The following is a 57,671-nucleotide window of genomic DNA, read 5'->3' on the forward strand; positions in this document are numbered from 1 at the left end:
CGCGGCGCTGTGTATAAGCGACAGCAGGCCCCGCCGCGCGCATTCGCAGGGGCGGGGGGGCGTGACATCGTGGACGTGCGCGTGGGACGGTCTTGGTCTTGCAGATACAAGCATTGTCAGGGCTTGGGAACGTAGTCGTGAGTCAGCCGGCGCAGGTTCCGCCGCCGCTCATTCGCACGGGGGGGGGCGTAATCGCGGGGTCGTGAGCGTGGAATCGTGGTCGTGGGGCATGGCGCTGTGGGGCGCGGTGCAACCGGCCGAATCAGCTGATTACGGTACGGGACGCGGACCATAGTGCCGTGGGCTGTGGCGCACCGTCCCGCCTTGGCAGCATGACCGTATGGCCCGAGCGCCATATCACCGTATACATGCCGCCCTAGCACCGTGGCACCGTATGTACGTGCCGTGTCCCACACGCCACCATATGCCCGTGCTGGACTTTGGCCTACGTGCTGGACTGGATGCTGCGTGCTGGACTTTTGGCTATGTGACGGGAACAACACCGCTGGAATACCAACGTTTGTGTTTTTTGTGTCCCAACACGTAGCGGCAAGTCCAACACGCAAGCCGAAGTCCAGCACGTATCGGGGGCGGGAAACGGCATGGTGCACACGGCACAGGGCAGAGCACGCGGCAACGCCAGCGGGCAACGGCACGTCAACGGGGCAGGGCACGGACCAACATGCAACTCAGGCAGCGATATGGCACGGAGCCAACACGCAACGCGGCACGACGCAACGCAACACGACGCAAGCAGCGCAACGCAGCACGGCACGGCGGGGAATGCGTACGTACGTACACGACTGAGCGACGCAGCCGAAAACGCGACGTGCACGACCGTCGCGGCACTTACCGCAGTCGGCCGCCACGGCACATGCCGCGCCAGTGCGCGTTGTGCCGCTGGAACAGCTCCGTGCCCGGACTACCGCGCCAATGCCTTGCGCAAAAAGTCGCGCTGGAACAGCAGCAGGTTCTCGGCTACGGTCTCGTCGTTGGTCATGTGGGTGATGCCGGTGAGCGGCAGCACGGTGTGTTCACGACCGGCGGCCAGCAACGCGGAACTGAGCCGCAGCGTATTCGCCACGGTCACGTTGTCGTCGGCGAATCCGTGGATGAGCAACAGCGGACGACGCAGGTTCGGCGCGTCCTTGATGAGGCTGTTCTTCTCGTATACGCGCGGATTGAGACCGAGATAGCGTTCAGTGTAATGGGTGTCGTAGAGCGTCCAGTCGGTGGGTGGGGCGCCGGCGCAGGCGGCCGCGAACACGTCGGGGGCGCGCAGCACGGCCAGCGCGGAAAGGAATCCGCCGAACGACCAGCCAATCATGGCCACGCGATCGAGGTCGGGCCGGGGGGCGTCCGCTGCGATCGCCGCCAACGCCTCGGGCAGCGCGCGCACGGCGTCGGTCTGGTCCTCCAATGCGACGTCGGCGAACCGTTCGAACATGGCGTGGTCCCAGGCGAGTCCACGCGCGCCGGTGCCGCGTCCGTCGGCCGCGACGACGATGAAGCCCTGATCGGCCCACCATTGCGCGTCCCAATACATGGACTGCGCGAGCATGACCTCGCGATGCATCGGCCCGCCGTACGGTTTCATCAGCACGGGCAGCGATTCCGCGTGGGCGTATGGGCTACCGGCGGACGGCAGCGTGATCGCCGTCTGGAGACCACGCTTGCCGAGCTGTGTGAACAGGACGTTCGGCGTGAATCCCGGTGTTTCGGCATGGTTCACGATGGTGGCCGATGCGGCATCACCCACCGTATGGATCATGACCGACTTCGCGTCGTGCATCGTACGACCGGACAGCACCACGCCGTCGCCGGCGCGCGACGCAGTCCATACTCCCGGTTCGGGATTCAGCACGACCGGCGTCGCGGATTCGCCGGACGCATCATAGTCGCCGTCGCCATTCGAATCGGCGGCGAACCGGTTGCCGAACCCGTCGGTGTTGGAGGCCTTGGGCGTTTCGATGCCGCGGGAGTCGTCGCGCACCTCCTGCCAATACGAGCCGACGAACTCCTGCCCGGCCGACGGCAACGGGAAGCTCACCACGTCCACGCCACGGGAGTCGCGGGTCGCGCGGGCCAGAACGTCGTGGTCGGTCACATCGAGCACCGACAGCACCTGCCATCCGGCGGGCGTGAACGCATGCCCGTCCACGGCGAGACGCATGGTGTCGGTCTCCTCATCGGGCATGGCGGTGACGAGCCGTCCGTCCGGCGTCCACGACGGGCAGCCGTGGATCAGGTCGAGCCAGTACCTGCTGCCGCTTACGGTCAGCGTGGTCGTAGGCAGCCAGCGGTGGCGTTCCTCCGCGGCGAGCGCGCCGCCGTCCTGTTCGAGCGCGAATCCGTCGAGGATGCCCTGTTGAGAGGCGTATCCGACGCTGGGATTGCTGCCTTCCTTGCCTACCATCAATACCTGGTCGGCGGTCTGCCTGCGGTTCTGTACGAGCAGCAGCGGGTCTCCCCCGCGGCTCCAATGCACATCGGCGAGGTATTCGTATCCGTGACGATCCCACCAGACCTCGGGCAGGTCAACGATGCTGGAATACGCCATGTTGCCGGCACGGTGCTCCGCCGAACCGATGTCGAAGCGGAACAGCCGCACGTCGGCGTTTCTGGTGAGCGCCTGCGGATAGTGGCGCCTCGTGGCGGGCGCGGTCGGGTTCGCCGGGTCGCTGATGTGCCAGACCGGTTCCGGTGATTCGTCCGCGCGTTCGATCAGCAGGCTTTTTGAATCGGGCGACCACCAGAATCCGTCGTATCGGTCCATTTCCTCGCCGGCCGCGAATTCCGCCAGGCCGACGGTCACGTTCGGGTCGTCGTAGACGCCGCAGATGGAGCGTTCGTCGTCCGGGTCACCGTTTTCGCCGATGACGACGAGGTTGATCATACGGCCGGTCGTATAGGCCACCAGTCGTCCGTTCGGAGAGATGCGTGGATTGAGGACCGGTCGGAACAGACGTCCCGGATGGCCGTGCACGGCCATCGCGGAAACGTACCAGGTGTCGCCGAGCTCACGCGTGACGGCGTGGAGTTCGCCGTCGTCGATGGTCACGCGACAGGGGCCCGACGCCGTCGTATCAGCGTCGCCACCGGATTGAATATCGCCGTCGGACTGGATATCACTGATGAATTCTTGGATATCACTGATGAATTCGATGTCTCCGTCGAAGACGATGGTCGTCAGCCATAGACGGCCGCCGACCGTGAACGCCACGCGGTTGCCGGATTCGTTGACGCTGTATGCCACGATGCCATCCGCGGACTCGCGCGCGCGTTCGCGCCGCGCCTTCTCCTCGTCGGGAACGTCGGCGGCGGTCGCGTTCGTCCCGACCGCCGCAAGCAGTTCGCGCGGGTCGGCCAGCAATGTCTCATGATGGGTTCCGGCACCGTCGAACCAGCTCATCCACAGGCATGTGACGTCGTCCTGCGGGCCGCGCGAGCGCAGGAACAGGGCGCGCGCACCGTCGTCGACAACCGTGGCCGTACGTGGGGCGCCAAGCGAGAATCGCAGGGTTCGGGCCTTCGCGCGCGGATATGCGGCGATCGCGGCCGCGATATCGGCAGAGCCTGCCGTTTCGTTGGCGGCATCGGTGGTGATATCGATATTGAACTGATTGGGTTGTGTCATAATCCGTCTGTCCCCGTTCATTACATCTCTCCGGTCGACAAATCCAAATCAACCACAATACCCTAACTTCGGCAACTATGCGATAGTCACCGTCGTTATGGGGAATGACCATTATTGCGTGACCGGGCACACGCATAACGTGACCGGGTACACGTATAACGTGACCGGGCACACCCACACCCAGTCACGCCATCTGAAAAACGTTGAAAAATAAGGGTTTTATCAAGCGCGTGACCGGGTACACCCGCACCCGGTCACACACGCAAGCACCCGGTCACGTGATACGCGCACCTGGTCACGCAACGCATCACGCCCCCTACTCCATATCGAGGGGCTCCTTGCTCGTCGGCGCGGGGAACGCGTCGTCGAGGGCCGCCAGATCGTCGTCGGTCAGCGTGATGTCGCGCGCCGCCCAGTTGGCGAGCACGTGCTCGGCGGTGCCGCTGCGAGGGATGGCGATCATGTCGTCGCGCCGCAGCACGAACGCCAGCAGAATCTGCATGGGCGTGGCCCCGTGCGCGGCCGCCACCTTGCGTACGGCTGCGTTGCCGACCAGACCGCGTCGCAGGCTGCCGGCCTGGGCAAGCGGGCAGTATGCCATCATCGGGACGCCGTGATCATGCATCCAGGGCAGCAGATCGTATTCCACGCCGCGAGACGCCAGATGATACAGGTCCTGGTTCACGGCGCACCGGTCGCCGCCCGGCACGCGGAACAGCTCCTTCATATCGACCGTGTCGAAATTGGAGACGCCCCAGTTGGCGATCAGTCCGTCGGCCTTCGCCGCCTCCATGCAGTCGACGGTCTCGGCGAGCGGAATAGAACCGCGCCAATGCAACAGGTACATGTCGAGATAATCGACGCCAAGACGACGCAGCGACGCCTCAAGACTGCGCCGGAGTTTGCCACGCCCGGCATTATGCGGATACACCTTGGATACGAGGAACAGCCGTTCGCGGTCGTAGCCGTCGATCGCCTCGCCGACCAGCGATTCGGCGCGTCCGTCGCCGTACATCTCGGCGGTGTCGATAAGTCTCACGCCGGCGTCGAGGCCAGCCCTGAGCGCCGCGATCTCCGTGCGCGCGGAACGCCGCCCCTCCCCCAGATACCATGTGCCCATGCCGAGCCGCGGCATCAACGTGCCGTCGTTCAGCCGTACGGTTTCGATGAATGTCATGATTGCCTCCCCTTTTTCGATATTACGGTCTTTCGATACAACTGTCATTCGATATATCCGTCGATATGACGGTCAATGCACCTGCTTGATATGACAAAAGTCGTCAGTCATGAACGCGGACGCTCATGACTGACGACCAGGACGACGGATTCAGGACGATACGGCATGCAACGCCGACGATACGATCAGCCCTGCAGCTTGAAGTTGTTGACCATCTCGTACCATTCGGCGATGCCGCTGTGGTCGTCGGAACCGTGTCCGTTGACTTTGAGCGACTGGAGGATCTCCATGGCGAGCGAGGTGAACGGCGCGGAGACGTTCACACCGTGCGAGGTGTCGAGAGCGTTCTGCAGATCCTTGATGTGCAGGTCGATGCGGAAGCCGGGCGTGAAGTCGCCGTCGAAGATCTTCTGCGACTTCTGGTCCATGACGACGCTGCCGGCCAGGCCGGAGCGGATGGCCTTGTACACGTTCTCCGGGGAGACGCCGGCCTTCTTGGCCAGCGAGTAGGCCTCGGAGACGGCGGCGATGTTCACGGCCACGATCATCTGGTTGGCGAGCTTGGTGATGTTGCCGGCGCCGACGCCGCCGACCAGCGTGACGGTGGAGGCCATGGCGCCGAGCAGCGCCTCGTACTTGTCGAACACGGCCTGCTCGCCGCCGACCATGACGGCGATGGTGCCGTCGATGGCCTTGGGCTCGCCGCCGGAGACCGGTGCGTCGAGGAAGTCCACGCCCTGCTCGGCCAGCTTTTCGGCGAATTCGCGGCTGGCGAGCGGCGCGATGGAACTCATGTCGATGACGGCCTTGCCTTCGGACAGGCCTTCGGCGATGCCGTTCTCGTCGAACAGGGCGCTGCGCACGTGGGGCGAGTTCGGCAGCATGGTGATGACGACGTCGGCCTGTTCGGCGACCTCCTTGCCGCTGGCGGCGGCGACCGCGCCCGCGGCGACGAGCTCGTCGACCGGGGCCTGGTTGCGGTCGTATGCGATGACGGTGTAGCCGGCCTTGAGCACGTTGTGCGCCATCGGCTTACCCATGATGCCGAGTCCTACGAATCCTACCTTCATGATGGTTTCCTTTGCTGATTGGTTTGTGGTTGGGGTGATGGATGTCATCGTCCGAGGAGGAACGCACGGATGGCGGTCTCCCCGGCGATCGGAATGTTGACGTCGGTGCGGGCGAGGCATTCGTCCAGCGAGGCCGGCGCGGGAATGGCGGGGACCACCAAATCGATGCCCATGTCGTAGACCGCGCCGAGATTGTCCGCACGGCCGCCGACGACGGCGACGACCGGCTTGCCGTGCCGTTTGGCGCGTCGCGCCACGCCTACCGGCGCCTTGCCGTTGGCCGACTGCGCGTCCATACGGCCCTCCCCGGTGATGACCACATCGACGGTGTCCATGACGTCTTCCAGCCCGATGAGGTCGAGCACCGTTTCGATGCCGCTGCGGATCTCCGCGTCGCAGAACGCCGCGAGCCCGGCGCCGAGCCCGCCCGCCGCGCCGGCGCCCGGCAGATCGGCCACGTTCACGCCGGTCGTCGTGTTGACGACGTCGGCGTATCGTCGCATCCATCCGTCGAGCTCGGCGAACCTGCCGGAGGGCAGTCCTTTCTGCGGACCGTAGATGCATACGGCCCCGGACGGCCCGACCAACGGATTCGACACGTCGGTCAATGCGACGAACTCCGTTTGCGCGATACGTGGGTCGATGCCGATCATGTCGATCGATGCGATCGACCGCAGTCCCGCCAGTCCGCAAGGCGCGTCGGCGCCGTCGGCATCAAGGAACCGCACGCCGAACGCCTTGGCCATGCCGGTGCCGCCGTCACTGGTCGCGCTGCCGCCGAGTCCTATATATATGCGGCGCGCACCGGCGTCGATGGCATCGAGGATGATCTGGCCGACGCCGTACGTGGAGGCGTCGAGCGCGTTCCTGCACGTCTGCTCGATGAGCGTGATGCCGCTGGCCTGCGCCATTTCGATGATGGCCGATCCGTCGGCCAGCAGCCCGTATTCGGCGGTCACGTCGTCACCGAGCGGACCACGGACGACGACCTTGCGAATCTCGCCGCCGCAGGCATCGATCACGGCGTCGACGGTGCCTTCGCCGCCATCGGCGATGGGGTATTTCACCACCGAGCAGTCGGGGACGACGCGGCGGACGCCTTCTTCGAGAAGGTCCTCGATGCGTCGGCTGGACGCCGATCCTTTGAAGGAGTCGGAGGCGAGCAGCACCGACGGCGTCCGGCCTGGTTGCGAACTCATGGCCGTCCTCCTTTCATATGATAGTGACGATGATATGACGTGGGCCGATATGGTTCAGTCGAGATATCCGGCTTCGCGCATGGCCTGTTTCATGCCGTCGAGCGCCGCACCGGTCGTTGCCTCGGTAGGCAGGACCGACGGACCGACGTCCATGCCCAGCAGATTGGCCATGTCCTTGGTGGCGGCCGGGAAGCTGGCCGCGTCCTGGGAGAGGCGAATCGGATTGAGGACGAACTGGTCCTTGCGGGAGCCTTCCAGATCGCCGGCGACGAATTTATCGTAGATGCCGCAGACGAGTTCCGGATAGATGTTCGCCGTGGAGCATACGGCGCCGTCCGCACCGCAGCAGAATCCGGCGTAGACGATGGTGTCCTTGCCGGCGAACACCTGGAAGTCGATGTCGGCGGTGCGGCGGACGAGCTCCTGCAGGTTGGTGATGTTGCCGGAGGAGTCCTTGATGCCGACGATGTTTTCCACGTCGTGGGCGAGCCTGACGATGACGTCGAGCGAAATCGGATAGCCGGCCAGTCCGGGGTTGTTGTAGATGAGCACGGCCGTGTCGGGGACCGCTTCGGCGATGGCACTGAAGTGGTTGTAGAGGGCCGGCTGCGTGGGCGTGATGAACATCGGCTGGAGCACCGAGATGGCGTCGATGTCGAGTTCTGCGGCGCGGCGGGCCAGTTCCACGCACTGGCTGGTGCGGATGTGACCGACGCCGAACATGACGGGCACGCGACCGGCTGCCTCGTCGATGATGGCCTGGGTGGCTTCGAGCATCTCGTCGTCGGAGAACATGTAGAACTCCGAATTGGAGCCGAAGGCGAGGATGCCGTCCACGCCGTGTTCGATGACGTGGCTCACCTGTTCACGCAGGCGGGGGATGTCGATGGCACCGTCGCGCTCGTTCTCCACGGGCATGAGGATCGGCACGAAGATGCCTTTGAATGCATTGACGTTGATGGGATGCGACATGGGAGGAATTCCTTTTTTGTCTTATCGGACCAGGGCCGGGCGCTTGCCGTCGAACTTCCAGCCGGGGATGAGGTACTGCATGCCGACGGAGTCGTCGCGCGTGCCGCAGTTGTTGTCCACGTACAGCTGATGCGCCTTGAGCACGGCCTCACGGTCCACCTCGACGCCGAGTCCGGGCACGTCGCGAGGCACGGCGATTTCGCCGTTTTCAATCTTCGGCGGGTTCTTGGTGAGGAACTGGCCGTCCTGCCAGATCCAGTGGGTGTCGCAGGCGTTGTAGTTGCCCGGCACCGCGGCGCCGCACTGGGCCACCATGGCCAGCGAGATGTCGAAGTGGTTGTTGGAGTGCACGCCCCAGGTGAGGTCGAAGTCGTGGCACAGCTGGGCCACACGCACGCAGCCCTGCATGGTCCAGAAGTGCGGGTCGGCCAGCGGGATGGTCACGGAATCCAGCCGGATGGCGTTCTTCATCTCGCGCCAGTCGGTGTCGCACATGTTCGTGGCCGTGGCCAGGCCGGTGATACGGTGGAATTCGGCCATCACCTCGCGGGCGGAGAAGCGGCCCTCCGCGCCGCACGGATCCTCGCAGTAGGCGAGGATGCCGGTCATGTCCTTGCAGATGTCCACGGCCTCGTCAAGCGACCAGGCGCCGTTCGGGTCGAGGTCCATGCGGCTGTTCGGGAAACGCTTCTTCAGCGCCTTGATGGCCTCGATCTCCTCGTGGCCGTCGAGCACACCGCCCTTGAGCTTGAAGTCCTTGAAACCGTAGCGCTCGTATGCGGCCTCGGCCTGGGCCACGATGGCCTCCGGGGTCAGCGCCTCCTCACGGCGGATGCGTCCCCATGCATCGGAGTTGTCATCGTCGTGGATGTACGGCAGGTCGGTCTTGTTGCGGTCGCCGATGTAGAACAGGTAGCCGAGGAAGCGCACGCTGTCGCGCACCTGGCCTTCGCCGAGCAGCGCGGCGACCGGCAGGCCGACATGCTTGCCGACGATGTCGAGCAGCGGGGCCTCGACGGCGGTCTGCACGTGCACGGTGGTGCGCAGGTCGAAGGTCTGATTGCCGCGGCCGCCGGCGTCGAGGGCCGCGTACTTGTCGTGAATGGAACGAATGATGTTCTTGTAGTCGAAGATGGACTTGCCGATCACCATCGGCTTGACTTCCTCAAGCACCTCGGTGATCTTCTTCGAGCCGGGGACCTCGCCCACGCCTTCGACGCCTTCGGAATCCGTGAGGATCACGATGTTGCGGGTGAAGAACGGGGCGTGGGCGCCGGACAGGTTGAGCAGCATGCTGTCGTAGCCGGCGACCGGGTAGACTTCCATCTTTTCGATAGTGGGGACCGTCATGGTATTCGCTTTCTTGTCGTTGCGGTTATGTCGTTGTGGTTGTTCTTTGTGATCGCTGATTGTTTGCGGTTCCGGTCAGCGCGCCATCGCGGGACGGTGCGGATCGTACTGCCATCCGGGGATATAGCACTGCATTCCGCGGGCGTCGTCGCGCGTGCCGCAGTTGTTGTCCACGTACAGCCGGTGCGCGGCTTCGAGCTTCGCGCGGTCGATCTCGACGCCGAGTCCGGGGACATCGCGCGGCACGGTCACGCAGCCGTCCTCGAATTCGGGGGCCTTGGTGCCGAGGAACTGGCCGTCCTGCCACATGTAATGCGTGTCGCAGGCGTTGATGCGCCCCGGTGCGGCGGCCGCGGCCTGCGCCACCATGGCCAGAGAGATGTCGAAGTGGTTGTTGGAGTGCACGCCCCACGTCATGTCGAGGTCGTGGCACAGCTGGGCCACACGCACGCAGCCGGTCATCGTCCAGAAATGCGGGTCGGCCAGCGGGATGGTCACGGAATCCAGCCGGATGGCGTTCTTCATCTCGCGCCAGTCGGTGTCGCACATGTTCGTGGCCGTGGCCAGGCCGGTCCGCCGGTGGAACTCCGCCATGGTCTCTCGCGAGGAGAAGCGTCCCTCCGCGCCGCACGGGTCCTCCACGTAGGTGAGTGTGCCTTCGAGCCCGCGGCACAGCTCCACGGCCTCGTCAAGCGACCATGCGGCGTTCGGGTCGATGGTGATACGCGCCTCGGGGAAGCGTTCCTTCAGCGCCTTCACCGCCTCGATCTCCTTGGCCGGCTCGAACACGCCGCCCTTGAGCTTGAAGTCGTGGAATCCGAAACGCTCCTGGGCCGCCTCGGCCTGGCGTACGATAGCGTCGGCGTCGAGCGCCGGTTCGCGGCGGATGCGTCCCCACGCATCGGAATCGTCGTCATCATGCAGGTACGGCATATCGGTTCTGCGGTAGTCGCCCACATAGAACAGGTAGGCGAGGAAGCGCACGCGGTCGCGCACCTGACCGTCGCCGAGCAGTGCGGCCACCGGCACGCCGAGATGCTTGCCCAGCAGGTCGAGCATCGGGGTCTCCACACCGGTCAGCACGTTCGTGACCTTCTTGAAGATCTGCGCGTGGGCGGTCTCGGCACCGGTGCCTCCGGCCGCGCCGGCGACCTGCCGTTCGAGCATGGCGCGACACCGCTGCACCACGTCCTTGTATTCGCTCACCGAACGTCCCTCGACCAGCGGGATGCACGCCTCCAAACGCTTCGTGATCACCTCGCCTCCGGGAACCTCCGCCACGCCGGTCAGACCATCGCTGTCCGTCATAACGACGATGTTACGGGTGAAGAACGGTTCATGCGCACCCGCCAGATTCAACAGCATGCTGTCGTATCCGGCGACCGGAATGACTTCCATAGTCGTGATAGTGGGAAGCATATCCCCTCCAATCCTTGATTTTCCGGACTTCATTGTGTGGTTTAGAAAACGTTGTGTACTTCAATTATGGGAACTCCACGTCGTCTACGCCATATTCCAGATGCTCGAAACCACGGCGGGTTCGCGAACCGAAAATGTTCTCCGTACCATACCCATGGTTTATATTGGTATGCAACGGCCCGGCGACGCGACGATCCGGCGACGCAGTAGCCGGACACATAAGCAACGGCCGGACGCATAAGGAGGGGCAATGGACATCGATCCGCAGATCGCCGAAACCATCGTGTCGAACATCAAAGGCGTGATACGGCACGAGATCAACCTGTTCGATACGAGCGGCACGATCATCGCCAGCACCGACAAATCCCGCGTCGGCACCTCGCACGACGGCGCCCGGCTGGCCGTCGAGACCAAGCAGACCGTGTCCATCGACGACGAGCATCAGTTCGAAGGCGCCCGCAACGGCATCAACGTGCCCGTGCTGTTCAACGGCTCGGTCGTGGCCGTCATCGGCATCACCGGCCGCCGCGAGGAGGTCGAGCCGTTCGGCAACGTCATCAAGAAGATGACCGAGATATTGATCCGCGAGAATCTCGAACAGATCACCCGATTCGACCAACGCATGATGACCGCCAACCTCATCAACATGCTGACGCTGCGGCAATACGACGCCGGATTCGTGAACTATCTGGCCTCGGCGTTGAACATCGACCTCGGCCGCCGACGACTGGCCGCCGTCGGCCGGTTCGTCGGTGCCGGCGCGGCCGTCACAACCGGCGACGGCCTGCACGCCATATTCCAGACGCGATGCGGCGGCCTCGAACACAGCATGTTCTCCGTCACCGCGCGCGAGGCCTGCCTGTTCCTCGACGACGCCGACGTGCCCGACCCCATCGCCTTTCTCGGCGACATCCAAGCGGACGTCTCCAAGACGTTCCACCGGCAGATGAGCTTCGGCGTCGGAAGGCCGACCGACCAGGCGGATTCGTACTGGCGCAGCTACGGCGAGGCGTGCCGCACGGTCGACTGGCTGCTGTTCTCCCATCAGAAAAACGTGAGCAGCTACGACGACCTCGACTACGGCATGTTCATCTCGTCGATTCCCGGCGATGACGCCGAACGATTCGTCGCGCACGTGTTCGAAGGCCTCGACGACCATGAGATCGACGACTTCCATACGACGTTCGACGCATACACGCGGCACAACGGCAGCATCATCCACGCGGCTGAGGACCTGTTCCTGCACAAGAACACGCTGCAGAACCGACTCAACAAGATCGCGCGCAAGACCGGTTACAATCCGCGCGTCCTCAAGGATTATTCGGTGCTCGACGCCGCCTTCACACTACGCGACTACCTCGCCTTCAGGCAGGCATGACGAATGTTGACGAATGTTGACGAATGCCGTGATGCGACGGCTGCGACGGCACACGCGACGCATGCAACGCCTGCGACGCCTGCGACGCCGTAAGCGCCGCGCATCATGGCATTCGTCCCCGCATAAGGAAAACCGCCGGCCGGGTGGCAGTCCCGGTCGGCGGCAGGAAGGGAAATGGTCAGGTAAGTCCTATAGGCGGCACATCACGGGGCACATCACGGTTGCACATACAGCCATGCATCACAGCCCTGCGCATCGCACAGCCATGCATCACACAGCCCTGCGCCACGTTCACGCGCCACGTTCACGCGCCCACATCACGGCAGGAACACGCCGGTCACCACACCGAACGCCACCACCACGACGTTGATCGCCCACAGTTTGAGCCACGAGAACTTGATGTGCTGGTCGATGGTGATGCCCGCCAGATCGGTGGCGATGTACAGCTGCGGCTGCGCGATCACGGAGATCATCGAGCCGAAGTTCATGAACAGCGTGGCGATCACGACCTCGGCCGGCACACCGTACTTCGCGGAGAACGAGATGACGAGCGGCATCAGCGCATAGAACCACGTGTCGTTGGTGAACAGCAGCATAAGCGGCGTGCTGAACAGCGCGATGATGATGTACACGTAGGGTCCGATCTGCGAGGGGACGACCGCCATCATGGCCTGCACCATGGCCTCAAGCATGCCGCTTTCCTGCATCACGCCCACGACCACGCCGGACAGCAGCACGGCCGGAGCCACGGGGAACAGCGATGCGGCGTACTTCTTCAGCAGCTTCGTCTGCTGCCCTAGGTCGCGGAAGTTCAGCGCGAGCGCCGTCACCAGACCGAACGCGAACACGTAGTACTGCGGGATCGTTTGGAACACGATGAGCGTGAAGATGAGGAACGCGGTGAGCAGCAGGTTCACCCAGAACATGTTGTGGCGCGTCAGTTCGGTGTCCTTGAACTGGGCGAGCAGCTCCTCGTTGCTCACCGCCACCTCGCCCTGATGCTTCCTGCGGGCGCGCAGTCCGAAATACACGGCCACGGCGATGAGCACCACGATCATGAACGCCTGGATCGGCACAAGCTTGATGAACAGGTTCGTCGACGCGCCGGGCGTATCGGTCAGGGTGGCGGCACGCAGGATCTTCGGGTTCCACGGCGTGTTGCACATGATGAGGATCGCCACGCTGATGAGGAACGGCAGCACACGACGGTCGATGTCGAACTTCTCGTACAGCGGCAGCATCAACGGCACGGTGATGAGGAACACGGACGTGATGGAGCCGTCGAGTTCGACGATGCACGCCACGATCACGGTCAGTATGCAGATCACCGGCGCCGAGATTTTCACGCGTTTCATGATGGCCTTGACGATGTCGTCGAACAGGCCCGTGTCGGCCATGAGCATGAAGTACGGCAGGGAGAACATCATCATCAGGGTGATGTCCGATGTCTTGCCGATGCCTTTCTCGACCCATTCGCCTATCGTGCCGACGCCGGCCAGCGAACCGGTGTTGATGAACAACGCGATCAGGCCCGCCACCAATGGAATCATGGTGAAGGCGAGCAGGATGCTCATCTTCTTCTTCAGCAACACGACGGTGATGACGATCATCGTCGCAAAGCCGAGTATGGCGAGATAGATGTTCACGTGATACTCCTTCAAGCAGATATCGGTTTGGATCGTGCGGTTCGTCTGCGGCGCCATAGTCGCCGGGACCGGTCGTCCCGTCATCGGGGCACGATCCGTATTCTGGTATGCACACGTTTTCTACTTACAGAATGCTCGTAGGCAAACGTTGGCACAACGGCCCGAAGAACATCGTTGAAGGGTGGAGAATTGGTATATGGCACATAGTCACCGAATTTTGTCGTCATTACGATGGGGAGCACACGGCGATGCCGAACCGTCCCCCAGCCACCTTCATCATCATTGGTGGCATATCGCATCCGATGGCGGAGCGCAAACGGCACAGGGGATGCATCGCGATTCGGAAAGGACGACAAGAATGATCAGACCTGCAACTGCGGCGGATCTCAAGGCCGTATACGAAATCGTCAATGAATCCAGTGACGACGATTTGAACTTCCAGATGTTCGCGCAGACATACGTCAGTCAGTTGGAGACCATCGAACGCAAGCTCGGCGTATGCGAGGAGAACGGCGAGGTCATCGGATTCGTCGGGATTCTATGCACGTGGCAGCTGCATATCGGCGAGCGCGTGGCCGAGACGAAGGAGCTGGTCGTGGCGAAGGCGCATCGCGACCACGACGTGCGCGAACAGTTGCTGACATGGGCCGAGAACGTGGCCCGGGACGCCGGCTGCGGCAAGATCACGATGTGCTCGCGGGTGGCGCACGCCGACAGTCATGTGTTCTATGAGGAGAACGGGTTCGTCAAGACGTACTACCGCTTTGACCGCGATCTGTAGGGGCGGGGAGTTTCGCGCGTGACCGGGCACGCGTATATGTGACTTGGTACACCTGCACCCAGTCACGCCATCTACAAAACGTTGCAAAATAAGGGATTGTGGACGTGCGTGACTCGGCATACCTGCACCCGGTCACGCATGTGATGCACCCGGTCACACACGTAATACCCCCAGTCACACATGTGATGCACCCGGTCGCGGGGGTGATGCACCTGGTCACACATGTGATGCACCCAGTCACGCCCTGATTGCGTTCGCAACACGCCGATGCCAGCACGTACGCGGCATACCATCACGCCCGCAAACGCCTGCAATACCAATGAAATCGTCAATCCCCCATGCCATAACGAACATTGTGGATAACGTTCCTGTCATCCACATTTTTTGCGATTATTCGATTTCGGCACCATAGTCATGCGCAAACCCGTACGCTCATGGCATGAACACCCATCAACCACCGTCCGGCACGACAATCGCCCGCAACTACCTCGCCCGCTCGCTGGTCGAAACGCAGCTACGCACGTTGCAACGCTGTCATGAATACAATGCGCGCGCCATCGCACGCCGGCAGATCGTATACGCCGGCGTCACCGCCCTGAAATTGTGCCGATTGGAGACGCCGTTGACGTCGCGTCTCACCAACAATGAGTTCTGTATCGCGTATATCGGGCGCAACAACCGTTCCCATCGGCAGCGCACCGGTCATCTGCGATGGAATTTTCGCGCGACCTCCGACACAGGCGACGCGAACAAAATCGACAACGCACGGAATACGCCTGGCATGGGTATGATGGCCAACGCGACCAGCACAATAGGCACAATCGGCACAGTCAACGCAACCAACACAATCGCGACGAACTCAACGAATACAACGAATACGACGGGGTCTCCTACGGCCGGACCGTCAACGCAACGGCATGACGGCATCGTCACGACCATCCCCGGCGCGCCGAATATTCGGATTCCATGGAACGGCGACGTCATAGTATGCACGCATCCGTTGACGACGTGGGCGATGATGTCGCCGTATCTCAGCCAAGTGGAGGTCATCGTGCTCGCCGACGCCATGATCCGCGGGACCGCCAGCGACATCCAAGTCACGAAAGACGACATCGTACGGTTTCTTCGGCAAGTGGATTTTCCCGGCAAAACGAAATGTTCCGCGACCTTGCCGTTTCTCGACAACGTCACCGATTCTCCGATGGAAGCGCGAACGGTGTTGGCGCTGTTGGGCGACGGCCTGCCCAGACCGGAGACGCAGTGGACGATGTATCTTCCCGAATTGCGGACGGTCGCAGTGGTCGATATGGCATATCCGGATGCGAGGACAATCATCGAATACGACGGTGACGCGCATCGTGTTGACAAACAACAGTATCGACGAGACGACAGGAAGCGGCAAGCATTCCGCGCGCACGGATATACGGTAATCGTGGTGTTTGCGGATGATGTGGCGACCGCGGCAGGACGACGGTCGTTGACACGGCGGGTGGCGCAGGCGTTGGGTGTGCCAGTCACCGGCCGGCCATTGCCGCAATATGCGGCGTTATCGAATGACAGGCGCTTGGCCGAGCAGCGTGATCGACAGCGACGATGCCGGAATCGACGTCGACGTCGAGGAGGAGCATAGCGACACGTGACCGGGTGCACGACCTACGTGACCGGGTGCACGCATACCGGGTCACGCATCTGCAAAAACCCTTATTTTTCAACGTTTTTCAGATGACGTGACTGGGTGCACGTACACCCAGTCACACAATGACGCGCCCAGTCACACAATGACGCACTCAGTCACACACCCTCACCGCCCCAGTAGCGGGAGCGGCGAGGATAATCAACGACATAGGCTCATACGCAAGGGCTCACTGGACAAAGGCACTAGTCCACCAGCCCTCCAGCCCATCAGACCGCTGAGTGAACGCTCACTGCACCTGGGCGCGGGCGATCTTGCCGGTGAAGGAGTTGGCCTCGTCGGCGTCCTTCACACCGTCCTTGTTCCAGGAGAACATGGCGCGCAGCTTCGGGCCAACGGTCTCGATGCGCTCGTTGGAGTACTTCTCCTGCAGCTCCTTGAAGTGCGGGGCGCCGGCGTCCTGGTCGTCGATGAACTCCTTGGCGAAGGAGCCATCCTGGATGCGGCCCAGGTGGTATTCCATGCGCTTGCGGCAGTCCTCGTTGATGACCGTGTTCGTGTAGTCACCGTACTGGGCGGTGTCGGAGCAGGACCAACGGGCCTTGTTGAGGCCACCTTCGTTCATCAGGTCGACGAGCATCTTCAGCTCGTGGCAGACCTCGAAGTAGGCGATCTCCGGCTGGTAGCCGGCGTCGGTGAGGACCTCGAAGCCCATCTCGACGAGCTTGTTGACGCCGCCCATGAGCACGTTCTGCTCGCCGAAGAGATCGGTCTCGGTCTCCTCCTTGAACGTGGTCTTGATGGCACCGGCGCGCAGGGCGCCGAGGGCCTTCGCATAGGCCAGGGTCAGCGCCCAACCGTCACCGCGCGGATCCTGCTCGACGGCCACGACCACCGGGACGCCACGGCCGGCGGCGTACTCACGACGCACGATGTGGCCCGGGCCCTTCGGCGCCACCATGAAGACCGGATGATCCTCGGTGGGCTTGATGTAGCCGTAGTGGATGTTGAAGCCGTGGGCGAAGGCGACGGCCGCGCCCTCCTTGATGTTGGGCTCGATGTCGTTGGCCCAGATCGTGCGCTGGTACTGGTCGGGGGCGAGAATCATGATGACGTCGGCCTCGGCGGAAGCTTCGGCCACGGACTTGACCTCAAGGCCCTGCTCCTTGGCGAACTGGACCGACTTGGAGGTCGGGCGCAGGCCGACGACCACGTCGACGCCGGAATCGCGCAGGTTCAGCGCGTGGGCGTGACCCTGGGAACCATAGCCGATGATGGCGACCTTCTTGCCCTGCAGAACGGAGAGGTCACCGTCGTTTTCATACCAGATCTGTGCAGCCATTAAGCACTCCTTTAACTTGCGTGCCATGCCGGCCGTCATGGTCGACGGATCGGCAACGGCACACGGTGTTGTGTGGTTGCGCATTATGCATCGCATTCGTTGTGTACGGCACGCATGTTGCGCGTTTGGGAGCCCGGGCACCGGCCCAGACATTCTCAAGCGTGGCGGGATTGTGTCCCGCAGACTGCCACCATCCTACCGATAATGTCGCGTGCGTCACATCCGCGTCCACAACGTGGGCGATTAGGTGGCTACCTAATTCACGAATCGTCAGATACGGCGACATCAAACGTTTGACATTGGCGTATCTGACGATTCGTGAATACAAAAATCCCGATGTTCCGGCCAAAGCCGGAACATCGGGATTTAAATATTATTAATAATTAATCACTGAACCTGGGTACGAGCGATCTTGCCGTTGAAGGACTCGGCCTCGTCCTGATCCTTGGCCGGGCCGTTGTTCCAGGAGAACATGGCGCGAAGCTTCGGGCCGACGGTCTCCAGGTGCGGGTGGGAGAACTCCTCCTGCAGCTTCTTGAACTTCGGGGCGCCGGCGGCCTGATCGTCCATGAACTCCTTGGCGAAGGAGCCGTCTTGAATGCGCTTGAGCTGGTACTGCATGCGCTTCTTGGTCTCCTCGGTGATGACCGTGGAGGTGTAGTCGCCGTACTGGGCGGTGTCGGAGCAGGACCAACGGGCCTTGTTCAGACCACCCTCGTTGGCGAGGTCGACGAGCATCTTCAGCTCGTGGAACACCTCGAAGTAGGCGATCTCCGGCTGGTAGCCGGCCTCGGTCAGCACGTCGAAGCCGAGGTCGCACAGGTGGTTGATGCCGCCCATGAGCACGTCCTGCTCGCCGAAGAGATCGGTCTCGGTCTCCTCCTTGAACGTGGTCTTGATGGCGCCGGCGCGCAGGGCGCCGAGGGCCTTGGCGTAGGCCAGGGTGATGGCCCAACCGTCACCGCGAGGATCCTGCTCGACGGCCACGACCACCGGGACGCCACGGCCGGCGGCGTACTCACGACGCACGATGTGGCCCGGGCCCTTCGGCGCCACCATGAACACGGGGTGATCCTCGGACGGCTTGATGTAGCCGTAGTGGATGTTGAAGCCGTGGGCGAAGGCCAGAGCGGCACCCGGCTTCAGGTTCGGCTCAATGTCCTTCTTGTACACGGCGGCCTGGTACTGGTCAGGCAGCAGGATCATGACGATGTCGGCCTCGGCGACGGCCTCCGGCACGGACTTGACCTCAAGGCCCTGCTCCTTGGCGAACTCCACGGACTTGGAGGTCGGGCGAAGGCCGACGACCACGTCGACGCCGGAATCGCGCAGGTTCAGCGCGTGGGCGTGACCCTGGGAACCGTAGCCGAGGATGGCCACCTTCTTGCCTTCGAGCACGGACAGATCGGCGTCCTTCTCGTACCAGATAGTTGCTGCCATGATTGGCACTCCTTTTATGTTTGGTGATTACCGAGCGTTGGACGTCCGGCAATCGGTTGAGATTGCTGACGGCCTTCGGCGAGAAGGATTGTGTCCTAGACGTTGAAAGTCATCGATCACTGGGAACTATTTCTAGTCCCCCGACGCCCGGCGTAAAAGCCGGCGTCCAAATATTGAATATTGAGTTTTCGTATCGCGGATGGCGGCGTTGTGGTCCATCATCCGCGCCGTGTTCATTCGACCATTGCCGGATGAACGCAAGCTGAATTTCACCGAAGAAATCAGTGAACTCCGCCGATGTGAGAGGCCGAGACCTCTGCGGGGCGACTGCTCCCCTCAGACCGCCTTCGGCGGCCAGCTCCCCTCAGCGAGGGGAGCCAAGACATACACCAATGCGAGCGCGATCCATCGAGCGCGACGATGAGACTTGGAACTTGACTTCACTTGGTGAAGTCAACGTTCGTGCTGAGGCTTCACCAAGGAACAGTCCAGTGGACTGTTCCCGAAGCCGAAGGAAGCGCGATCCATCGAGCGCGACGATGAGACTTAGGACTTGACTTCACTTGGTGAAGTCAACGTTCTTAGTCTCATGGCACGACAGCACGGCCACGAGGCAGCACACGGCCATGACGCCGAGGTACAGACCCACGGAATGCACGCCGAAGTGGCTGGACAGCCAGGTGGCGATGGTCGGCACGAAGGCGGCGCCGACGATGGCGGCGAGGTTGTAGCCGATGCCGGAACCGGAGTAGCGCACGTTGGCGTCGAACAGTTCGGGCAGGAACGCGCCGATCGGGCCGAAGGCGGTGCCCATCAGGGCGAAGCCGACGCACAGGAACACCATGTTGGCGAAGAAGTTACGCTGGCCTACGATCTGGCCGTTGAGCAGGAACGGGAACAGGGCGGCGAACACGACGAGCAGCACGGAGGAGGTGACGATCACGCGCTTGCGGCCGAACTTGTCGGCGTTCACGCAGGAGATCACGATGAAGGCGGCGAACACGCAGATGGCGATCATCAGCATGAGCAGGTACTCCTGGTTGGAGAAGCCGAGGCCGCCGCCGCCCTCGCCCTGGGCCTTGGTGCCCCAGGCGAGCGACCACGTGGCGAGCGTGTAGAACAGCGTGTAGGTGACGGCGACGAGGAACGTGGCCTGCAGGACCTGACGCCAGCTCTTCCTGAACACTTCGGTGAGCGGGGACTTGACGACCTTCTTCTGCTCCTGGGCCATGCGGAAGATCGGGGTCTCCTCCATGTGGACTCGCACGACGAGGCCGATGATCACGAGGATGGCGCTCAGCAGGAACGGCACACGCCAGCCCCAGGCGAGCATGGCGGCGGAGTCGTTGAAGGATTCGAGCACGAAGTAGGTGCCGTTGGAGAGGAAGAAGCCGATCGGGGCGCCGAGCTCCGGGAAGGAGCCGTAGAGGGCGCGCTTGTTCTCGGGCGCGTTCTCGGTGGCGACCAATGCGGCGCCGGACCATTCACCGCCCAGGCCGATGCCCTGGATGAAGCGCAGCAGGCAGAGGATCGCGACGGCGGCGATGCCCCACGTGCTGTAGGTGGGCAGGCAGCCGATGAGGAACGTGCCGACGCCCATCGTCATCAGCGAGACGACCAGCGTGGTCTTGCGGCCCATGCGGTCGCCGAAGTGGCCGAACACCAGGGAGCCAAGCGGGCGGGCGATGAAGGCGATGGCGAAGGTCAGCAGGCTCATCAGCAGGGCGACGGTCGGGTTCGCCTTGTCGGAGAAGAAGATGTGCGGGAAGTAGTTCGCCGCGGCGGTGCCGTAGGCGTAGAAGTCGTAGAACTCGATGGCCGTGCCGACCATGGAGGCGGCGATGACGGTTTTGACGGAGTCACGCGCCATCGTTTTGAGTTTGCTATCAGTCGTAGCCTCGACTGCTGCTGTCATTTCTCTAATCTCCTGTGTAGTCCGTGAATCTTCTGTTCGGGGGCCAACGGTTTCTCTCTGCAAGCGGCCGTCCGTCCGATTCCCGGGTTTCTCAGTTTCTTGAGTTATCTTCCGCCGTTCGTTTTGTCATTCCGTATATCGGATCACGACGTGCGACATGAAAAAAGCCCCGCTTTTGGCAGGGCTCAAAACTGGATTTTGTCTGTTTCGGACCCCGCCATGTTGGCGGGATCGAACAGCGAAAATGCCGAATCAGTCCGCCAACGAGGACGGAATAATAATTCGGCGGGACTCAGCAACAAATGCGTTGTTCAGCTTGGTTGCGGTCATTCCGTTCATCGTGGCGAACCTCCCTTCGGTATCGAAGTCTTATATCTCATCGGGCCTTTCGACCCGAACCACTTGAGAAGATAGGCGCGGGCCGGGGCATACGCCAATCGACGGCCACTATGTGGACATGCCATATTCGTGTTACGTGCGGTTCATGTTGACGGCGGCCGGTCTGGTGTCGCGACTTAGGGAGAGATGACCGCCGAATCGTTGAAATCCGCAATCATGACGCCCAAATTGTCGAAAACAGGGGTTGTTTGCGACGATTTCAGGGGTACGATTGCGGATTTCGACGATTTCAGGGGCATCGTCACGCCACGACGGGCGGGTTGTTGAGCAGGTCGTCGGTGTGGTGTTCGCCGGCGGCGTCGGTCCACGTGAGGCTGGCGATCGGCGTGGCGTTGTCGACGCCGAGGCCGACGCCCGGCTCGAACCGCAGTTCGGCGGATGTGGCCGCGTCGCGCCAGACGAACGTGATCGCGGCGTCGGATTCGGTCCTGTATGAGAACACGCCGTTGAACGCCGGCAGTTCGTTGCGGAATCGGCACAGGGCGTTGAGCGCCTGCACGACCGGGCGTTCGAGCTGTTCGTCGACTTCCGCGGTGGAATAGTAGTGGCGGTTGATGTCGCGACCGACGTTGGTGCGGTGCAGAAGCTCCATGTCGTTCGCGCCGGCGAGCGCGCCGACGTAGTACACCTGGGGCACGCCGGGCACGAAGAACTGGACGGCACGGGCGGCGATGTAGTGCTGGTCGTTGCAGCCGAGCGCGGAATAATACGTGGAGTTGACCTGGTAGAGGTCGAGGTTGCTGGCGGCGGCGCCGGTGGCGGCCTGTGATTCGCCGTTCGTGTTCGCGTGGATGGTGTTGACGAGGTTGTCGACGTCCTCGTCGGGCACAAGGCCCTTGAGGCTGCGGTCGAGCTGGTCGGAGCCAATGTCGATGACGCCGATGCCGTCGTGGGTGTCAAGCACGGTGCATGCGTTGTTCGGGCGGACGTCGACCCAGTGGGCCACGGCGTCGGTGCGGCCGGTGAAGATGGCGTGCAGCAGAAGCGGGGGCAGGGCGAAGTCGTAGACGCGGTCGACCTTGGACGCGATCTCGACCTGCTTCTTGTAATACGAATGCACTTCGATCAGCGTTTCGAGGCCGCGTTTGGCGCCCTCCTCCTTGATGCGTTCGATGAGTCCGAACGTCTTGGGGGTCATGAAGCAGCTGGAGTGGGGCTCCTTGGCGCCGTATCCGACGGCGTCGAGGCGGATGAAGCTGACGTTGGATTCGGCAAGACGGTCGAGGATGGACGTCAGATAGGCCCAGCCTTCGTCCGAGTCGGTGTCGATGTCGACCTGCTGCGGCGTGAACGTGGTCCATACGAGCCGGGTCTTGCCACCCCACGTGTAGTGGGTGAACGGCAGGCCCGGGCGCGGGCGGTAGATGCCGGCGAGCTCCTCTTCGGTGGCGCCGTCGGGGAAGACGCTGCTCATGGTGAGGAACATCTTGTGGTACGGACTGTTTTCACCGTTCTTCATGACGTCCTGAAACTGCTCGGATTCCCAGCTCATGTGGTTGACGATGGTGTCGACCATCACGTCGTGCGTGCGGGAGAGGTCGGTGACGTCGTCCCAGCTGCCGAGGCGGGGGTCGACCTTGGTGTGGTCGACGGGGTCGAAGCCGGCGTCGGCGCCGTCGAACGGCGTGAAGAACGGGAGGATGTGCACACCTTCGTAGGCTCCCTTGAAGCGCGTGCGGAGGATGTCGGTCATGGATGCGAGCGTGCCGTCGCCGAGACGATCGGCGTAGGTGATCATCTGGACTTTGTTTTTCATGGGGCCTCCTTGCCTGTTCCGTCGTGTTTCACCGACGGTATCCACTATATCGAACCGGTTCGATATCGTCAAACGTTGAACACGCCCACGCGGTCCGTCGCGGTCCGGCACGAGGCCGCACGGCATTGGGCATGGGGGGATGAGGAAACAGCGTCAGCGGGTGGTGTCGCCTTGGACCAGCGTGACGGGAATCAGATCGCAGGAGGCGGCGACGACCGGCGACGACGCCTCGGGCAAAGAGCCGGCGACGACCGGCGAGGCGGAAGGAACCGAGCCCGCACCGTGCGCATCGGCGTCGTTCTCCGCGGCGATGGCATCCCGCATGCGTTCGACAAGATGGTCGGCGATGGCATCGAGGTTCTGACGGATCACGGTGAGCCTCATGCCGGCCAATCCCGCGGCGGCCGTGCCATCGTAGGCGATGATCTGGAGATCCCGAGGAATGTCTCGCCCATCGGCGAGGGCGATGCGCACGCAATGCGCGGCGGCCAAATCCGGCGCGATGATCGCGTCGGCATCCGGGAACCGGCGCACAGCCTCCTCGGCGGCCTGCTCGAACAACGACAGGTCGCTCACCTGTTCGACAGTCACGTAGTCGCAGCGGATGCCGGCGTCGGCCAGATCGCGCTCGAAGGTGCGGTGGTACCGGACCGTGGGGAATGTGGTGTCGTCGGGATCCGTCACGGCAGACATCACCGATGCGAAGCTCTCGCCGTTAGGCCCGCCCGCCTCCGACGAACCGGCGAGGTCGTGGAACTGCGAGCGCGGTCCGCCGACTTCGACGACGTGGCGCACGCCGGTGTCGATGAACCGTCGCGCAGCGAGATGCGCGCCGGTCACGTGGTCGGAGCAGACGCTGGGGATGTTCCCGCCGAGGAACCGGTCGAACGCCACGATGGGCCGGCCGATGGACTCCCAGTAGGCGGGCGGCTGGCTGGTGTGCGAGCCGATGATGATGCCGTCCATGGTGCGGCGTTTGAGCATGTCGATGTATTCGGTCTCGCCGCGGTCCTGGTCGGCGGTGGAACACAGCATCATGCGCAGGCCGGACCGGTGCAGGCGCCGCTGGAGGGCGGCGACGAGCTGTGCGAAGAACGGGTGGGCCACGGTCGGCACGGTCACGCCGATGAGGTTCGTGCGCCCCTGGGAGAGGCTGCGCGCCAGATCGTTGGGCACATAGTGGAGTTCGGCCATGGCCGCCTCGATGCGGGCGCGGGTCTCGTCGGCCACATAGCCGTTGCCGTTCACCGTCAACGAGACGGTGCTGAGCGACACCCCGGCCCGCTTCGCCACGTCCCGCATTCCAACCATCCGCCGCCTCCTCACATATTGCCGTGCCACCGTGCCGCGCGGGGCGGCCGTTCGATTCGTCACCCATCGTAGCCGATGGCGTCGCACGGACGGTGGCCGGCAGGCGTCGTCCCGGCGGCGCGGCCTACAGCTCGTAGGCGAAGGCCTCCCAAGGGGAGAGCTTGCCGAACAGCAGGTCGGCGGCGGTCTCCTCGGCCGGATAGGTGCTGATGAGGATGCGGTCGGCGCTCACGCCGCCAAGCGTGGTGCCGGAAAGCCCCAGCCCCAGCATGTCGGCGGTTTCGGCGGGAATCTTCGCGCCCGAACCCGACATGTTCACCACCACGACGATCCGCCTCTCGCCGGAACCGTCGATGCCGCCGCCCACACCGTCCTCATGCAGCGAGCGCACGAACGCGTACACGTGCGGATCGTCGCCGTCGAGCATCCGCCAATCGCCGGCCGCCACCACCGGGTTCTCATGCCGTAGCGCGATGAGCCTCTTGTAGAACGACAGCACCGAGTCCGGATCGCGTTTCTCTTTTTTGGCGTTCACCACGTCGTGGTTCGCGTTCACGGCCAGCCATGGGGCGGTTGGCGCATACGGCGCGGTGAAGCCCGCGTACTTGGTGGCGTCCCACTGCATGGGGGTGCGCGAGTTGTCGCGGCTGATGGCCTTCAACGCCGCCATCATCTCGTCCGGGGTCATCACGCCGGCTTCGGTGAGCTGATGGTACATATTGATGGATTCGAGGTCGCGGTACTGGTCGAGCGATTCGAAGTAGGCGTTGGTCATGCCAAGCTCCTCGCCCTGATACACGTAGGGCGTGCCGCGATGCATGTGCAGCAGCAGCGCGATCGCCTTCGCCGAGCGCACGCGCGCCTCGTCGGTGGAGTCGTCTCCCCAACGGGAGACCACCCGCGGCTGGTCGTGGTTGTTGAAGAACAGGCTGGTCCACCCGGATTCCCTCACCGCGCCCTGGTGGCCGGCGAGGCAATGCTTGAGGTGCGCGAGCCTCCACGGTTCCGCCGTCCACTTGGATTGTCCGCCGCCCGGTTCCACGTGGTCGAAGAGGAACAGCATGTCGAGCTCGCGGTTCGCCGGATCGGTGATGTGCCGGTTGCGTTCCGGCGTGATGCCGGGCGCCTCGCCCACGGTGATCGTGCCTTCGCGCCCGTCGAACACCTCGCGGTGCATTTCGGCGAGGAACTCGTCCTGCCGCGGTCCGTCTGCGCAGAACGGGTTGGGGCTGGAGTAGCCGTCCGGCCCGACCTGCCCGTCGGATTCGGTGTTGGCGCCCACGCCGGGCAGTTCGCCGTTGGCGTCCACGTGCTTGGAGATCAGCGTGATCACGTCCATGCGGAATCCGTCGATTCCGCGGTCGAGCCACCAGTTCATCATCCTGTACACGGCCGCGCGCACCTCGGGGTTCTCCCAGTTGAGGTCCGGCTGCTTCTTCGAGAACTGGTGCAGATAGTATTCGCCGCGTTTCGGATCGTATTCCCATGCCGAGCCGCCGAAGTACGATCCCCACCGGTTCGGCTCCGCGCCCGGCGTCCCCGGCTCGTGTCCGGGCCGGGCCGGCCTCCACCAGTACCAGTCGGCGTGCGGGTCGTTCTTGTCGCGCGAGGCCTGGAACCATGCGTGTTCGTCGGACGTGTGGTTCACCACCAGGTCCATCACCACTTTGATGCCCCTGTCGTGCGCCTCCTCGATCAGTTCGTCCATGTCGTCGAGGGTGCCGAACATGGGGTCGATGTCCTGATAATCGCTGATGTCGTAGCCGTTGTCGTCCTGCGGCGACTTGAACACCGGAGACAGCCAGATCACGTCCACGCCGAGATCGGCCAGATAGTCGAGCCTCGATGTGATGCCCGGTAGGTCGCCGTATCCGTCGCCGTTCGTGTCCTGGAAGCTGCGCGGATAGATCTGGTACACCACCGCGTTCGCCCACCACGGGTTCGGCGTCGCCCCGTTGGTGTGGATGGAGTCGGGAAGCGGCGTGCGCTGCTCTGTCGTCATGATGCATCCTCCTTGATTGCCCTGGAGCCTCGGTCTCCGCCAATTTTACCGTTCAAGCCCCTGTTTGCATTTTAAAAATCGCGAGTTGCGAGGCTTTACCTGACGCAGGACGGTCATGCAGGAAACCCCCGACCGCGGTTTTTCAACGTTTCTTGGCGTTACGCTTTGCCAAGAAACCGCCCTCTGCGACGACAAAGCCTCATAACTCGCGTTGTTGTTATGGAACGGCACAATATCGTGACATATTTCCGCTTTCACGAACACAGGGATGGAATACCATGGTTCCGATAGTGCGGCGCGCGGCGCTTGACGCGCGAATCGATACGAATCGATGCGAATCGATGATACGGATCGATGATGGATTGGCGGAGAGTGAGCATATGACGGCGAAGGACGACAAGAACAGGAACGACGGGCACGACGGCCCCAATCAGGCCGACGAATCCGACAAGGACCTGGATTTCCCCTCCCTTGACGATGCGGAGGATACATCGTGGGACATCCCCACGCTGACGTTCGATTTCGATGGATCGGATCATGAAGCGGCCGGCGACGACGTCACCGATGCCAACGCCGACGACGGTCCGTCATCCCCGGGCGATGACTCGGCCGATACGCTTCCTGATTCCGGTAGCGACCACACGGTGGAGACGCCGGGACAGGATGCGGCGACCGGGGAACGGACCACGGTCATGCCCACCGCCGTATTGCCCGACCACATCATGCAGGACCTGTTGGCCGACACGGCCGACATCCCACCGATCACAGCCGCCGAGGATGCGGACGTGCACGCCGACGCCGGCGAAACCCGCGTGATGCCCGTCATGAACGATGAGACAGACGATGAACCGGCCGGCGAGACGACGATCGTGGAACCGCCGATCACGGCGTCCGCGAACGACGCCGAAGCCGGCCCCGACGCCTCCGCCATGCCCGCGAGCATTCCGCCCGCCGATGCCGACGCCGAAACCTCGAAGCCGGCCGGTACGGCCACGTCGGGGAAGATCCGTCTCAATCGGCGTCATGTGACGACGGCGGCCGTCGCAATCGTGATCGCCGCGGCGCTCGTGGCGGGCGGCGTCTTCGCATGGCGTCAGTTCGGCGGCAAATCGCAGGAGGCCGCGATGGCCGACTGCACGGCGTCGGTCAAGGCGTACGATACCGCGACCACGGCGTTGGCCAAGGCGAAAAAGGACTCGCAATCCGCATTGCAGACGGCATCGTCAGAGGTCTCCGACCCAACGACACTGACGAATCTCCAGAAGGCCGTGGACGGCACCAAGGAAGTGTCGAAGTCCCGGGAATGCACGTCGTCGATGGCGGCGTCGCAGTTGGACGCGAACGCGAAGGCCAACCGGACGATGGCCGATGCGATCGTCAAAACGACCGAAAGCATCAACAGCGCGCTCAAAGCCGTCTCCGGCAGCAAGGACGACAATCAGCGCAGCACGTTGAAGGCGAGCCTCCAGTCGGCCATCACTTCGGCACAGACCACGTACGACAACAGCAACGGAGTGGTGGACGACGCCACGCGCACGACGCTGCTCAACGCGATCAGCGCGGCCCAAGCGGCGGCCAACGCGCCCGAATCCACGGCAACGGACCTGCAGAATGCGAAGACCACGCTGGAACAGGCGCAGACCGCGGTGAAGAACGCCATGACATCGTCCTCTGGTTCGGGCTCGTCGTCGGGCTCCGGTTCAGGCTCGGGCAATGGCTATTACAACGGCTACGGCAACGGGTATTACGGCAACGGATCGTACAACCAGTATGGCAACGGAACCGGCGGCAACGGGTATTCCAACCAGTACGGCAACGAATCATCCAACGGCAACAACGGCAACAACGGCAACGGATCGTCCAGCAGTAACGGCAGCAACGGCACCGGAACCAGCAACGGCAACAAGACCGACCAGAAACCCAGTGACACCGCGACCGACACCGCCGGCGGCGGCAGCTCCTCCACCACGCCGACCCCCAGCACCGGCACGAATCAGAAACAGTGACCCCTGCGTGATCTCCGCCGGGGTCGCCGGTCACCGCTCCCGCATGAACCTTTCACGCAATCCCGGCGTGATCTTCACGGCCGTCCAGATGCTGCGCACCAGCAGCACGCCAAGATACGCGGCGAACAGGTTCGCACCCATGCGCGGCGTCACCCATCCGGCCACGACGGTGCCCAACGGGGCCACGACCGCCGCCGTGACGCCGATGGCCAGACCGTTGCGCAGATGCACGAGCCTACGCCGCGTATTCGCCACGGTTCCGGCGATCGAACTCGGGAACATGGCCAGCAGCGACGTGCCGCGAGCCATCAAATCGCTCGCGCCGAACAGCACGGAAAGCGCCGGCACCATCACGGCGCCGCCGCCGATGCCCAGCAGTCCGGCGAGCGTGCCGATGCCCACGCCCAGCAACGCCAGCAGCGCGCCGGTCGCGATGGTCATATGAATCACGTGGTCGCGCGAAGGCGTGAACACGATCTGCGAAAGGATCACGAACACCAGGAACACCACGAACACCCAACGCAGCACGACCTCCGGCAGGCGGGACAACAGCCAGCTGCCGATCTGCGAGCCGACGATCAGCCCGCAGGCCAGCAATGCGGCGGCGATCCAATCGACGTCGCCGCCGGTGGCGTAGGAAATCACACCCGTGATGGACGTCGGGATGATGGCGGCCAGCGACGTGGCCGCCGCATGACGCTGCGACAGGCCCAGAAACACCAGCGCGGGCACGATCACCGTGCCGCCGCCGATGCCGAACAGGCCGGAAAGAAAACCGGAGAGGACGCCGACGCCGATCAGCATCATCCACACTTGGCTTGCGGAGCGCCCCTCCCCCAGGGTCGTCGAGCCTTCGCCACTATATGATGGCCCGTTCGCGTCACGCGCGGAACCGTCCGTACGCGCATTTGCGGCACCTCCCGCGGAACCGTCCGCCGCGTCGCCCGCCGTCGAACCATGCTTCGTCATATCGTCAGTCACGCCGCTCACTGTACTCCCCATGAACGCTTTCCGCGGCATCGGCATCATCTGACGTATCAATGACGCCAACGTCGACATCACCCAATATCCAACCCCAACACCCGATCAACAGCAACGGGCCGCGCACGCATCCGACGCCGCGGAAAAGAATATCGCCGGCATTCCCGGAATTCGCCGGATGGTATCGTTTCGCGCCTGTTTCGTCGCGCATTGTTTATCAATGTCGGCGTTTTTATCGCCGCGTGATATCAACGGACTACGCCATATATACACATATATAAACATCGGATTATCGGCGTCGAAACACATCATCGTGATAATGGAAAAACGTATGGGACCGCGCGAAAATGGATGATATGCGGTCATGTCGGCCGCGGCGAGGAGGCAACGATGGCATACGCAACAGTCAATCCCTACACCGGCGAAACCCTGAAGACGTTCCCCACGGCGACGATCGAGGAGACGGATGCCGCACTCGACACCGCGCACGCCGCGTTCGACGTCTGGAAACGCAAGCCAATCGAGGAACGCACCGCGATCCTCGACAACGCCGCATCGATCCTCGAAACCGAACGCAACGAGTACGCGGCCATGCTGACGACCGAAATGGGCAAGATCATGGCGGAGGCGCAGGCCGAGGTCAGCGTCTGCGTGGCGATCCTGCGGTACTACGTCGAGCACACGAAGGACCTGCTGCGCCCGCGAATGCTGCTCACGCAAGGGTTCGGCGAGACCGACGTGCATCTGGTCAACGATCCGACCGGCATCATCTTCGCCGTGGAGCCATGGAACTTCCCGTATTATCAGGTGATTCGCGTGGCCGCGCCGCAGCTGGCCGCCGGCAACGTGGTCATGCTCAAGCATGCGTCGAACGTGCCGCAATGCGCGGCGCTGATGGAACGCCTGTTCCGCGAGGCCGGCGCCCCCGAAGGCGTGTTCACGAACCTGTATCTGCCGCATGACCTCACCGAACACGTGATCGCCAGCCCATATGTGCGCGGCGTGGCGCTCACCGGATCCGAAAAGGCCGGTGCCATCATCGCCTCGCTGGCCGGCAAGCATCTGAAGAAAAGCACACTGGAGCTCGGCGGCATGGATGCGTTCATCGTGCTGGAGGACGCTGACATCCAGCTGGCCGCCGAATGGGCGGTGCGCGGGCGTAACCGCAACGCCGGTCAGGTGTGCGTCTCGTCGAAGCGGTTCATTGTGGTCGACGCGGTGTACGACGAGTTCGTACGCCGGTACCGTGCGGAGGCTGCGAAGCTGGTGCCGGGTGATCCGGCCGACCCGAAGACCACGCTCGCGCCGCTTTCCAGTGCCGCGGCGAAACGGCAGGTGGAACGGCAGGTGGCCGACATCGTGGCGCAGGGTGCGACGGTGGAGTATCTGGTGGACGTGCCCGCCGAGGGCAATTTCTTCCCATCGACGTTGCTGACGAACATTCCCGAGGGTTCAGAGGCCACACGTACCGAGATCTTCGGCCCGGTCGCGCAGCTGTATCGGGCCGCCGACGAGGCCGACGCCATACGCATAGCCAACGATTCCCCGTATGGTCTCGGCGGCTCGGTATTCACGACAGACATCCATCATGCGCAGGAGATCGCCCGGCAGCTCGACACCGGCATGGTGACAATCAACCGCGCCAGCGCTTCGGGGCCGGACATCCCGTTCGGCGGCGTGAAGAACTCCGGATATGGTCATGAGCTGATCGATCTGGGATTGAAGGAGTTCCTCAACCAGAAGGTCGTGATCAACGGCTGAGGCCTGACGCAGTCTCCGCCCGAACCACGATGGCGAGCCGACGCCGTGGTTCGGGCGCGACCTTTCGCAAAAAACGTTGGCAACTTCTTGACATGTCTCATCGGTGTATCCGCATAATGGTGGCGTTGGGTTTCATTGCCGTCAATGCTGACGATCGAAAGGGGAATACCATGGCATACGCCACCATCAATCCGTACACCGAACAAACCATCAAGACGTTTCCCGATGCCACCGAGGCCGAGGTCGATGCCGCGCTGAAGACCGCACACGCCACGTTCCTTGAATGGAAGGCGAAGCCGATCTCCGAGCGCGTGGCCGTGCTCGCCAAGGCCGCGGAGATTCTGAAGAACAATCGCAGCGACTACGCCTCCACACTCACTCTGGAAATGGGTAAGATCACCGCTGAGGCCGAGGCCGAAGTCGACCTGTGCGTGGCCATGCTGCGCTACTACGTGGAGCACGGCGAAGAGCTGCTGTCCCCACGTCTGTTGCCGGCGAAGGGCTACGGCGACACCGACGTGCAGTTGGTCAACGACCCGATGGGCGTAATCTTCGCCGTGGAACCGTGGAACTTCCCGTACTATCAGGTCATACGCATCACCGCGCCGCAGGCGACCGCCGGCAACGTCGTGGTGCTCAAGCACGCGTCGAACGTGCCGCAGAGCGCGGCCCGTATGGAGCAGCTGTTCCTCGAAGCGGGAGCGCCCAAGGGGCTGCTCACCAATCTGTATCTGCCGCATGACCTCACCGAGCATGTGATCGCCAGCCCGTACGTGCGCGGCGTGGCGCTCACCGGCTCGGAAAAGGCCGGAGGACATGTCGCCTCGCTCGCCGCGAAGCATCTGAAGAAGAGCACACTGGAGCTCGGCGGCGCCGACGCGTTCATCGTGCTGGACGACGCCGATGTGGAGAAGGCCGCCGACTGGGCAGTGTTCGGCCGCAACTGGAACGCCGGGCAGGTGTGCGTCTCCTCGAAGCGCCTCATCATCGACGAGTCCGTATACGACCGGTTCCTCGAACGCTACCGTAAAGGCGCCGCGAAGCTGGTGGCGGGGATCCGACCGATCCGAAGACCACCCTCGCGCCGCTGTCGAGCGCCGGAGCCGTGGAAACCCTGAAGCGCCAGGTGGCTTCGGCCGTGGAACAGGGCGCCAAGGTGGAATATCTGGCCGAAGTGCCTGAACAAGGAGCGTTCTTCCCGCCGACGATCGTCACCGACATCACCGAAGACAACGACGCCTTCCACACCGAGTTCTTCGGACCGGTGGCGCAGGTGTACCGCGCCAAGGACGAGGACGACGCGGTCCGCATCGCCAACGATTCCCCGTTCGGACTTGGCGGCTCCGTATTTAGCTCGGACATCCACCGCGCCCAGCAGGTGGCGCGCCGTCTCGACACCGGTATGGTCGCCATCAACCATCCGACCGTCGTCGCCGCGGACATCCCGTTCGGCGGCGTGAAGAACTCCGGATACGGCCACGAACTGCTCGATCTCGGACTCAAGGAGTTCGTGAACCAGAAGGTCGTCGCCGTAGCCGACATCAACGGTCCGTTCTGATTGGCGTTGCGGCTTGCAGAAGTCGTATCTGTGACGCCGCACTCGTTCCCAATTGGCTCCCCTCGCTGAGGGGAGCTGGCCGCCGCAGGCGGTCTGAGGGGAGAGACACCTTAGACTCTCGCTCCCCTCAGTCGGCTATCGCCGACAGCTCCCCTCACAGAGGGGAGCCAAAAAGCACTGCTCAGGCAGTGTCTATCTGTCCTTCACAGGCCCAAGAACAACTCATGAATCCGGGGGTCTTCGGTGAGTTCGGGGTGGAACGCCGTGGCGATGATATTGCCCTGACGCAGACCGACCACGTTGCCGTTCACCTCGGTCTCGATGGTGGCCTGCGAGCCGACGGACACGACGAACGGCCCGCGGATGAACACCAGCGGGAAGTCCTTGATGTCGCCGAAGTCGGCGGTCGCGGCGAACGATCCGAGCTGACGCCCGTAGGCGTTGCGGCGAACAACGGCGTCAAGCGCACCGAAGTACACGTTGTCGTCGTTGTCGAGTTTCTTCGCGAGCAGAATCATGCCGGCGCAGGTGCCGAACACCGGCTTGCCGGCGGCGATATGCGCGGCGATCTTCTCGAACAGACCCGTGGAATGCAGCAGCTTGCCCTGCGTCGTCGATTCGCCGCCGGGCAGAATCACGCGGTCGATGGAATCGTCGAAATCCTCGACGTCACGCAACAGCTTCCACTGGGCGCCAAGACGGTCGAGCATGGCCGCGTGCTCGGCGAATGCGCCCTGCACGGCGAGGATGCCGGTCACGCCATGCTTGGCATTTTCGGCCTCGGCCGACTCCTCCTTGGAAATGTATTCAACGGCTACTACCACGGTTGCCTCACTCGCCGCGGGCGGCCATGATGGTTTCGATCTCGTCCTCGTTGATGCCAACCATGGCCTCGCCGAGGTTCTCGGAGAGACGGGCCAGCAGATCGGCGTCCTGCCAGTTGGCGGTGGCCTGGACGATGGCGGCGGCACGCTTGGCCGGATTGCCGGACTTGAAGATGCCGGAGCCGACGAACACACCTTCGGCGCCAAGCTCCATCATCAGGGCGGCGTCGGCGGGGGTGGCCACGCCACCGGCGGCGAAGTTCACGACGGGCAGACGGCCGTTGTCGTGCACGTACTTGGCGAGGTCGTACGGAACGGCCAGCTGCTTGGCGGCCTCGAAGATCTCGTCGTCACGCAGACCGACGAGCTCGCGAATCTGCTTGTTCATCGTACGCATGTGGCGGACGGCCTGGATCACGTCGCCGGTGCCGGGCTCGCCCTTGGTGCGGATCATCGCGGCGCCTTCGGCGATGCGGCGCAGGGCCTCGCCGAGGTTCTTCGCACCGCAGACGAACGGCACGTCGAACTGGGTCTTGTCGATGTGGTAGACGTCGTCGGCGGGGCTCAGCACCTCGGACTCGTCGATGTAGTCGATCTGGATGGCCTGAAGGATGCGGGCCTCGGCGATGTGACCGATACGGACCTTGGCCATGACCGGGATGGAGACGGCCTCCTGGATGCCCTTGATCATCGCCGGGTCGGACATACGGGAGACGCCACCGGCGGCGCGGATGTCGGCGGGGATGCGCTCCAGGGCCATGACGGCGCAAGCGCCGGCGTCCTCGGCGACCTTCGCCTGCTCCGGCGTGGTGACGTCCATGATGACGCCGCCCTTGAGCATCTGGGCGAGGTTCTTGTTCAGTTCGGACCTGTTCTCAGCCATCTGTTTCCTCTTTTTTCGTTTCGTCGTACCGTTTACCGTTCGCACCGATCGGCCGAATACGCCGTCAAATGCAAACACACAAACATTAATGCTAAATACACTGCGTTACATTCAGGTGCATTGCCCACATACCGGCGCGAAACAAACGTTTTTGAGATAGCAAAATCCGATAACGCGCTCAAATACCCCAAATACGTGAGGCATATGACGCATGGGGTACGTGTACCACGGCGTAATGGTGTGACTGGGTGCGTGACGGGGTACAGGTGCGTGACGGGGCATAGGTGCGCCCAGTCACGCCGCTCGAAAAACGTTGCAATTTCAACAGTCTTTGCAAGGCGTAACTCGGCACAGGTATACCCGGTCACGCAACCTATACCCGGCTGGCCGTACCCGGTCACGCCCATCGCCATGAACACGGCTATCGCTGCAGCCGGCACAGCGCATCCATGGCCTTGCGCACAACGGGGGCATCCTCTCCGCTGAACAATACGATCAGATAGTCGCCGGCGCGCACCTGCGTATCACCGCGCGGTACGATTTCGCTTTCGCCCCGGCGCAGTCCCACAATCAGACATCCCGAGGGCCATGCCACGTCACGCACCCGTCGGGCATCCGCGGGCGCCCCCATCTCCACAGGAAACTCCATCATGCCGCGACCGACTTTGCTGGGCATCCGAGCCTCGTCGGTGCCCGCGGCGGGATCGTTCGGATGCTGCTTCATATACCGTTCCAGCAACGCCCCATAGATCGGCTTGGTGCGCAGCATGTCGGAGACCAGCAGTCCGATGAACGCCGCCAACGCCACAGGCAGCATATGCGTCACCGTACCACTCATCTCCACGGTGAGCAGAATCGAGGTGATTGGGGTCTTCACCGAAGCGGACAACGTACCGGCCATGCCGCACACCGCGAACAGCGGTATGCTCTGCGCAGGAAGACCGGCGAACTGGTTCGCCGCCAATCCGCAGATGCCGCCGCCCAATGCCCCAACCGAGAGAATCGGCATGAAGATGCCGCCCGGCGTACCCGCGCCGAAGCTGGTGGCGGTGAACAGCATCTTGACCACGAATAGCAGCGCCATCATGCCAAGACCCACTTCGGTCACGCCATGAACCGAATCGAATCCGGCGGCCGCGGTCTGCAATCCGCGGGACGCGCCGCCATCCATGCCACCGCCCACGTGTTCAGCGAGCGCAATCAGATTCGATCCCCCGCCCAGCACCTGCGGCAGCATCAATCCCACGGGCAACGCCAAGCCCAACGCCACCACGGGACGAACCGCAGCCGGCAGCCTGCCGAACAACGTCTGGAATCCAAGCAGCGCCCGGTTCATCAGCACGCCGACAAGACCGGCGACCACTCCCAGCGGCAACATCCAGGCATATTGCCCGATCGGCAGCTTCGGCAACTCGCCGAAATCCAGTACCGGCGTAAGCCCAAAACAGTATTTGGATACGAAGTCGGCGGTGAGTGACGCCGCGGTGGCCCCCATCAGTATCGCCGGCGAGAAACTGCGGTGCACTCCTTCCAGCGCGAACATCATGCCGGAAAGCGGGGCGCTGAACGCTGCGGAAAGCCCGGCCGCCGCTCCCGCCGTCACCAGATAATGCTCCTGCATATCCTCACGACGCCCGCTCCGAAGACGATGCGCCACGAATTGCGCGCCGGAAGCACCGATCTGGATCGACGGGCCTTCACGACCCATCGAAAGGCCGAACACCCCGGCAAGAAGCCCCCCGATGAATCGGACCGGAAGAATCGTCTGCCATCGCATTTTCAGCCCGAACAACACCACGCCCTCGGTCTGCGGGATGCCGCTGCCCGACGCCATCGGCTCCCTGCGGATCATCCGCGCGATCAGCAGACCGGCCGCCACCGCAGCCACGGTCCAGGGCGCGATCAGCCACGGCGTCTGCCGGATCTGCCCATACATCCATCTCGCGAATTCCACGACGTATTCGATGCCCAGCCGGTAGGCCACCACCAGCACGCCGGAAACAAGGCCGATCAGCACACCGGCCGCCGCCATCTTCCATTTGAGACGATTGAACGAGGAAAGCAGCCTGTTCACCCTCGATTGCGTGTTCAAGCCGCCTCCCTTTTCCGCCGGCCATCGTTATTCCTACAGCGAGTCTACGCCTCTCCGTTCCAGAGCCCCCACGACCGGCACGCCGATTCATGAATCGCAAGATACAGCCCAAAAACGACCGAAAAATGCCCCTATCTCGCGATTCATGAACTACTAACTCAGCGGACGAGCTGCCACCCCAACGCGGCGCACAGCACGGGCACGATGATGCATGCGATGAGATAGTATCCGGCCATCGACGGGCGCTTGTCCCGCCCCAACGACACGATCTCGTTGATCGCCGTCGAGAACGTCGACAGTCCGCCGAGGAACCCCGTCACCACCATGAGATGCCACGGCGCCGAGGCAGCAGCGCCCGCCAGAAACGACGCGATGATGTTGATGACCAGCGTGGACAGCGGGAACGCGTTCTTCCACACGATCTTGATGGCGGTGTCGATGACGAAACGCGCGACGGCGCCGAGGCCGCCGCACAGGCAGACGCCGATGAACGCGAAAAGGGAAAGGAAGAAATTCATCGACGGGCCTCCTCGTCGTCGGTCCACAGGGTTCGGTAGGAGTCGGACGACGTCCGCGAAGGCGCCGCGACGGGGGCCGGCGGCTCGTCGGTCATCTTCGCGGCGATTGACGGCGGCAGGTCCGACGTCGTCGGATTCGTGGAGGTCTTCTTGACGCCGGTGTGGCCGCCGTCACCATCGGCATCGTGCTTGTGCCCGCCGGCGAGCGCGAGTGCCAGCCGGACGCCGAGATATGCGGCCAGGATGCCGATGCCGAAGCTGAGCATCACGTATACGAGCACGCCGAAGATGTTGCCGTGCGACAGGTCGCCGAACTGTTCGAACGCGAGCGTCGACATGGTGGAGAGACCGCCGCACATGCCCATGCCGAAGCCTCGCGAGACGAGGTCGCGGCTGCGTTTGCGAATCCATCTCGCCTGCGCTGTATAGGCGGCGATGGCGGCGTATGTGAAGCAGGCGATGATGTTCGCGGTGAACGTGCCGATATGGACGGCCGACCAGATGCCGACGGTGGCCTGTTCCCCGGATGCGGCGAGCGACAGGCCGTAGCGCATGGCGGTGCCGAGGCAGCCGCCGAGGAACACCACGATGTAGATCGTCGAATCGGCGAGCGGCGAACGTGCCGCGGAGCCGCCTGCCGCCGTCGACGGCCGTGCGGCGGGGCCGGGACCGCCCGGATGCCGTTGGGATTCTGCCATGACCTGCCTTCCTTCTCCGTCGTGGAAGGCGAACGATTATGCGCAATCCGCTGGAATTCGACCATCCACGATGCCTGTACCCCACGCTCCACGCGTGTCACACACATCAGCATCCATGCGACTGCACACGTATGCGCCCATCGCATGAAAGTTCTGCACACGACCTCGGGCGGAACCCGAGCATCGTCTGTCGAATTATAGGAACCATCAGCGGAAATGCGGTTCGGATGTTCGACATCAAGCGCCGCGGCCCTGTTGCGGACCGGTGCCGAACACCCTGGTGAGTTCCATCACCGGAAAACAATATACGCCGATGCCGCGCAAACGGCAATCGGCGTTTCGCCCCTGGGAAATCGGGGAGGCGGGAATCGGCGGATCAGCGTGCAAGCACCTCGACCAGATGGTCGGCGACCGGATCGTCGATGGACAGCACCACGCGGGTGCGTGCGCCGGGCCGGTCGTGCCATGCCTGGCGCTGGCCGCGCAGGTCGCAGATGAGCTGGCCACGGCCGGGGCCGTGCGTGTCGTCCACGTCCACGGGCACGGCGGGCGCGACCGACGGGGTGACGCCGCCGGCGCAGAGGGCCGCGGCAGTGGGATCGTGCAGGGCGCTGCAGCGGCGGCCGTATTCGGGCACGTGGAAGTCGAAGTAGAAGTCGAGCATCCGGCCCACGGTTTCGGCGGCCGGGTTCCCGCTGGCGAGCAGGGCCTGACGGTGGGTCTCCTCGAAGGTGTGCGCCATGGTCACGTCGAGCGGGGCGATGGTCACGTCCCAGTCGGCCGCGAGCGCGATGCGTGCGGCTTCGGGGTCGTGGCCGATGTTCGCCTCGGTGACGGGCGAGATGTTGCCCGGCACCAGTGCGGCGCCGCCCATCACCCACACGTGCGCGACGCGTTGCGGAAGCGTCGGGTCGGCCTCCAGCGCGGCGGCGAGGTTGGTGAGCGGTCCGACGGCCACGATGTGCAGGTCGCCGGCGTGTTCGTGGGAGAGCGCGATCAGCAGGTCGACGGCGGTCCGGTCTTCCGCGGCGCGGCCTGCCGGCGGCATGTCGACGTTGCCCACGCCGTTGTCGCCGTGCACGGCCGGCACGCCGCCGGAGAACGTGTTGACGCGGTATTCACGGGCGCCGACGGCGACCGGCACGTGGCCGTGGCCGCCGAGGGCCATGAGTTCGAGGCTGTTGCGCGCGGCCTGGTCGGCGTTGGTGTTGCCGGCCACGGTGCCGACTCCGACGAGGCGCACCGCCGGCGAGGCCATGAGGTAGGCCAGTGCCAGGGAGTCGTCGATGCCGGTGTCGCAGTCGAAGTATACGGGACGGGGGGTGGTGGGTGCGGTGGTGGTTGTCATGTGATGCTCCTTGCATGTGGCGGCGGGATCGCGCCCGCCGCCGTGTCGGGTGTGGCGGTCAGACCTTCTTGCCTTCGGGGGCGCGCATCAGCAGGGCGGCAATCAGCGCGACCACGGTGATGGCGAGGGAGATCGCCATGGCCATGCGCACACCGCTGACCGCGTCGGCGGAGGCGAACGGCGAGATGAGCGCGATGCCGATGCTGGAGCCGAGGCCGAAGCATGCACCGCTCATGGCCGGCAGCGCGCCCTTGGAGTCCTCGGGCGAGAGCAACACACCCAGCGCGTTGAGCGTGGTGAGCGCCAGACCGTTGTAGCCCACACCGAGCACCGCGATCATGGCCACGCACAGGACGAAGTTCGTGGGGAACAGCATGATGACGACGAGTGCGGCCACGCAGATGACCAGACCGATACGCAGTGTGAGTATCCAGCCGATGCGCGGCGCGATCCAGCCGACCACGGGTGCGGCGACGATGCCGATGACGGCCGGCGGCACGAGGAAGAACAGCGAGGAGATGGATGCGCTCATGCCGAAGCCGATCTGCGAGTTCTGGCTCAGCACCACCATGGTGAAGTTGATGACCGGGTACACGCCGGCCAGGGTGAAGAGCACGCCGGCGATGACCGGCCACACCTGACGGGACTTGAGCTCGTCCACGGTGATGAGCGGGCTGCTGGCACGCTGCTGGCGGATCCAGAACAGCACAAGGGACGTCACGGCCACGACGAGCAGGATGATGGCCTTCGGCGAGGTCCATCCGTGGTCGGCGGACGATCCGGCGGAGATGCCCTTGTTCAGGCAGACGAATCCGGCGGTGATCAGCACGCCGCCGATCCAGTCGAACTTGCCGGTGGAGGTGGTCTTCATGTTCTTCGGGAACGTGAGGATGACGGCGACGAGCGCGATGGCGGTGAAGCCGAGGATCACGACGAACAGCGAACGGTAGCCGAAGTTCTCGGCGAGCAGGCCGCCGAAGTATCCGTCCACGCCGCCGACGCCGCCGTTGAGCGCGGTGATCAGGCCGAGCGCGGCACCGAACGCCTTGGGCGAGAGGGCCTCATCGAGCACGAGGTACGAGATCTGGAAGGCCGCGGAGCTGATGCCCTGCATGGCGCGTCCGACGAGCAGCACCGGCAGGTTCGGCGCGAACAGCGCCAGCAGCGAACCGACCAGCAGTGCGCCGAGTATCACGAACAGCACGTTTCGCCGGCCCACGTAGTCGCTCCAGCGGATCAGCAGGATGCCGCCGATGGAGCCGAATAGCAGGAAGATGGTGCTCACCTGCGAGACCTCGTTGATGGAGACGTTCAGATCCTCGGCGATGCTCGGCAGCGCGGGGGTGATCATGCTGGCGTTGAGCTGGAACGACAGCACGGTCATGATCAGCGCGGCGACCAGCGCCACGACCCGGCCCTTGGACAGTCCCAGGCCGTTCGACTCCTCGGACGTGGGTGTTTGCGTTGGGGACGTTTGAGTATTCATCTTCGACTCCTTCGTCTTCTTGCCATACTCGATTCGTTCGTCAGACCGACCGATCGACCGCGTTGACCCATCAGTCATACTGACCGGTATGAACATACTGACCGGTATGAAATCATACCTAATAATTAAGTAAGATATCATACTTATTGGTATGACACGCTGGTGCTACCAATCATCGATGGAATCCTCCCGCCACGGTTACACTAGGCAGTAATCACCACCAAAGGAGGGCCTCATGGGCACCACCGCCGAGGAATACCTGAGCAGTCCGGTCGTCATCACGCATCGACAGCCCATCCGAATCGCCGTATATTCACGACTGGCCGCAGGCATCCGTTCCGGCGTCCTGCCCGCCGGAACGCTGCTCCCCCGGGAATCCGAACTCGCCGAACGACTCGGCGTCAGCCGAACCCCTGTACGCGAGGCGCTGATCCTCCTTGAGGAAGACGGCCTGCTCACCACCAAACGCGGCGTGGGCCGATTCGTCGCCGATTCCCTGCCGGCGCTCGGCCTCGAAAAGATCCAGCCGTTCGAAGACATCATGGCCACGGGCGGCGCGGACATCGAGGTCTCCCCCATCAAGACGCTGTTCGACTCGGCCACGGAATTCGTCTCCGACCGGCTGCGAATCGCGGTCGGCGACGACACCTGGTTCCGCGAATCATTGGTCAGCGTGGGCGGGGCGCCCGCCGCGATCGTCCAGGAACACCTGCCCTCGCACCGGGACGCGGAGGTCGGACTGGACATCGACGCCACATTGCGCCAACTCCCCGACGACGGGCGGACGCTGCTCGCAGAACTCATCGACCGCACCGGCGCGTCGTTCTCCAAGGGGGAATGCCATCTGGCCGCCAGCACGGCCGGCGAATCACGGGCGCCGCTGCTGCATGTGGCCGACGACGCCCCCGTGCTCATCCTCACGGAGACGATCCTGCACAACGACCGGCCCGCCTATCTGGGCAAATACATCGTGTCGACGAACGTGCACGGCCTGTCGATCATGCAGACTGGCGTGTGACATGCAGACTGGCGCGTAAGGAAATCCGGTCGTTCCCCGGAAACGATGGAACGAATGATGTCACGTGGACCGCCGGACCGCCCGGCCGGCCCACGTGACGTAAACAGCACGACAGACGCGACAGACGCGACTATCGACTAATCGATCAGCGAATTGATGGAGATGATGTGGTCACGCTGCGGACCGGTGCCGATGGCGGAGATGCGGCAGTTGGAGATCTCCTCCAGTCGCTTCACATACGCCTGGCAGGTGGCCGGCAGATCCTCGAAGCGATGCACCTTGGAGATGTCCTCCGTCCAGCCCGGAAGCTCCTCGTAGACGGGCTTCGCCGCCGCGAACGCGGACTGGTCCACGGGCATGTCCTCGAAGCGCGTGTGCGTGCCGTCGGCGTTCTCCACGTCGTAGGCCACGCACACCGGAATCCGCTCAAGGCCGGTGAGCACGTCGAGCTTGGTGAGCACCAGATCGGTCAGGCCGTTGACCTGCGAGGCGTAGCGGGTCACCACGGCGTCGAACCAGCCGCAGCGGCGCGGACGTCCGGTGGTCACACCGTATTCATGACCCTGGGCGCGCAGCCACTCGCCCTGCTCGTCGAACAGCTCGGTGGGGAACGGGCCCTCGCCCACGCGCGTGGTGTAGGCCTTGGCCACGGCGATCACGCGGTCAATCTTGGTGGGGCCGACGCCCGTGCCGGTGCAGGCGCCGCCGGCCGTCGGGTTGGAGGACGTCACGAACGGGTAGGTGCCGTGGTCCACGTCGAGCATGGTGGCCTGGCCGCCTTCGAACAGCACGGTCTTGCCCTCGTCGAGCGCCTTGTTCAGCACGAGCGACGTATTGGCCACGAACGGCTTGAGCTTCTCGCCGAGCGCGAGCAGTTCGTCGGTGGTCTGGTCCACGTCGATCGGGCGGCGGTTGTACAGCTTCACCAGCATCTGGTTCTTCTGGTGCAGGCTGGCCTCCACCTTATCGCGCAGATGGTCGGCGTTGAACAGGTCATGCACGCGGATGCCCACGCGGTTGATCTTGTCGGCGTAGGTCGGTCCGATGCCGCGGCCGGTGGTGCCGATCTTGTGCTTGCCGAGGAAGCGTTCGGTCACCTTGTCGATCGTGCGATGATACGGTGCGATGACATGCGCGGACTCGCTCACCAGCAGTCGCGAGCAGTCGACGCCACGCGATTCGAGGCCTTCGATCTCCTGGAACAACACCTCGGGGTCCACGACGACGCCGTTGCCGATCACCGGGGTCACGTTCGGGCTGATGATGCCGGAGGGAAGCAGGTGCAGGGCGTACGATTCGTCGCCCACGACGACCGTGTGGCCCGCGTTGTTGCCGCCGTTGAAACGGGCCACGTAGTCGACCTTGGTTCCGATAAGGTCGGTCGCCTTGCCCTTACCTTCGTCGCCCCACTGCGCACCAATCAAAATAATTCCAGGCATGATGTCCTCCGAAGCCGCATATTTACGCCGCAAACAGACTACCGTAAGCCCTGAACCGCCGAAACGATCGCCCCAGGGCTTGTCGACGACACGATTAGACAGTGAACATGAACAACGAATGAACACACCCGTATGATTACCCGATGTTTGCACGATATGCGGCATATCGGTCGCGAATGTGCCATACAAAGGGTAGATTATTTCCTCGTAGCCCCCTATATAGGGCTTATCGGCGTCGCATCGGACGCGACCGTCGACGAGAAGCGAAGAAAGGCATATTTCGTGAGCAACAGACAGGACGGCACGCAGCCCGACAACGTCGAGGAGCTGCATTTCGGAGACAGCGCGCGCGGCGCGAGCTTCGACGACTTCATCGACAACGGCCCCGATGGCGGCACTCCAAGGAAGAAGCGCAGCGTCGGAAAGATCATCCTCGTCACGCTGATCGTCCTCGCGCTCGTGGGCGCGGCCGGCGTGGCTGGCGGCTGGTACTACATGAACCGTCTCCGCCCCATCAACGTGACCGTCAACGGCACACCGGTCGAGACGCGCATCAACACGACCGTGCAGAGCATCATGGACGCCAACGGCGACTTCGGCACCAAGCCCGGCAACCTGCTGTCCGTATCGAACAAGGTGCTGGACGGCAAGGGCGGCGACAAGCAGACCATCACCGTCAACGGGCAGAAGCTGAACGCCGCCGACTGGGACTCCCTCCGACTCCAGCCAGACGCGCAGATCACCGTCGACAACGGCAAGGACGTCACCGAACGGTACACCGTCAAACGCGAGACGATCCCCCACAAGGGGCCGAGCCTCGACGCCGTGGACCTCATGGGCGGCGGCGCCATCCAATACGTCGCCTCGCCCGGACGGGACGGCTACAAGGAGCAGTGGACGGGCGCGATCTCCAAGGAGACCGTCGACAAGGGCGTCGTCAAGAAGGCGGAGGACTTCAAGGTCACCACCAAGACGCCTCGCCCGAAGGACGGCAAGAAGTACATCGCCCTCACCTTCGACGACGGCCCCAGCGAATACACCGCCCAATACCAGAAGATCCTCAAGGAGAAGGGCGTCCACGCCACGTTCTTCAACCTCAGCGAGGAGGCCGCCTACTTCGGCGCCCAGGAGAAGTCGCTGGCCGCCGACGGGCATGAGATCGCCAGCCACTCCGTCAGCCACAAGTACCTGCCCAAGCTTTCGCGCGGCGACCTGCGCAACGAGATCGGCAAATCGTTCGGCGTGATCGAGAAGAACAGCGGCGAAACCGGTCGCATGTTCCGCTCCCCCTACGGTGCGTTCGAACGCCAGCAGTGGCTCGACTCCTACGACATCATCAGCTCCAACGTGCTGTGGACCATCGACACCGAGGACTGGAAGCGCCCCGGCCCCGACAAGATCCGCGACACCGTGCTCCAGCAGGCCGAGAACGGCTCAATCGTGCTCATGCACGACGGCGGCGGCGACCGCTCGCAGGACGTGACCGCGCTGCCGCAGATCATCGACGGCCTCAAGGCCAAGGGATTCACGTTCGTCACCGTCTCCGAGATGATCAAGCTCGACGGCACGTTCCCGGATTACGTGGCGAACAACGAACCCGCCAAGTAGACACCGACGGCGAAGGTGCGCCGAGCTTCAGCCGCGGGGCCGGTCTTCAGCCGCGCGGGAAAGACTCGACGCTCGACGCATCCGCCGAATCCACCTCGTCGAGGAAGTACTGCTGCAGCTGGTTCACGATCTCCGGCGTACCTGTGACGATGCTGCTTTCCATGGCGTTGCCGAGCGGCTCGCCAGCCCAGCTGACGGTCTTGCCGCCGGCCTCCTCCACGAGCAGTCGCCCGGCCGCGCAATCCCAAAGCTTGACGCGCCCCTCGAAATAGGCGTCGTATCGTCCGGCGGCCACCCACGCCATATCCAGCGCTGCCGATCCGCTGCGGCGAATGTCGGCGCAACGCTCGAACACCTCGCGGATGATGGTGAAGTTCGGACCGGCCATCTCGCGGTGGTACGGGGACGTTCCCACGGCGATGAGCGCCATGCCCATGTCTCCCGTCATGCTCACGTGAATCGGCTTGTTGTTGAGGTGCGCGCCCTTGCCACGTTCGGCGGTGAACATCTCGTCGAGGTACGGCTGGTAGACCACGGCCTTCTCGCCGGTCGTGCCGGTCATCAGCGCCAGAGAGATCGCGCTGTGCTTGACGCCGTGGATGAGGTTGCTGGTCCCGTCGACGGGGTCGAGCACCCAATACGTGCCGTCGAAATCGACGTTCTGCTGGCCGTCCTCCTCGCCGAGGAACTGGATTCCCGGATACCGTTCCGCCAGTTCCCTGTGGATGTATTTCTGGATATCGGAATCCACCTCGGAGACGAAGTCGCCGAGGCCCTTGACCTGGATGCGGTGCGCCGCGACGGTGTCGAACATATATCGACGGGCGGCCTCGCGGACAATATCGGTCAGTACGGTCATTTCGACTTGTTCAGCACCCGTCATCGCGTCCTCCATGATTTGGCTACAATGCCTTTCGCAAAACTCACTGGTATTAGTTATAGTCAGCAATCCCATCGAACGTATGAATATGCAATAACAATGGCATAACAACAGCACAATTCTTGTGGTTGGTTTCCCCACCACAACGCCCTATGCGGCGACCTGCCGGCCGGTCTCACCGAAATGGCGGGTTGTGAGGCTTTGCCCAAGCGCAAACGGGGGTTGGCAGGCCTCACAGCCCGGAGTTTCACCGCTTGATGCGCTCGTAGGAGCCGGGGATGGAGTCGTCGGCGATGCCACGGTTGACGATCAGCCAATCCTTCGGACCACTTTCGGATTCCCCACGACTGAGCAGCACCGATTTGGTACCGGTGCCGAAGGTGTCGTACGACGTGCCGGCCGGGTAGGCGGTGAACTCGCCGCATGGGTCGAATCCTGCCGAAATGGCATGGGTGCCGTCCACGGTCTTGAGCGCGGAGGCATCGCATTGCAGCGTGTAGGTGCCGCCGCTGCCTTTCTTGGCCGACGAGAACCGTCCGCTGAACTTCGATTCCTTGCGCGGCGCGGTCGCCACGGAATAGCCGGGATCGCTGAGGTCCGCGGTGTAGGTGGTGCCGCTGAACGTGCCGTCTGATTTCAACGCCATCATCGAGTATTCACTGCCGTCGCCAGTCGACGAGAACACGTACTGCGAACCGGCGAGTTCGGCGAATATCTTCTTCGACGCGGCGTCGGCTCCGGATACCGTCGAGCCGGAGGAGGCCGTCGAATCACCGGCTCCCTTGACGTCGGCGTCGGCCAGCGAATCCCAATCGAGCGAGGCTCCCCCGTTTTCGACGAGATAATACACGCTGTCGTTCGACGGCGCCGGCTTCATCTTCACGGTCCTGACGGTTTTCCCGCTGCCCGGCACGGCGGGTATGAACGGGTTGGGGTCGGAGCGGCTGGCATCGGCGATTTCGGTTTCGGCCTTGCCGTAGAGCGACTTGTCGCGCATCACGATGAACGGACGGCTGGTGTCGGCGGCCTTCTGCTTCTTGGCTTTGGCGAGCGCGTCGGCGTCGAAATATCCGGCCGATTCCACGGCGTTCAGGTCGGAGCCGACCGGGAAGTACGTGTAGAACGTGTCCATACGCCGGGTGAGGCCCGAGGACGACATGGACGAGGAGCCGTCGCCTGTCACCTTTTCCCCGTTCACGCAACCCACGGGGCCTTCCCCGGCCATGAGTTCGTCGCCGCAATATACGTCGCCCGTGGCGGAGGCCAGCGGGAAGAGCTCGAACGCGCCGGTGTCGCCGTTGATGAGCAGACCGGCGTTGGAGCTGTCCTCGGGCGGTGCGCCGTAGCTTTGGTAAGCGTGCGACGAGATGAGCATACGGTTCTGATCGGCGTCGTCGGCGGTGTTGAACAGGTATTCGTAGTCGCCGGCACTGTTGAGTTTCTCCATGCCGAGCGTGAGACACGTGGTGTTGTCGGACTTGCAGTAGGTACCGGTCAGGAAGTCGCCGGGGTTGGCCATGATCTTCTGTCCGCCCTCCTCGCCGGTGAACACGGTTTTGGTTTGGCTGGCGTCGATGCCGTAATACAGCGTGACGCTGTCGCCGGATTCGAGCGGGGTTCCGGGGGCCGGGTCGGAGCCGGAGATTTTGCCGATGTAGTGTTTGGAGGAGAATTTCGGTTTCAATGTTACCGAATATCCTTTGGATTCAAGCGTTGATTTTGCTTGGTTTTTGTCGGTTCCGATAATGTCGTATCCGATGCCGTCGCCTTTGGTGGCGACGCCGACCGCGATGCCGGTCTTCTTGTCGGCGACGGCCGCGCCGTCATTCGGATATGTGGCCACGACGGAACCGGGCTTGGTTTTTGCGTCATCGTTGACGATGACCTGCTTGTAGCGCACCGGCACGTTCATGGTCTTGAGCGTGTTGACGATGTCGACGGCGGTTTTGCCGACGGTGCCCTGGGGGACGCCGGGACCCATGGATTCGTTGACGGTGACGGTCTGGCCGGAGCCGACGCGGTCACCTGATTTCACGCCGTCGAGACCGGCGAACGAGCCGGCGTCCTCGCCCGAGTAGACCTTCTTGACCTCGGTTTTGATGCCTTGGTCGTTGAGTTGTTGGGCTACGACGTTGGCGGTGAGTTTTTTGCCTTCGGCGGGTTTGATGGCGCTAACGTCGGGGATGGTCTTTGCCCCCCAGAGGCCGGCGCGATGGGTGATGACCATGCCCGCAGCGGCGATGAGCGCGATGGCGACGACCGCGGCGATGGTGAGGACGATCTGCTTCCTGGTGAGCGTCTGCTGTGCCGCGGGGACGGATGCCGTGGCCGCAGCGGACGCCGCCTGTTCAGGCCGCCCGCCCGTTATGGGGTCCGCTGCCGGCCGTCCGTCGCCTCCCGGCAGCGGTACTGACGTCGGCATGGGCACGTCGGAGGATTGGGGCCGACTCTCCCCGGTCTGCGCCAGCGGATGCCCGCATTTGCCGCAGAACCGTTCATCTTCGCCGGTTTGCGCCCCACAGTTGTCGCAGAACATAACGGCCCCTCTCCCTCGCTTGGCCTCGCTTCCCTCAGTCTAGCCTCAGGTAATCCCCCTCCCATCGTCCCGCGTGCGGTTCCGGCGCGGACGCCGTCGCACCGTGCGCGTCACCGGGCGAGGTCGGCGTCGCCGGACGCACCCGTTCCGGCCTTCGCCGTGGCGTCCGCCTCCGTGCCCGGCATCGTGCGGTTCGGCGCATCGCTCCCCTCATCGACGCCGGCATCATGCTCGTCATGACCATGCTTTTCCAGTTCATGGCAGTGGTAGCGTAACCGCTCGATCTCGTGTTCCAGCTCGTCGATGCGCCGCACCTGCTGGGCTATGAGGATGTCACGCAAATCGGAATTGCGTTTGGCACGGAGTTTCATTCCGGGCTTGTAGATGCTGCGCGTTCGCACCTCGCGTGCTCGCTCGCGACGAGCCTCGCCGCGAACCGCGACGTCCTCGGCCTGGTCGCCATCCGCATCGGAGGCGGAATCCTCCGGCAGCCCGTACCCCTCCTGCCGCCATCGTGCGATGCAGCGTTCGATCCGCTTGTATCCGATGATCGAGGAATCAAGACCCGCCTCACGGAAGATCACGGCAGGCGATTCGCCGTTGAAATACCGTTCCATGCAGTTTTTCTTGAATTCCTCGGTATATCGAATACGGTTGCTTGACACTTTCTTCACCGCACGAAGCGATCGCAGGTAGACGATCTGCTCCTCGCTCAACTCCGGTGCTGAAGCCATGTTCTGTCTCCTAACGCAATATTGGCGACAATGCCGTCTCCGGCCAAAATCACAATCGGCGTCCTCCGCATTCCCGCATGGATGCCATCGAGAAAGCCGATGGGTTTTGCATCCCATCGGCTTTCTCAGCGTCTGGGGGTCATGCGTATCCCATGACCCCCAGACGGCCATTCCTCGTCTTGCCGCGTCATACGACGTGGCAGGACATCAGGCCCGATGCGCTCCGCGGGTGCTTCCGGCACCCTTCCGCAGCATCAGTCCGGCTCCGAGCAGCAGCAGCATGAGCACCGCTCCTCCGGAGATCGCGGCACCGGTCTTGCCGAGCAGATTCGGCGCGGCCGGCTTGGCGGGCTCGGTGTACGTGTTCACGAACTCCGGCACCTTGCCGCCGTCGTCGTACGAGATCGCGGTATGCAGCTGGCCCTTGCCGTCATCCGTGAGCGTGACGGTGACCTTATGGGTCTTGCCGTCGTAGGTCACGTTGGCCTGCTTGTCGTTCTTCTCGCTGACGGTGTAGGTGAAGGTCTTCTCCATCACGGTCTTGCCGTCGGCGCCGATCGTGCCGAGGTCGCTCTTGGTGAAGTCGAGCTTCTCGAACGTGACCTTGCCATCGGCGTCGTTCTTCGCCTCGTCGACGGTCTTGCCGTCGGCGTCGGCGAGGACGAAGGAGAACTGTCCGTTCCTGAGTTCGGCGCCCTTGTAGGTTTTGTTCGCAATGATCTGCGCGTCGGTGGCGACAGGCGCGTAGACGTTGTCGAACACGGCCTCATTGGGCTGCGATCCGTCCTTCGGGTTGACGAGCGTGTAGGTTACGCCCATCGTGCCGTCGTGGTTGTCGACGACTTCCGCACGGACCGTGAACACGGTCTGGTCGTAGGTCACGCCGCCAAGGTCACCGTCGACCTCGTCCAAGGTGAACGTGGTCTGGGTGGGCTTGGTGTAGGTGACGTCATCGAACGTGACGGTGCCGTCGGCCGCGTTCGCCTTTGTCTGCGGCAGTCCTTCGATGCCGTCGGCACGGGCCGCGTCACGGGCCTTGGTGGAGAGCTGCACCTGGAACTCGCCCTCGTTGAGGTCGCGTCCAGTGATGAGCGTCTTCACGCTGATGCCGTTCTCCTTGGAGAGGGTCTCCTTGAGCGGCGTCAGAGCGTAGACGTTGGTGAAGGTGAAGGCCGGGGTTTCGCTGACCTTGGCGGTGAGGTGGCCCTCGCCGTCGTCCGTCACCGTGACCGTGAAGGTCTTGGCGGCGTCCTTGTCTAGCGTGACGCCGGGGGCTTCGCCCGTCTGCTTCACGGTGTAGGTGAAGGTCTTCTCCATCACGTCCTTGCCGTTCGCGTCCTTGCCGAGATCCTTCTTGGTGAAGACGTAGGCACCGAAGTCGACGTTGCCGTCGGCGTCGTTGGTGGCCGTGGTCCTCTCGGGCAGTGGGGCGCCGTCCTTGCCGGTGATGGTGTAGTTGAACCTGCCTGCCACGTGGGTCGTGTCGGTGGTGGAGCCGTCCGGCACGTCGAGCTTGGCCTGGCCGTTGAAGTTCACCGGCACCTTGAGGTCGGCCCCGTAGGTGTTGGTGAGTTCGACGTCGACCTTGTCGGGCGTGAACGTCAGCGTGCCGTCGCCGTTATCGGTGACCTTCACGGTGAAGTTCTTGCTGACGAGGGTTCCGGAGACGGCGGGCGGCAGCTTGCCGTCGGCGCCCTCCTCGGAGACCGTGTACGTGAACGACTTGCCATCGATGAGATGGCTCTTGTCCAGCGTGTACGCGATCGGGTCGAAGTTCACGGTGCCGTCGGCATCGACGTTGGGCTTGCCGGTCTGGTTCGTGTTACCGGTGCCGAGCGCGCCGTCGCCCTTGAGGGCGAAGGTGAATTCGTTCGGCTTCAGTTCACGGCCGTCGAGCACCTTGCGCACGTTCGGCGTGAAGGTGCCGGTGGCCTGATAGCCGTAGGCGAAGCGGACCTGTGCGGGCTTGGCGGTCACGGCGAGCGTGCCGTTGCCGTTGTCCTTGACCGTGACCGTCACGGTGACAGGCTTGGTGCTGTAGGTGTAGCCCTTCAGCGTGGCCGTGCCGTCGCCGTTGTCCGCGGCGCCGGCGGGCACCACCGGGGTGATGGTGTACGTGTGGTCGCCGAGCTTGGTCTGGTCGTAGGTGAGCTTGTCGAAGCCGATCTTGCCGGTGGTCTTGTCCGCCTTGACCGTCTGCTTGACGGCGGCGTCGGCGCCCTGACCGGCGAGCGTGAACTCGAAGTCCGGGGTCCTGGCGTCGTCGAGGGCGCGGCCATCCAGCGTCATCGCCGCGTCGAGACTGATCTCGCCGTTGGCGTTGTACTGGTTGGCGAACTGCTGGCCGTTGCCGGTGACGTCGGTCCTGAGCGAGCCGTCGCCGTTGTCCGTGACCTTGACCGAAACGGTCTTGACCGTCTTGTCGTAGGCTTCGTAGCCGTCGGCGTTCGGATCGACTTCGGTGATCACGTAGTCGAAGGTCTTGCCGGCGTCGTCATGATCGATGTCCTGCGTGTAGGCGATCGGGTCGAACGTGACGTTGCCCTTGGCGTCGTTGGTCTTGGTCTGCAACGGTGTGGCGTCGGGATCGGTGGGCTTGGTCTTGCCGGCCCACAGCTGGAACTCGAACTGTCCTTCGGCCAGTGCATGGCCGGTCAGCTTCTTCGAGGCCTTGAGGCTCACGGTTCCCGTGGCCTTGTAGGCGTTGGTGAAGGTGATGGTCTTGGACTGGCTGGCGTTGCCATTGGCGTCGCGCACGGACCAGACGACGTTCAACTGGCCCGCCTGGTCGGTCACGGCGGCGACGAGCGTGTAGGTGTCGTCGTCGTTGGTGTAGCCGTTGCCGGACCGGTCGGTTTCATCAAGCACGTACTGGTAGGTGCCCGGCTTGGTGAACGCGATGGCGTCGAATTCGACGTTGCCCTTGGCGTCGTTGGTCTTGGTCTGGTCGACCTTGGCCGCGCCGTTGTTCTGGGCTTCGCCCTTAAGGGTGAAGTGGAACTGTCCGTCGGCGAGCGCGCGTCCGGTGAGCACCTTGGTCACGGCGAGCTGGCCGTCGCCGGTGGGCGACGACGTGACGCCGTTGACGTTGTACGTGTTGGTGAAGGCGAAGTGCGGCGCCTTGGCCGGGTCGGAGGCCACGGTCAGATGCCCTTCGCCGTCGTCCGTCACGGTGACGGTGAACGTCTTGGTGTCGTTGGCGTCGTTGGTGACGTGGTCGATGCTGCCGGACTGCCTGACCTTGTAGGTGAAGGTCTTGCTCATGACCGGCTTGCCGTCCGCGTCGGCGCCGAGGCTGGCCTTGGTGAACTGGATGTCACCGAAGGCGATGGCGTTCTTCGCATCGTCGACACCGTTGTTGACCGTGACGACCTTCGGCAGCGGAGCGGTCTTGTCGTCGCTGCTGATGGTGTAGGCATACTTGCCGCCGTAGTCGGGCACCGTGCCGTTGTCGGGGTTGGCGACCGTCAGCGTGCCGGTCGGCGTCACCTTGGCCTTGGTGTCGTCAGGAGCGTAGGTGTTGGCGAACGCGAGCTTGTTGCCGGCGTTGTTAACTGCGGTGAGGTGCCCTTCGCCGTCGTCCGTCACGGTGACGGTGAAGTCGAAGGACGCCTTGCCGGCGTCGGCGGTCACTGCGGCGGGAAGCTTGGTGGTGTCTTCCTTGGCGGTGTAGTTGACCGTCCACACGCGGTTGCCGGCGGCGTTCGTGGCCACGGTCGCGTAGCCGTCGGTGATGGCCTGGGCCAGGCTGGCTTCGCTGTATGCGGGCAGGGTGAAGTTGACCTTGCCGTCAGCGGCGTTCCTGGCCGTGGCCACGGCCTTCGCGTCGGCCACACCCTTCGGCGTGACGGTGAAGGTGAACTCATCGGCCTTGAGCGCGCGTCCGGTGAGGGTCTTGCTCGCGGGTACGTCCACGGCTGCGGAATCCGCCGCCTTGTACGTGTTGGCGAACTCGGCCTTGCCTTCGACGGTCACGTAGAGGTTCCCGTCCTTGTCGCCTTGGGCGTTGGTGTCCTTCACATGGAACGTCACCGTGGCGGTGTGCTTGTCGTAGGTCACGCCCTTGTCGGCGGCGCCGGCCTGCTCCTTGACGGTGTAGGCGTAGTCGCCGGCCTTGGTGAAGGTCAGCTTCTCGGAGGCGCTGTTCGAGGTACCGTTGGCGGGCTTGCCGATGGTGATGGTCTTCGGGGCCTGCGGGCCGTCGGCCGGGCTGGTCACGTCGAACGTGAACGTGTCGGCGTTCTTCCACTGGCGGCCGGTGAAGGTCTTCGTCACGGTGAGCGCCTGATCGGAGCTGCCCTGCTTGTAGGAGTTCACGAACGCGGCCTTGGCGGTGTCCGCGGCTGCGGTCTTGTCGGTGGCGCCGGCGTTGTCGTACTCGACGGAGCCGAGGCGCAGCGTGCCGTTGGGCTTGCCGGTCTGGGCGTCGGTGTCGACGATGGTCACGGTGGCCGTGGCGGTGTGCGTGTCGTAGCTCACGCCGCCGAGCCGGCCGGTCTTTTCGTTCAGATCGAACGTGTAGGTGCCGGTCTTCGTGAACGTCAGTTCACCGAAGTCGAGTGCGGAGGCCTTGCCGTCGGCTGCGGCGACGTTCTTCACGTCCTTCGCCTGCGGCAGCACGGTCTTGGCGGCGTCGTTCTTCGGGGCGATGGTGAAGGTGAATTCATCGGCCTTCATGTCGCGTCCGTTGAGCGTCTTCGCGCCCTCGATCTTCTGCTTCACCGTTCCCTTGTACGCGTAGGCGTTGGTGAACGCCGCGGCCGTGTTGGCGCCCTTGTCGGCGTCGGTCGTGGCCGTGGAGTTGTCGTACGTGGTGCTGGTGATGTGCAGCGAGCCGTCATACGCGCCGTCGGCGTTCTTGTCGCTGACGACGATGGTCACGGTGGCCTTGTGCGTGTCGGGCTTGACGCCGCCGAGACCCGGATCGGATTCCGCGATCTCGTACACGTAGGTGCCGGCCTTGGTGAACGTCACGGTCTTCGAGGCGGTGTTGCTCGTGCCCGTGGCCGGCTTGCCGACGGTGATGTCGGCGACGGCCGGCACGTTGGAGAGCGCCGCGGCGTCGGTGGCGTCGTTGAACGACTTGGGCGTCACGGTGAACGTGAAGTTGTCGTCGTTTCGCCAGTCACGACCGATGAAGGTCTTCTTGACGCTGATGTCCTTGCTCGTGGATCCCTTGCTGTAGGTGTTCGTGAACTTGAGTTCGCCGTTGGCCTTGCCGCCCGCGTAGGACGGGGTCAGCGTGTACGTGCCGTTGCCGTTGTCCTTGGCGTTGACGGTGACGGTGATCGTGGACTCGTCCTTCGTCACACCCTTGATGGAGGCCGGGATGTCGTCCTCGGTGATGGTGTAGGTGAAGGTCTTGTCGCCGTAGGCGTTGGCGATGCCGACCGTGCCGAGGTTGATGTCGACGGTGCTGTCACCGGCCTTCGGCGTCACGGTCACCTTGCCGCCGTTCGCCTTGCTGAACTGCGGGGCGTTGCCCTGCGGCTTGATGGTGAAGGCGAAGCTGTCGCCGTTCTGGAACGCACGGCCGGTCATGGCCTTGACGCCCGTGACGGCGGCGGACGTGCCGGATGCGCGGTACGTGTTGGCGAAGGTCACGGAGGTCGGGTTGGCCTTGTCGGCGGTGATGGTGAGCTTGCCGTTGACGTCGGCCACGTGGTATTTCAGCGTGGCGGTGTTGGCGGCGAAGGTCAGCCCCTGTGCGTTCGTGGAGAAGTCCTGGCCTTTGTAGGTCCGGTTCTGCGCGATGGTGAACGTGTAGTCGCCGGCCTTGGTGAACTTGAAGCCGGGCAGTGTCACGTTGCCGTTGGCGTCATTGTTCAGCACCTGGGAGGCCGCGGCCCCGGAGACGCCGTTGGCGTCGCCGTCGGTGAGCCTGAAGGTGAAGCCGAAGTCGTCGGCGGCGAGGTTCTTGCCGTCGAGCGTGGTATTTACGGCGGGCACCGGCGCGTTGTCGGAGTCGGTCTGCGTGTAGGTGTTGGTGAAGGCGATGGCGTCCGCGGCCTTGAAGGTGGCGCCGTTGTCGGTGCTCTTCTCGGTGGTCGGCGTGCCGACGACGAGGGAACCGGTGCCGTTGTCCGTCACGGGGACGGTCACCTTGTACTGGCTCTGGTCGTAGGCCCAGCCGGCCGGGGCGGTGCCGGTCTCCTTGATGAGGTAGGCGTAGCTGCCGGCCTGGGCGTACTTCACGTTCTGCAGGAACGTGATGTTCGCGGTCTTGGCGGCGGCGTTCGCCGGGGCGTCGTTGGAGACGTCAAGCGTCCTGCTGCTGCCGTCGGCTGCGGTCGGGGCGCCTGCCTGCGGTGCGACGGAGAAGTGGAAGTCGCCCTGGTTGAGGGTCTTCGCGTTCTTCGGATCGTTGAGCGTCTTGGTGCCGGTGATGCTGGTCAGCGTGGTGGAGCCTGCGCCGTAGGTGTTGGTGAAGCTTACCTTGCCGTTCTCCACCGTGGCCTTGAGCGCGCCCACGTTGGCGTCATCGACGGCAACCTTCACGGTGACGGTCTTGGCACTGGCGTCGTAGGTGACGCCATCCTTGACGTTGCCGGTGGCGTCCTGGGGCACGGTCTCCTTCACCGTGTAGGTGTAGGTGCCGGCCTTGGGGAACGTGGCCTTGCCGAAGTCGAAGGTCTTGGCGGCCTTCGTGGCGGTGGCATCCGTCTTCTCGACCGTGGCCCCGTCCTTGGCGGTGTCGCCGGCGAGGGTGAAGGCGAACTTGTCGGCGTCGGTCCAGTCGCGGCCGTTCAACGTCTTCGTTCCCGTGATGAAGGCGTTGGCATCGAGCGTCGCGGCCGTGGGCTTGTAGGCGTTGGCGAAGGAGATGGCCTGCGCGTCCGTGCCGTTCTTCTGAATCTTGGTCACGGATGCGGTGACGGTGTCCTTGCCGTTTTCGGACGTGATCTTCGAGGTGACGGTCACGGTGTACACGCTGGCGTCATAGGTGTAGCCGGCCTTGCCGCCGTTCTGCTCCTTGACCTCGTACGTGTAGCTGCCGATGTGGTCCTTGTCGAAGTTCAGCGGGAAGGCGAAGCCGCCCGCCGCGTTGTTCGTCGTGGTGGTGTTGGCCGAGACCGGGGCGTTTGCGGTCTTCGGCGTCAACGTGAAGGTGAATTCGCCGTTGGCGAGGTTCTTCGCGTTGTCACCGGACTGGTTGTCGAGGGTCTTGGTGCCGGAGATGGCTGTAGTGCCCGCGGTGGCGCTGTACGTGTTGGTGAACACGGCGGTGGCAACGTCCACAGCGGCACCGGTTCCGGTGGCCTCATACTTCGGCGTGACGGTCAGGTTGCCCTTGCCGTCGTCGGTCACGGAGACCGTCACCTTGACGCTGCCGGTGGCGTAGCTGACGCCGGAGATGCCGGTGTTCGCTTCGGTGAGCGTGTAGGTGTAGGTGCCGGCCTTGGTGAAGGTCACGCCGCCGAACGCCTTGGCGGTGCCGTCGGTCACGGAGACCACGGTCTGGTCCTTGCCGTCGACCTGCGGCAGCGGCGCTCCGTTGCCGGCGAGGTTGAAGGTGAAGGTGTCGCCGGCCTTGAACGCACGTCCTTCGAGCGTCTTACGCACCGTGAACAGGTTGTTGACGGTCTTCGGCGTCGGCGTGTACGTGTTGGCGAATACGGCGGCCGAGTTGTCGGCGGCGCCCTGACCATTGTCGTAGGAGACGGCCGGGGTCAGCTTGCCGTCCGCCTCGGTCACGACGACCGTCACCTTGGCGGTGTGGGTGTCGGACTTCACGTTGGCGAGCGTGGATGCGGCTTCGGTCACATCGAAGGTGTAGGTGCCGGCCTTGGAGAAGCTCACGTTCTGGAATGCGCCGGTGTTGGCGTTTCCGTTGGCGGGCTTGCCGATGGTGGTCGTCGCATCGGCGATCGCCGTGGCGCCTTGCGGGGTGGCGGTGTTGTGCAGCGTGAACAGGAAGCTGTCACCGTCGTTCCAAGTACGTCCGGTGAACGCCTTCTTGACGTTGATGTTCGCCGTGGCGGGGTTCACCCTGTACGTGTTGGTGAACGTCGGGGCGGTGGTCGTCCAGTTCTCGGTGCCGTTCGGGGCGTACTGCACGGTGGCGGTGTTGAATCCGCCCTGGCCGTTGTCGCCGGCGATGGTCACCTTGACCTTGAACACATTCTGGTCCCAGGTTCCGGCGTTGCCGATGGTGGCCACACTGGGCTGGAGCTCCTTGAGCGTGTATTCGTAGGTGCCGGCCGCGGTGTACGTCTCCGGGAACGTGATGTCGGCGGGGGCCGTGTTCGGGGCGGCGCCGTTGGCGGCCGTTCCGTTCCACGTGTTATCGGTCTTGGTCAGCTGGAACGTGAAGTCACCGGCCTTGAGCTCGCGGCCGTTCAGCGCCTTCTTCGCCGTGATGTTCACGGAGGCGGTCGTGCCGTAGGTGTTGGCGTAGGTCGGGTTGTTGCCGGTCACGGCGGCGACGAGCTGTCCCTTGCCGTTGTCCGTCACGGTCACGGTGACGTCGCGGTTCGGGGTGGCGTCGTAGGTCACGCCCTTCTGGCCGTCGTTGATTTCCTTGACCACGTAGTGGTGGGTTCCGGCCTCGGTGTAGTTGATGGCCGGGAACGCGAACGAGCCGTCGTCGGCGTTCTTCACGTCGGCGCCGATCTGCTTGTTGCCGTTGTCCTTGTCGAGCAGCTGGAACGTGAACCGGCGCGAACCCGGTTCCGTGCCGTTCAGCTTCTTCGTGCCGCGGATGACGGCGGAGGCGGCAGTGCTGGCGTACTTGTTGTTGAACGTCACGGACTGCGCGGCGGCCACGAGCTTGCCGGAGGCGGAGTCGGGCTTGACGGTGAAGGTCACGGTCTTGGACTTCTGGTCGTCGGCGCTGGTGACGCCGTTGGCGAAGTTGGAGTCGGGCTCGGTCAC

General features: G+C 63.6%; 35 protein-coding genes, 1 pseudogene and 1 riboswitch (1 of these 37 running past the window's edge). Of the genes and pseudogenes, 8 read left to right on the forward strand and 28 right to left on the reverse strand.

The genetic code is table 11. From position 1 onward, the window contains the following. Positions 1 to 922 precede the first annotated feature (922 nt). The 7 genes from DF200_RS02670 to DF200_RS02700 form a co-directional block, all read right to left on the reverse strand. Positions 923 to 3,637: a S9 family peptidase gene (locus tag DF200_RS02670; RefSeq protein WP_109136763.1), complete on the reverse strand. Its 2,715-nt coding sequence runs from the start codon at positions 3,635 to 3,637 to the stop codon at positions 923 to 925. A 316-nt stretch (positions 3,638 to 3,953) separates the two neighbouring features. Then, positions 3,954 to 4,814, reverse strand: a complete 861-nt coding sequence (locus DF200_RS02675; protein ID WP_109136764.1) for an aldo/keto reductase — start codon at positions 4,812 to 4,814, stop codon at positions 3,954 to 3,956. A 185-nt stretch (positions 4,815 to 4,999) separates the two neighbouring features. Then, a complete protein-coding gene (gene garR, locus DF200_RS02680) occupies positions 5,000 to 5,884 on the reverse strand; it encodes a 2-hydroxy-3-oxopropionate reductase (protein WP_109136765.1) in 885 nt (294 codons plus the stop codon). 44 nt (positions 5,885 to 5,928) lie between these two features. After that, the gene (locus DF200_RS02685) at positions 5,929 to 7,083 is read right to left on the reverse strand and encodes a glycerate kinase (RefSeq protein ID WP_109136766.1); all 1,155 of its coding nucleotides are present in this window, start codon (positions 7,081 to 7,083) and stop codon (positions 5,929 to 5,931) included. Positions 7,084 to 7,137: 54 nt separating this feature from the next. After that, complete coding sequence (locus tag DF200_RS02690; RefSeq protein ID WP_206603402.1) at positions 7,138 to 8,055, reverse strand: dihydrodipicolinate synthase family protein; 918 nt, start codon at positions 8,053 to 8,055, stop codon at positions 7,138 to 7,140. Positions 8,056 to 8,076: 21 nt separating this feature from the next. After that, positions 8,077 to 9,405 carry an enolase C-terminal domain-like protein gene (locus tag DF200_RS02695; RefSeq protein WP_109136767.1) on the reverse strand — a complete coding sequence of 443 codons (1,329 nt, stop codon included), beginning with the start codon at positions 9,403 to 9,405 and terminating at the stop codon, positions 8,077 to 8,079. 75 nt (positions 9,406 to 9,480) lie between these two features. After that, positions 9,481 to 10,803, reverse strand: coding sequence for an enolase C-terminal domain-like protein (locus tag DF200_RS02700; protein ID WP_241520098.1), 1,323 nt, complete (start codon positions 10,801 to 10,803; stop codon positions 9,481 to 9,483). A 271-nt stretch (positions 10,804 to 11,074) separates the two neighbouring features. On the opposite strand from DF200_RS02700, the gene DF200_RS02705 reads away from it, so the two are divergent. Then, a complete protein-coding gene (locus DF200_RS02705; protein WP_109136769.1) occupies positions 11,075 to 12,202 on the forward strand; it encodes a CdaR family transcriptional regulator in 1,128 nt (375 codons plus the stop codon). 317 nt (positions 12,203 to 12,519) lie between these two features. On the opposite strand, the gene DF200_RS02710 is transcribed toward DF200_RS02705, so the two are convergent. Then, positions 12,520 to 13,848: an SLC13 family permease gene (locus DF200_RS02710; RefSeq protein WP_109136838.1), complete on the reverse strand. Its 1,329-nt coding sequence runs from the start codon at positions 13,846 to 13,848 to the stop codon at positions 12,520 to 12,522. Positions 13,849 to 14,206: 358 nt separating this feature from the next. Between DF200_RS02710 and DF200_RS02715 the strand changes: the two genes are divergently transcribed. Next, positions 14,207 to 14,629, forward strand: a complete 423-nt coding sequence (locus tag DF200_RS02715; protein WP_158275754.1) for a GNAT family N-acetyltransferase — start codon at positions 14,207 to 14,209, stop codon at positions 14,627 to 14,629. A 439-nt stretch (positions 14,630 to 15,068) separates the two neighbouring features. Then, the gene (locus tag DF200_RS10645; protein WP_146191992.1) at positions 15,069 to 16,259 is read left to right on the forward strand and encodes a putative endonuclease domain-containing protein; all 1,191 of its coding nucleotides are present in this window, start codon (positions 15,069 to 15,071) and stop codon (positions 16,257 to 16,259) included. A gap of 292 nt (positions 16,260 to 16,551) precedes the next feature. Here the strand turns inward: DF200_RS10645 and ilvC (DF200_RS02730) are convergent, their stop codons facing one another. The 6 genes from ilvC (DF200_RS02730) to DF200_RS02755 form a co-directional block, all read right to left on the reverse strand. Further along, the gene (ilvC, locus tag DF200_RS02730) at positions 16,552 to 17,604 is read right to left on the reverse strand and encodes a ketol-acid reductoisomerase (protein WP_109136773.1); all 1,053 of its coding nucleotides are present in this window, start codon (positions 17,602 to 17,604) and stop codon (positions 16,552 to 16,554) included. A 387-nt stretch (positions 17,605 to 17,991) separates the two neighbouring features. Beyond that, entirely contained in the window at positions 17,992 to 19,044 is a 1,053-nt protein-coding gene (gene ilvC / locus DF200_RS02735; RefSeq protein WP_109136774.1) for a ketol-acid reductoisomerase, read from the reverse strand. A gap of 559 nt (positions 19,045 to 19,603) precedes the next feature. Then, positions 19,604 to 20,959 carry an MFS transporter gene (locus DF200_RS02740; RefSeq protein WP_109136775.1) on the reverse strand — a complete coding sequence of 452 codons (1,356 nt, stop codon included), beginning with the start codon at positions 20,957 to 20,959 and terminating at the stop codon, positions 19,604 to 19,606. Positions 20,960 to 21,599: 640 nt separating this feature from the next. Continuing rightward, positions 21,600 to 23,114, reverse strand: a complete 1,515-nt coding sequence (gtfA, locus tag DF200_RS02745) for a sucrose phosphorylase (protein ID WP_109136776.1) — start codon at positions 23,112 to 23,114, stop codon at positions 21,600 to 21,602. A 153-nt stretch (positions 23,115 to 23,267) separates the two neighbouring features. After that, positions 23,268 to 24,425, reverse strand: a complete 1,158-nt coding sequence (locus DF200_RS02750; RefSeq protein WP_109136777.1) for a LacI family DNA-binding transcriptional regulator — start codon at positions 24,423 to 24,425, stop codon at positions 23,268 to 23,270. A 124-nt stretch (positions 24,426 to 24,549) separates the two neighbouring features. After that, positions 24,550 to 26,427: an alpha-glucosidase gene (locus DF200_RS02755; RefSeq protein ID WP_109136778.1), complete on the reverse strand. Its 1,878-nt coding sequence runs from the start codon at positions 26,425 to 26,427 to the stop codon at positions 24,550 to 24,552. 380 nt (positions 26,428 to 26,807) lie between these two features. Here DF200_RS02755 and DF200_RS02760 point away from each other — a divergent pair, with 380 nt between their 5' ends. Then, positions 26,808 to 28,433: a hypothetical protein gene (locus DF200_RS02760; RefSeq protein ID WP_109136779.1), complete on the forward strand. Its 1,626-nt coding sequence runs from the start codon at positions 26,808 to 26,810 to the stop codon at positions 28,431 to 28,433. A gap of 30 nt (positions 28,434 to 28,463) precedes the next feature. Here the strand turns inward: DF200_RS02760 and DF200_RS02765 are convergent, their stop codons facing one another. Both DF200_RS02765 and DF200_RS10650 read right to left on the reverse strand, forming a co-directional pair. Then, the gene (locus DF200_RS02765) at positions 28,464 to 29,240 is read right to left on the reverse strand and encodes a sulfite exporter TauE/SafE family protein (RefSeq protein ID WP_241520102.1); all 777 of its coding nucleotides are present in this window, start codon (positions 29,238 to 29,240) and stop codon (positions 28,464 to 28,466) included. Between the two features lie 166 nt (positions 29,241 to 29,406). Continuing rightward, the gene (locus DF200_RS10650; RefSeq protein ID WP_146191993.1) at positions 29,407 to 29,625 is read right to left on the reverse strand and encodes a hypothetical protein; all 219 of its coding nucleotides are present in this window, start codon (positions 29,623 to 29,625) and stop codon (positions 29,407 to 29,409) included. Positions 29,626 to 29,804: 179 nt separating this feature from the next. On the opposite strand from DF200_RS10650, the gene DF200_RS02770 reads away from it, so the two are divergent. Next, positions 29,805 to 31,175, forward strand: coding sequence for an NAD-dependent succinate-semialdehyde dehydrogenase (locus DF200_RS02770; protein WP_109136839.1), 1,371 nt, complete (start codon positions 29,805 to 29,807; stop codon positions 31,173 to 31,175). Positions 31,176 to 31,345: 170 nt separating this feature from the next. Beyond that, positions 31,346 to 32,733: pseudogene (locus DF200_RS02775) on the forward strand (NAD-dependent succinate-semialdehyde dehydrogenase). 203 nt (positions 32,734 to 32,936) lie between these two features. Here DF200_RS02775 and pdxT read toward each other — a convergent pair. The 7 genes from pdxT to DF200_RS02810 all read right to left on the reverse strand — a co-directional run bounded on the left by pdxT (position 32,937) and on the right by DF200_RS02810 (position 40,582). After that, a complete protein-coding gene (gene pdxT / locus DF200_RS02780; protein WP_109136781.1) occupies positions 32,937 to 33,557 on the reverse strand; it encodes a pyridoxal 5'-phosphate synthase glutaminase subunit PdxT in 621 nt (206 codons plus the stop codon). 7 nt (positions 33,558 to 33,564) lie between these two features. Next, positions 33,565 to 34,440: a pyridoxal 5'-phosphate synthase lyase subunit PdxS gene (pdxS, locus tag DF200_RS02785; RefSeq protein ID WP_109136782.1), complete on the reverse strand. Its 876-nt coding sequence runs from the start codon at positions 34,438 to 34,440 to the stop codon at positions 33,565 to 33,567. A 421-nt stretch (positions 34,441 to 34,861) separates the two neighbouring features. Next, the gene (locus DF200_RS02790) at positions 34,862 to 36,472 is read right to left on the reverse strand and encodes a ClC family H(+)/Cl(-) exchange transporter (protein WP_109136840.1); all 1,611 of its coding nucleotides are present in this window, start codon (positions 36,470 to 36,472) and stop codon (positions 34,862 to 34,864) included. A 218-nt stretch (positions 36,473 to 36,690) separates the two neighbouring features. After that, positions 36,691 to 37,050 carry a fluoride efflux transporter FluC gene (locus tag DF200_RS02795; protein ID WP_109136783.1) on the reverse strand — a complete coding sequence of 120 codons (360 nt, stop codon included), beginning with the start codon at positions 37,048 to 37,050 and terminating at the stop codon, positions 36,691 to 36,693. Further along, a complete protein-coding gene (locus tag DF200_RS02800; protein WP_109136784.1) occupies positions 37,047 to 37,748 on the reverse strand; it encodes a fluoride efflux transporter FluC in 702 nt (233 codons plus the stop codon). The genes DF200_RS02795 and DF200_RS02800 overlap by 4 nt, the downstream gene beginning before the upstream one ends. Positions 37,749 to 37,939: 191 nt before the next feature. Beyond that, a riboswitch (Fluoride riboswitch) is annotated at positions 37,940 to 38,052 on the reverse strand. Positions 38,053 to 38,124: 72 nt separating this feature from the next. Then, positions 38,125 to 39,096 (reverse strand): nucleoside hydrolase, encoded by a 972-nt coding sequence (locus tag DF200_RS02805; protein ID WP_109136785.1) that lies wholly within the window; start codon positions 39,094 to 39,096, stop codon positions 38,125 to 38,127. 58 nt (positions 39,097 to 39,154) lie between these two features. Further along, positions 39,155 to 40,582, reverse strand: a complete 1,428-nt coding sequence (locus DF200_RS02810; RefSeq protein WP_158275755.1) for an MFS transporter — start codon at positions 40,580 to 40,582, stop codon at positions 39,155 to 39,157. 235 nt (positions 40,583 to 40,817) lie between these two features. Between DF200_RS02810 and DF200_RS02815 the strand changes: the two genes are divergently transcribed. Next, positions 40,818 to 41,600 carry a GntR family transcriptional regulator gene (locus tag DF200_RS02815; protein WP_109136787.1) on the forward strand — a complete coding sequence of 261 codons (783 nt, stop codon included), beginning with the start codon at positions 40,818 to 40,820 and terminating at the stop codon, positions 41,598 to 41,600. A 137-nt stretch (positions 41,601 to 41,737) separates the two neighbouring features. Here the strand turns inward: DF200_RS02815 and DF200_RS02820 are convergent, their stop codons facing one another. Further along, on the reverse strand, positions 41,738 to 43,039 hold the full coding sequence (locus DF200_RS02820) for an adenylosuccinate synthase (protein WP_109136788.1): 1,302 nt from the start codon (positions 43,037 to 43,039) through the stop codon (positions 41,738 to 41,740). Between the two features lie 282 nt (positions 43,040 to 43,321). Here DF200_RS02820 and DF200_RS02825 point away from each other — a divergent pair, with 282 nt between their 5' ends. Continuing rightward, on the forward strand, positions 43,322 to 44,647 hold the full coding sequence (locus DF200_RS02825) for a polysaccharide deacetylase family protein (RefSeq protein WP_158275756.1): 1,326 nt from the start codon (positions 43,322 to 43,324) through the stop codon (positions 44,645 to 44,647). Positions 44,648 to 44,693: 46 nt separating this feature from the next. Here DF200_RS02825 and DF200_RS02830 read toward each other — a convergent pair whose 3' ends face one another. The 4 genes from DF200_RS02830 to DF200_RS02845 form a co-directional block, all read right to left on the reverse strand. Beyond that, positions 44,694 to 45,530: an inositol monophosphatase family protein gene (locus DF200_RS02830; RefSeq protein WP_158275757.1), complete on the reverse strand. Its 837-nt coding sequence runs from the start codon at positions 45,528 to 45,530 to the stop codon at positions 44,694 to 44,696. A gap of 244 nt (positions 45,531 to 45,774) precedes the next feature. Beyond that, positions 45,775 to 48,063 carry a PASTA domain-containing protein gene (locus DF200_RS02835; RefSeq protein ID WP_109136791.1) on the reverse strand — a complete coding sequence of 763 codons (2,289 nt, stop codon included), beginning with the start codon at positions 48,061 to 48,063 and terminating at the stop codon, positions 45,775 to 45,777. 110 nt (positions 48,064 to 48,173) lie between these two features. Further along, positions 48,174 to 48,797: an HTH domain-containing protein gene (locus tag DF200_RS02840; protein ID WP_146191994.1), complete on the reverse strand. Its 624-nt coding sequence runs from the start codon at positions 48,795 to 48,797 to the stop codon at positions 48,174 to 48,176. A 207-nt stretch (positions 48,798 to 49,004) separates the two neighbouring features. Continuing rightward, a protein-coding gene (locus DF200_RS02845; RefSeq protein WP_109136793.1) for a Spy0128 family protein crosses the window boundary here: on the reverse strand, positions 49,005 to 57,671 show its 3' portion. 2,205 nt of this gene lie beyond the right edge of the window; only the last 8,667 of its 10,872 coding nucleotides appear in the window; the start codon falls outside the window, past its right edge; its stop codon occupies positions 49,005 to 49,007.

Source organism: Bifidobacterium catulorum (assembly GCF_003129925.1).
Lineage (GTDB): Bacteria > Actinomycetota > Actinomycetes > Actinomycetales > Bifidobacteriaceae > Galliscardovia > Galliscardovia catulorum.

What these genes read in the sequence shown, in the direction of transcription:
- DF200_RS02670 (WP_109136763.1), bottom strand. Translation starts at nt 3,637, where the DNA reads ATGACACAACCCAATCAGTTCAATATCGATATCACCACCGATGCCGCC.
- DF200_RS02675 (WP_109136764.1), bottom strand. Translation starts at nt 4,814, where the DNA reads ATGACATTCATCGAAACCGTACGGCTGAACGACGGCACGTTGATGCCG.
- garR (WP_109136765.1), bottom strand. Translation starts at nt 5,884, where the DNA reads ATGAAGGTAGGATTCGTAGGACTCGGCATCATGGGTAAGCCGATGGCG.
- DF200_RS02685 (WP_109136766.1), bottom strand. Translation starts at nt 7,083, where the DNA reads ATGAGTTCGCAACCAGGCCGGACGCCGTCGGTGCTGCTCGCCTCCGAC.
- DF200_RS02690 (WP_206603402.1), bottom strand. Translation starts at nt 8,055, where the DNA reads ATGTCGCATCCCATCAACGTCAATGCATTCAAAGGCATCTTCGTGCCG.
- DF200_RS02695 (WP_109136767.1), bottom strand. Translation starts at nt 9,405, where the DNA reads ATGACGGTCCCCACTATCGAAAAGATGGAAGTCTACCCGGTCGCCGGC.
- DF200_RS02700 (WP_241520098.1), bottom strand. Translation starts at nt 10,803, where the DNA reads ATGGAAGTCATTCCGGTCGCCGGATACGACAGCATGCTGTTGAATCTG.
- DF200_RS02705 (WP_109136769.1), top strand. Translation starts at nt 11,075, where the DNA reads ATGGACATCGATCCGCAGATCGCCGAAACCATCGTGTCGAACATCAAA.
- DF200_RS02715 (WP_158275754.1), top strand. Translation starts at nt 14,207, where the DNA reads ATGATCAGACCTGCAACTGCGGCGGATCTCAAGGCCGTATACGAAATC.
- DF200_RS10645 (WP_146191992.1), top strand. Translation starts at nt 15,069, where the DNA reads ATGAACACCCATCAACCACCGTCCGGCACGACAATCGCCCGCAACTAC.
- ilvC (WP_109136773.1), bottom strand. Translation starts at nt 17,604, where the DNA reads ATGGCTGCACAGATCTGGTATGAAAACGACGGTGACCTCTCCGTTCTG.
- ilvC (WP_109136774.1), bottom strand. Translation starts at nt 19,044, where the DNA reads ATGGCAGCAACTATCTGGTACGAGAAGGACGCCGATCTGTCCGTGCTC.
- DF200_RS02740 (WP_109136775.1), bottom strand. Translation starts at nt 20,959, where the DNA reads ATGACAGCAGCAGTCGAGGCTACGACTGATAGCAAACTCAAAACGATG.
- gtfA (WP_109136776.1), bottom strand. Translation starts at nt 23,114, where the DNA reads ATGAAAAACAAAGTCCAGATGATCACCTACGCCGATCGTCTCGGCGAC.
- DF200_RS02750 (WP_109136777.1), bottom strand. Translation starts at nt 24,425, where the DNA reads ATGGTTGGAATGCGGGACGTGGCGAAGCGGGCCGGGGTGTCGCTCAGC.
- DF200_RS02755 (WP_109136778.1), bottom strand. Translation starts at nt 26,427, where the DNA reads ATGACGACAGAGCAGCGCACGCCGCTTCCCGACTCCATCCACACCAAC.
- DF200_RS02760 (WP_109136779.1), top strand. Translation starts at nt 26,808, where the DNA reads ATGACGGCGAAGGACGACAAGAACAGGAACGACGGGCACGACGGCCCC.
- DF200_RS02765 (WP_241520102.1), bottom strand. Translation starts at nt 29,240, where the DNA reads ATGATGCTGATCGGCGTCGGCGTCCTCTCCGGTTTTCTTTCCGGCCTG.
- DF200_RS10650 (WP_146191993.1), bottom strand. Translation starts at nt 29,625, where the DNA reads ATGCGCGACGAAACAGGCGCGAAACGATACCATCCGGCGAATTCCGGG.
- DF200_RS02770 (WP_109136839.1), top strand. Translation starts at nt 29,805, where the DNA reads ATGGCATACGCAACAGTCAATCCCTACACCGGCGAAACCCTGAAGACG.
- pdxS (WP_109136782.1), bottom strand. Translation starts at nt 34,440, where the DNA reads ATGGCTGAGAACAGGTCCGAACTGAACAAGAACCTCGCCCAGATGCTC.
- DF200_RS02790 (WP_109136840.1), bottom strand. Translation starts at nt 36,472, where the DNA reads ATGGCGGCGGCCGGTGTGCTGATCGGCCTTGTTTCCGGCGTGCTGGTG.
- DF200_RS02795 (WP_109136783.1), bottom strand. Translation starts at nt 37,050, where the DNA reads ATGAATTTCTTCCTTTCCCTTTTCGCGTTCATCGGCGTCTGCCTGTGC.
- DF200_RS02800 (WP_109136784.1), bottom strand. Translation starts at nt 37,748, where the DNA reads ATGGCAGAATCCCAACGGCATCCGGGCGGTCCCGGCCCCGCCGCACGG.
- DF200_RS02805 (WP_109136785.1), bottom strand. Translation starts at nt 39,096, where the DNA reads ATGACAACCACCACCGCACCCACCACCCCCCGTCCCGTATACTTCGAC.
- DF200_RS02810 (WP_158275755.1), bottom strand. Translation starts at nt 40,582, where the DNA reads ATGAATACTCAAACGTCCCCAACGCAAACACCCACGTCCGAGGAGTCG.
- DF200_RS02815 (WP_109136787.1), top strand. Translation starts at nt 40,818, where the DNA reads ATGGGCACCACCGCCGAGGAATACCTGAGCAGTCCGGTCGTCATCACG.
- DF200_RS02820 (WP_109136788.1), bottom strand. Translation starts at nt 43,039, where the DNA reads ATGCCTGGAATTATTTTGATTGGTGCGCAGTGGGGCGACGAAGGTAAG.
- DF200_RS02830 (WP_158275757.1), bottom strand. Translation starts at nt 45,530, where the DNA reads ATGACGGGTGCTGAACAAGTCGAAATGACCGTACTGACCGATATTGTC.
- DF200_RS02835 (WP_109136791.1), bottom strand. Translation starts at nt 48,063, where the DNA reads ATGTTCTGCGACAACTGTGGGGCGCAAACCGGCGAAGATGAACGGTTC.
- DF200_RS02840 (WP_146191994.1), bottom strand. Translation starts at nt 48,797, where the DNA reads ATGGCTTCAGCACCGGAGTTGAGCGAGGAGCAGATCGTCTACCTGCGA.